Genomic DNA, 55,940 nt, shown 5'->3' on the forward strand with positions numbered 1-55,940 from the left:
CTGCGACTGAAGAGTGCGGCTTCGTGGTGATCGGCTACCGCGGGGAAACGTGAAACGAAAGCCGAATTGGAAGGCTCGTATGAGCGACGCAGACGATAATAAGCCCTCTGGCCGCCGGCCGCTTTCGCTGAACCGTTCCGGATCTGGAACCGTGCAGCAGAGCTTTGCGCGCGGCCGCTCCAAGGCGGTTGTGGTCGAGACCAAGCGTAAGCGGGTCGCTGCACCGGGCAAGGAGGCGGCTCCCGCAGCCAAGGGCAAGGCACCTGCCGGCAAAGCCAAGGCGGGCGAGTCGACCCTGGCCGCGAAGGCGCGTCAGCTCGGTCTGTCCGAAGAAGAACTGCTGGCCCGCCAGCGGGCGATTGCCCGCGCGCGAGCCGAGGCCGCCGAGCGCGATGCGGAAAAGAAGAAGGCGGAAGCCGACCGTGTGCGCCGGGCTGAGGAAGAAAAGCGCGCGCTGGAAGAAAAGCGTGAGCGTGAAAAGCGCGAAGCCGAGGAAGCCGTTGCCCGCGCTGCCGCTGAAGAAGCGCGCGTCAAGGCAGAGGCCGAAGCTGCCCGCGCCGCTGAAGAAGCGCGCCGTAACAAGCGTGATGACGAGCCGCGTCGCAAGCCTGCCGGTGACAAGCCGCAGGGCCGCCGCGAAAGCGCTCCGACGCCGCCGGCCGAACCGGCCAATGCGCTGGAAGCCCTGGGTGGCCGGATCAAGTCCAAGCGGCCCGGTGGCGATGCCGCCGGCGCAGCCAAGCAGCAGCAGCGCGCGAAAACCGATACCCGCCGCCGCGGCAAGCTGACGATCCAGAATATTCTCGATGGTGACGAGGAGCGGCAGCGTTCGCTGGCCTCCGTGCGTCGTGCGCGTGAGCGCGAAAAGCAGCGCCGCCAGGACACCGGAACCGGTTCCGACAAGATCCAGCGTGAAGTCATCGTGCCGGAAGCGATCAGCGTTTCCGATCTGGCCAACCGTATGGCTGAACGCGCCGTCGACGTTATCAAACTGCTGATGAAGCAGGGTCAGATGGTGCGTCAGAACGATATCCTGGATGCCGACACTGCCGAGCTGGTGGTCGAGGAATTCGGCCATATCGTCAAACGCGTCTCCGAGGCTGATGTCGAGGAAGGTTTCATCGCCGAGGACGATGCCGAAGAGACCAAGGTCTCGCGCGCGCCGGTCGTCGCGGTCATGGGCCATGTCGATCACGGCAAGACCTCGCTGCTTGATGCCCTGCGTTCAACGGACGTGGCGTCCGGCGAGGCCGGTGGCATCACCCAGCATATTGGTGCCTACCAGGTGCAGCTGAAGTCCGGCGAGAAGATCACCTTCCTCGATACCCCGGGTCACGCCGCTTTCTCCGCCATGCGTTCGCGCGGTGCGGAAGCGACCGACATCGTCATTCTCGTTGTCGCAGCCGACGACTCCGTCATGCCGCAGACGATCGAGGCGATTAATCACGCCAAGGCGGCCGGAACGCCAATCATCGTGGCGGTGAACAAGTGCGACAAGGAAGGCAGCGATCCGAACCGGGTGCTGACCGACCTGCTGCAGCACGAGATCATCGTTGAAGCGATGTCTGGTGAAACCCAGGCGGTCAACGTATCCGCACTCAAGCGCATGGGTCTAGAAGAGCTGACGGAAGCGATCACGCTGCAGTCCGAACTGCTCGACCTCAAGGCCAATGCTGACCGCGCCGCCGAAGGCGTCGTTATCGAGAGCCAGGTCGATAAGGGCCGTGGTCCGGTTGCGACCGTTCTCGTGCGCCGCGGCACGCTGCAGCGCGGCGATATCGTCGTTGCCGGCTCGCAGTGGGGCAAGGTGCGGGCTCTGACCAATGAGCGCGGCCAGCAACTGACCGAAGCCGGCCCGTCCATCCCGGCCGAGATTCTCGGCCTCGACGGTGCGCCGGAACCGGGTGAAGTCTTTGCTGTTGTCGATAGCGAAGCCCGCGCCCGCGAGATTGCCGAATACCGTCAGCGCAAGCAGCGCGATGCGTCGGGCGTGGTTTCCGGACCGGGTGCGTCGCTCGAGCAGATGATGGCGCGTCTGAAACAGGACCAGGTTCAGGAAATGCCGATCCTGGTGAAGTCTGACGTGCAGGGCTCGGCCGAAGCGATCAAGCAATCGCTTGAGAAAATCGGCAATGACGAAGTCCGTGCCCGCGTTATTCACTCGGCTCCTGGCGGCGTGAATGAGAGTGACGTCCTGTTGGCCAAATCTTCCGGCGCTCCGATCTTCGCCTTTAACGTCCGTGCCAATAAACAGGCGCGTGAACTGGCAGAGTCCGAGGGCGTGGAGATCCGCTACTACTCGGTGATCTACGACGTCATTGACGATGTCCGTGGCACGATGGAAGGCATGCTGGCACCCGAAAAGCGCGAGGACTTCATCGGTTACGCCGAGATCCTGGAAGTCTTCAATATCACCAAGGTCGGCAAGGTCGGCGGTTGCCGCGTGACCGAAGGTGTCGTGAAACGTGGTTGTGGCGTACGCCTGCTGCGCGACGATACGGTGATCCATGAAGGCGAGCTGAAAACGCTCAAGCGCTTCAAGGACGAGGTTCCCGAAGTGCGTGCCGGCACCGAATGTGGCATGGCTTTCGAGAACTATGACGATATCCAGAAGGGCGACCTCATTGAGTGTTTCGATGTCGTCGAGGTGGCTCGCAAGCTGGAAGACTAATCCCGGCTTGATACGAAAAAGTAAGGGCGGCCGGATGCTATCGGGCCGCCCTTTTCATACCTGCGATTTACTCAAGCCAAGGGCGTCTTGAGGGGGGACATTCCGCAGGCAGTCTGCTGATAGACGAGGTTCAGGATCGCACCCCACCGGAGTGCTCGGGCTGGTAAATGGTCGAGTGCGACCCTGTTCCTCATGGAGTGCCGTTGGGCGTCTCCATATCCGCTTGGTAGGACATGCGGCCGCCGCGATAATCGGGCATGTCCAGGTGTTCGATGACCTTGCCGTTCTCGATCCGTACAGACGTCACGACATTGCCGGTCCAAACCGTGAAACCGCCATCAGGCCGTGCCCAGCGCGCTTCCACTTCAGCGGCGTAGACGGCCTGGCCGGAGGCCTCGTGCTGCATGGCGATGTCATAGGCGATCTCGGTCAGACCGTTATCATCGCGAAAACCGGCTATGGCGGCGAGGATCGCGTCGCGGCCCTCGTAGTGATAGGGCCCGCCCTCAATGGTGAAGCTGCCGCGATCGGAGAAAATGGCCTCATTGGCCAGCAACTCCCCCATGCGCTCAGTGTCGAGCGCGGAGTAGGCGTCGAGATAGGCGCGGGCAATGTCCGCATCCGCGTCTTGCGCCAGTACCGGCGTTGCGAGCAGGAAGCCGGCAAGAACGGCAGCGGAAATTGAATGAAGGTCAGACATGGATCAGCCCTGGGTGGATGAAATTCACCTACAGGGATAATCCGCTCGGACGCCATAAAAAAAGTGCCCGGACAAGGCTTTGTGACGAACAGGATGGGCTGGTGGGACGAAATCAGATCCTCTGGCGCACTTGCCACGGACCGGATGAGGGCGTACACCCGCGCGCCCTGTTGCATGGAAGGTATCGATATGGGCTCCAAGCGCTTCAATGAGAGCAAAGGACCCTCGCAGCGGCAATTGCGCGCGGGCGAGCTGGTCCGGCATGCCCTGGTCGATATTCTCGCCCGGGAAGGGTTTCGCGATCCGGCGCTGGAAAGCGTCATGATCTCGGTCACGGAAGTGCGGCCGAGCCCGGATCTGCGCAGCGCCAAGGTTTATGTCGCGCCTCTGGGCGGTGGTGATGCCAAGGCGCTTGCCTCCGCACTGAACAAGAGCGCCGGCTTCTTGCGCGGCCGCCTGGGGCGCGAAATTGACATGAAATTCACGCCGGAACTCCACTTCCACGCCGATAACAGCTTCGACACCGCCAGCCAGGTCGACCAATTGCTGGCGCGACCAGGAGTGCAGCAGGACCTGGACGGCGAGGACGACTAGCCCGGGACGGAGCCGTCGTCTGATGCCGGTTCAGGCAAGTCCAGCCGTTCGATGGCAAAACGTTCTTCGCCCCGGCTCAGGGGGCGGCGCACTGCCTCCAGGCGGGTGACCTGCCCCAGCTCATCGCGGATCAGGCTCAGCTCGGTATTGAAGTGGCGCCATAGCAGGCGGTCTTCACCGGACGGTGTGAGAAACTGACGCTCTCCGGTCGCTTCGATCATCACGTCCATGCCAAGCGTGCCAGCCTGCAGCTGTAATGGGCCCAGATCGGGCGACAAATAGCGTCCGGCTGCATCAATCTGACCCGATAAGGCCACGCTTGCCGGACGAGGTGCAGGCGGCTGCAGAGCTGGATCAAGGATCGCAGTGGCGAGAAGCGGCAGCATTTCAGCGGCCGGATAGCTGTTGATATTGCCCGCATAGGCGATCACCAGCTCCTGCGACGGAACGATCAGGATCATCGCCAGCTCGGACCCGATCACATACAGCGTGTGCTCACCATAGCGCCACAGCCGGGCCGGCGGCCGCAACGAGCCATCATCGTTGAACAGATCAATCTCCCGGCTTGCCACGGCACGGCCGAGGGCGAGCAAATCATCGACACTGCTGACCAGGCCGCCGGATCCGGGCCGGGCCGGTGCACCGGGCTGGCGCACCAGTTCCAGCGGTGGCGGGCCCGGGCGGTAGACCGGCAGGGCGGTTTCAATACGGCCGCGCACCAGATAGCTGTCATTGAGCCCGGCGGGAGAGAGGACGTGTAGGGCTGCCAGGGTCTCAAAACGGCCCCGGCCGGCCCGTTCGGCGATGGCGACCAGCAGGGCGTGATTGAGCTCAGAGGCCATGGCCTCATGCGGTCCGTCTTGCAGCGTGGCGTGATCGCGCACCCAGGCGACGATATCGTCCGTCCGCAAGCTGCGTAACGCGTCCCACGCAAGTTCGGCGGTCAAACCGGACCGGTGGTGAACGAGGTCGCGCACCGTTACAGCGGCCTGCCCCTCCAGTTCATGCAGGTAGGTCTGCACCGGGGCATCCAGGTTCAGCGCGCCATCGTCTGCCAGCTCCTGGATGACGGCCTGCACCAGCAGGGCGCTGAGCGGCCCGGCATCAAAGCGCGCAGCGGTGTCAAAAGCCTGCTGATTTTCCCAATCGCCATATCCCAGACGGACAAAGGCCAGCAATTCCTCGCCGCGGCGGACACCGATCACGCCGGAGAAATCCCGGGTTTCGGCCAGTGGCCCGAACTGGCGTTCCAGCCTGGCGGTATAGTCCGGCGTCTGCGCCAGCGCGGCGAACGGTAGAACCAGTATCAGGCTGACCAGGATCAAGGCGTGGCGCATGGGGCGGAGCTCCGGATTGGGACTGAATTCAAGTATGAAATCGGAACGCAGACAATAGCGTGCATCCGCGCTCTTGCGCCCGGCCTGTGCTTGGCTTAGGACGCCCGCTTTCCCGCGACCGGGTCCGATCCCCGGAGCCAGAGGAGTGAGATATGGCACGACGCCGCAAGGGCGAGAACATCCATGGTTGGATCGTTCTCGACAAACCGCTGGACATGACATCGACCCAGGCCGTTTCTGCGGTCCGGCGCCTGTTCAATGCTAAGAAGGCCGGTCATGCCGGCACGCTGGATCCGTTGGCGACCGGTATCCTGCCCATTGCGCTGGGGGACGCCACCAAGACCGTGCCCTTCGCCATGGACGGTGAGAAAGTCTACCGTTTCAGCATCGCCTGGGGCACGCGCACCGACACGCTCGACCGCGAAGGCGATGTTGTGGCGCGCTCGGATCATCGCCCGGCAGCGGCGGAGATCACGGCTGTGCTGGCGGAGTTCACGGGCGAAATCGACCAGATCCCGCCGGCATTCTCGGCTATCAAGGTCGATGGTGAGCGTGCCTATGACCTGGCCCGTGACGGCGAAACGGTCGAGCTGGAAGCGCGCCGCGTCTATATCGACAGCCTGGAACTGATCGATTGTCCGGACGCCGATCATGCCCGTTTCGAGATGCGTTGCGGCAAGGGTGTCTATGTTCGTTCACTGGCACGCGATATCGCTCATGCGTTGGGAACGGAGGGCCATATTGCAGAGCTGCGCCGTACCCTCGTCGGCACGTTTGAGGAATCAGAATCCACAAAGCTGGACGTCTTGAAAGAAATGGCGCATAAGGGCGCCGCTTCGGAAGCTCTGCTCCCGGTACAGACCGCACTGGACGACATCCCGGTGCTGGCCGTGTCCGAGGAGGAATCCTTCCAATTGAAGCAGGGTCGCTCGATCGTCCTGCTCCCGCGTCTAGCGCAAGAGCTCAAGGAGCAACGGCGTCCGCTCACCATAGCGGGCAAGGATTGCACCTTTCTGGTTCTGGCGGAATGCAGTGGAGAGGCAGTGGCGTTGGGCGATGCGAAGGCCGGAAAGTTCCAGCCCTCGCGTGTTTTTAACATGACCCCGTAAAGGGGCGATACGACATACAGGAGCACACGATGTCGATTACGCCTGAGCGCAAGAGCGCACTCATTTCCGAGCATGCCCGTGGCAATGCCGATACCGGTTCGCCGGAAGTCCAGGTCGCAATCCTCTCTGAGCGGATTGCCAACCTCACCGAACACTTCAAGACCCACAAGAAGGACAACCACTCCCGTCGCGGCCTTCTTAAAATGGTCTCCCAGCGCCGCCGTCTTCTCGACTATGTGAAGAAGAAGGATGAGGCGCGCTACAAGGCTCTGATCGAGAAGCTCGGTCTGCGCCGTTAATCCGCGACATTATCCGTACGAAAGACGATATGTTCGATATCCAGAAAGAAACGATTGAGTGGGCGGGACGCCCGCTTACTCTCGAAACCGGGCGGGTCGCCCGGCAGGCAGACGGCGCGGTCATGGTGACCTATGGCGAGACTACGGTTCTCGCCACCGCCGTTGGCGTCAAGCAGGTCAAGCCGGGTGCAGATTTCTTCCCGCTGACCGTCAACTATCAAGAGAAATACTTCGCCGCCGGTAAGATTCCTGGCGGTTTTTTCAAGCGTGAAGGGCGTCCGACCGAGAAAGAGACGCTGACCTCGCGTCTGATCGACCGTCCGATCCGTCCGCTGTTCGTCAAGGGCTTCAAGAACGAAGTCCAGGTGATGATCACTGTCCTGTCGCATGACATGGAAAACGATCCGGACATTGTCGGCATGATTGGCGCTTCGGCGGCTCTGTGCCTGTCCGGCCTGCCCTTCATGGGCCCGATCGGCGCCGCCCGCGTCGGCTATATCGATGGCGAATACGTCATCAACCCGCAGGTCGACGAGATGCCGGAAAGCGCTCTGGACCTCGTTGTTGCTGGTACGCAAGACGCTGTGATGATGGTGGAATCGGAAGCTAAAGAGCTGTCCGAGGACGTCATGCTCGGCGCTGTCGTCGCTGGTCACGAGGCATTCCAGCCGGTGCTCGACGCCATCATCCGCCTGGCGGAAAAAGCTGCGAAAGAGCCGTGGGATTACCAGCCGGCCGATCACTCTGCCGAGGAAGCCAAGGTTCGCGAGCTCGTCGGTGACGAAATCGCCCAGGCCTACACCATCACCGAAAAGACCGAGCGTTACGCAGCGGTCGGTGCGGCGAAGGAAAAGGCTGTCGCAGCTCTGCTGCAGACCGAAGAAAATCCGGACGGCATCGAAGAGACGGTGCTGAAGGACGTGCTCAAGTCGGTTGAAGCTTCCGTCGTTCGCGGTGGCATCATCAAGACCGGCAAGCGCATTGATGGCCGCTCGCTCGATCAGGTTCGCTCGATCGTTGCCGAGGCCGGCATCCTGCCGCGGACGCACGGTTCGGCTCTGTTCACCCGTGGTGAAACCCAGGGCATGGTCGTGGCCACGCTCGGCACCGGTGAAGACGAGCAGTTCATCGACGATCTGACGGGAACGTATAAGGAGCGCTTCATGCTCCATTACAACTTCCCGCCCTACTCCGTCGGTGAGACCTCCTTCCGTCTGGCTCCGGGCCGCCGCGAAATCGGCCACGGCAAGCTGGCCTGGCGTGCGGTTCGCGCCGTTATCCCGGGTGCGGAAGACTTCCCCTACACCATCCGTCTCGTCTCCGAGATCACCGAGTCCAACGGTTCGTCTTCCATGGCGACGGTTTGCGGTGCCTCCCTGGCGATGATGGATGCCGGTGTGCCGATCACCCGTCCGGTGTCCGGTATCGCCATGGGCCTGATCAAGGATCCCGATGGCGTTGCCGTTCTGTCCGACATCCTCGGTGACGAGGATCATCTCGGCGACATGGACTTCAAGGTCGCAGGTACGTCGGAAGGCGTCACCTCGCTGCAGATGGACATCAAGATCGCGGGCATCACCAAGGACATCATGGAAACTGCTCTCGAGCAGGCCAAGGGTGGCCGGATGCACATCCTCGATGAGATGGCCAAGGCACTCGACACGGCGCGTGAGGAACTCGGCGAGTTCGCACCGCGTATCGAGACCATGCAGATCCCGGTCGACAAGATCCGTGACGTGATCGGTTCCGGCGGCAAGGTGATCCGTGAGATCGTCGAAACCACCGGTGCCAAGCTCGACGTCAATGATGACGGCGTGATCAAGATCGCATCTTCCGATGCGGCTTCGATCAAAGCGGCCCGCGACTGGATCCACAGTCTGACGGCTGAGCCGGAAGAAGGCGTGATCTACAAGGGCAAGGTGGTCAAAGTCATGGACTTCGGCGCCTTCGTGAACTTCTTCGGTCCGAAAGACGGCCTCGTGCACGTCTCTCAGATGAAGAATGAGCGCGTGAAGCACCCGTCTGACGTCGTCTCTGAAGGCGATGAAGTCTACGTCAAACTCCTCGGCTTCGACGATCGCGGCAAGGTTCGCCTGTCGATGAAAGTCGTCGACCAGGAAACTGGCGAAGAGGTCAAGAAGGAAGAGGAAGCCGAGGCGTAAGCTTCAGGTTCATTCCTGGAAGATCAAAGCCCCGCCGGCTCACGCTGGCGGGGCTTTTCTTTTGCTGCTGAGAAATTGCGCGCTCAGGCCACGAGGCGGTCGCGATAGCGGCGGCTTCCGGGTATCGAGGCTCCCGATGAGAGCGTGACGGTGACATCGCCCTCGCCCGTTGGTGTGATCTCGGTGATCAGGCTGCGATTGACCAGCCAGGAGCGGTGGACGCGGACGGCATCTATTCCGGCTTCGCGCAATTGCCGCTCGAGCTCGGCCAGGGTCATGCGGGCCAGTTGTTCGCCGCTGGCCAGGGTCAGCTCGACATAATTGCCGGCCGCCTTGGCGGTCTGGAAGGCCTCGGCCTCGACCAGCACGGTGCGGCCGCCGCATTTCAGGGTCAGGCGGTGGGTGCGCCGGGCCTCCTCGCGCGCGGCCTCGGCGTCCATGCGTGCCCATTCGACCATGCGGAAGCCGGACAGGGTCAGGATCTGGACCGAATAGGTCAGGGCGTCCTTGCGCAGCTCGTAGAGGAAGACTTCGAGCGGATTGTTGAAGAAGACATAGGGCCGGTCGAACAGCACCGGATGCAGACTTTCGCGCAGCACCCCCATCAATCCGACATGGATCAGGGTGAAGGCCATCACCCCCGCAGCATGATATGGCAGTGCGGATTTCCAGCTGCCGGTAACCAGCGGGTAGCGGCGCTCGAGAAATACCAGGGCCGGCATCAGGGCCAGGATCAGGGCCATGCTTGTGCCCTCGATGAACCAGGGCTGGAGTGCGTCGATTTCCCGTCCGACCCGATCGGCCTCCATCTGGATCGAGGTCGAGTTGACGATGTAATTGGCGACCATGAGGGTGGCGATGGTCGCCATGGCGCCGCGGGCGATGGTGCGCTCGGCGCGGGTTTCACGATCAATCTGGCGATGGCTCATGCCGCGATCATGCCCAAGCGGCGAAGCGGCGCAAGTCTGCGCTTTGCCGCTTGTCCCTACGGGCCGCCGCTCATCCCTGCACTGCAGCCGGACATCCCGCCGGGCCGCATCCGCTCCCGTTGAGCTGGGGCCTGGCCCGGCTTGCGCCGATGCTGCAGCTGTCTAGCATGGAGCCCGAAATGAGTAGCGGAACCGAAGTTAATCCCAGCGCCGTCTTTACCCGTCGCCATGATCTTGATTGGTTGCGGATCATCGCCTTTGGCCTGCTGATTTTCTATCACATCGGCATGTTCTTCAACACGGAGGGGTGGCACGCCAAAAGCCTCAACGCCAATGATGCGATGGAGCCTTTCATGTGGCTCTCCAGCCCCTGGCGCCTGCCACTCCTGTTCTTTGTCTCCGGCGTGGCCATCCGCTTTCTCTCCGACAAGCTCGGCAGTGCCCGGTTCGCAGCGGACCGGAGCTGGCGGCTATTCCCGGTCATCCTGTTCGGCATGTATGTGATCGTGGCACCGCAGACCTATGTCGAGCTGCGCACGGCGGGGGAGATTGAAGCCGGGTTTGCGGCTTTTTATCAGCGCTATGCCGGAGAATGGGGCGGGCCATGGCCGGTCCATACGCCGACCTGGAACCATCTTTGGTATGTCGTCTACCTGTTTGTCTATTCCCTGTTTCTGGCGCCGCTGGTGCCGCTCCTGAGGGTGCTGGCCGATAGCCGTCCGCTGCAAGCCTTCGGGCGCATCCTGGCGCGCAATCCGCTGACATCGCTCGGCCTGCTTTTGCTGCCGCTGGTGCCGCTGATGGCGATCCGCTTCAGCCTGGTCCCGTCCTTCCCGACGACGCATGACCTGGTTGGTGACTGGGCCAATCACGCCCAATCCCTGACCATGGTGTTGCTGGGTTATTTCATGGCCAAGAATGAGGGGGTCTGGCGCGCCGTCGACAAACTCTTCCCCATCGTCGCCGCCGTGACGCTGTCCTCGCTCGCTTTCCTGCTCTGGTGCTATCTGGACTGGGACAATGTCGCCACCAATGAAACCCTGCTCTGGATCGCGCGGATTGATCGTGTGGTGTTTACCTGGTCCATCATCCTGACCCTCATCGGTCTGGCGCGGCGCTTTCTCAATACCGACGGTCCGGTGCGCCGCTATCTCACCGAGGCGGTCTTTCCCTACTATATCCTGCACCAGACGATCACAGTTGCGGCGGGCTATTGGCTCAATGGTCTGGGCCTCGGTGTATGGACGGAATTTTTCATTCTCGTAATGATCACCTTCGGCGGTTGTGCGCTGGGATATGAGATCATCAAGCGTATCCCGATACTTCGCCCGGTCATGGGGTTGAAGTGGAAACGCGACGCGCCCAAGGCGCGTGTACAGGCTGCATGAGTTGAGCTTCCCCTTGCGGCCAAGCCCGCTATTCTGGCGCGCAATTTCGTCCGGCACGCGGGCGTCGTAAGGGGAGTATCTCATGAATTTGACCGCCAAGACCGGCGCCTGGCTTGTGTCCGGCGCCGTCGCTTTGGGGCTGGCCGTATCCGTGCCCGTTTCGGCTCAGGACGGCTATCGTTTGCCGCCGCAGGATATCGTCGACATCGTCGATGCGGCGCCTTCGCCGTATACATCACTGTCTCCGGCGCGCGACACCCTCCTCCTGATGCACCGCGAAAGCCTGCCGCCGGTCGCGGAAATGGCACGGCCGATGGAGCGCCTCGCCGGCATGCGCCTGGATGCGGCGACCAATGGCCGCCATGGTCCGCGTTCGATCGTCGGGCTCAGCATCATGGATCTGGAAAGCGGCGAGGAACAGGATGTCCGTCTGCCCGATGGCGGGATTTCCAATATCTCCTGGTCTGCTGATGGCTCGCATATCGCTTTTGTCATGACCCGCAATGACCAGCTCAGCCTCTGGGTTGTCGATGTCGAGCGGGCCCGGGCGCGCGAGCTGGTGGACGCCGGCATCAATGCGGTCTTCACCCCGTTTGAGTGGATGCCGGATGGTGAGAACCTGCTCGTCACCCTGGTTGACCCGGATCGTGGCGCCATGCCGGAGCGCCCGCGCGTACCGGCTGGACCGGTGATCCAGGAGGCTTCCGGTTATGAAGCGCCGGTTCGGACCTATCAGGACTTGCTCAAGGACGAGGCCGATGCGGCCCTGTTCAGCTGGCTGGCCAGCTCCCAGCTGGCCATTGTCCCGGTCAATGGACGCCGTATCCGCGAGATCGGCGAGCCGGGTCTGTATTATTCCGCTGAACCGGCCCCGGGCGGTGACTACATTCTCATCGGCGAGATGGTGGAACCCTTCTCCTATGTCGTGCCCTGGTCGCGCTTCCCCGACCGTACGGCCGTTCTCGACATGGACGGGAATGAGGTCGCTGAAATCGCGACCCAGCCGCTGGCTGACAATGTACCGATCGGTGGCGTTATCACCGGTCGCCGTAGCGTGGGCTGGCAAGCGTCTCACGCGGCCCGCCTGACCTGGGCTGAAGCGCTCGATGGCGGCGACCCGCGCGTCGAGGCTGATGAGCGCGACAGCGTCTGGGCGCTGGCAGCTCCGTTCGATGGTGAGCCGGTCGAGATCCTGCGTACCGAGGATCGCTATTATGGCGCTGATTTCACCTCCGAGCCGGGCATCGGGATCGCCGTCGAGTATGATCGTGACACCCGCGTCGTGCGCCAGTGGATCGTTGATTTCGACAATCCGGATGCCGAGCCGCGGCTTGCCGAAGAGCGCAATATCCAGAATGCCTATGCCGATCCGGGCGACCCGTTGCGCGTGCGCAATGAGTTAGGCCAGTCGGTGATCGGGGTTGAGGATGGTTATGTCTTCTTCGCCGGTGACGGTGCGACGCCGGACGGCGACCGCCCCTTCCTGTCGCGGATGAATTTCGAGACGCTTGAAACCGAAGAGATCTGGCGCAATAGCGGTGAGAATTATGAGGAAGTCATTGGTCTGACCTCCTCGGATGGCTCCAGCTTCCTGACCTCCTGGCAGGATCCGGTGACGCCGCCGAATGTCCGCCATCACAGTGGTGGCGAGGTCGAGCCGGTGACGAATTTCGCCAATCCGCACCCGCAGCTCAACGATATCTCGCGCCAGTTGATCACCTATGAGCGTGAGGATGGTGTACCGCTCTCCGCCACGCTTTATCTGCCGGCGGACTATGAGGAAGGTGACACGCTGCCGGTCCTCGTCTGGGCTTATCCGCGTGAGTTCAATGATGCGGCCACCGCCGGTCAGGTGCGGGGCTCGCCCTATATGTTCACCCGCGTTGCCGGCACCAGCCCGCGCTTCCTGGTGACCCAGGGCTATGCCTTGCTGGAAAACGCCACCATGCCGATCGTGGGTGATGATCCGGAAACGGTGAATGACAGCTTCATCGAACAGCTCGTACTGTCGGCCGAAGCGGCGCGTGATGTGTCCGTTGAGATGGGCTTTGGTGATGGCGAGCGTCTGGCGATTGCCGGTCACTCCTATGGGGCCTTCATGACCGCCCACCTGCTCGCAGCCAGCGATATCTTCCGCGCAGGCATCGCCCGCTCAGGGGCTTACAACCGCACCCTGACCCCGTTCGGCTTCCAGGCCGAGCGACGTACCTTCTGGCAGGCGCCGGATGTCTATTTCGAGCTTTCGCCCTTCATGCATGCCGACAACATCAATGAGCCCATGCTCATGATCCATGGTCAGATCGACAACAATTCCGGCACATTCCCGATGCAGTCGGAGCGCATGTATGCCGCTGTGAAAGGCAATGCGGGCACCGCGCGCCTGGTCATGCTGCCCTATGAGAGCCATGGCTACCGGGCGCGTGAGAGCGTGCTCCATGTTCTGGCGGAAAGCATCGACTGGCTCGATCGCTGGGTGAAGCCGGAGGAGGATCCGCGCGCCCCGTCTGAAGCGGCGATGGAGTAGAATAAACCCGCCCTTTCAATACCCAAAAGAAAACCCCGCCGGAGAATGGCTCCGGCGGGGTTTGTTTTTGCGCGGTCAGACCGGTTTAGAAGGCGGCCTGGATACCCAGCGTGATCACATTGGTTTCCGCATCGCTCTCCGACCAGCTTGATCCGTCCGGCAGATTGCCGCCGGACAGGAAGTTGAGCGGCACCCAGCCCTCGGTCCGGATCAGCTCGCCGAACACATTGACACTCGGGGTGACGAAATAGGAACCGCCCAGCACCCACTGGTTCTGACGTTCCCACGGCGCGCCCTCATCACCGGCGATGAAGGTGGAGAATTCCGCCGACAGGTAGAAAGGCTCGTCACGGCCGGTGTCGATGGCGTAGCGGCCGCCAAAGCCCCAGGACGTGGTTTCCACCGCTTCGAACACGGAGAGCGGATTGGACGGGATCGGAACCGCCGAGCCGGGCCACTCGTCTGTGGTGCGGGCATATTCGCCGAGCAGGCGCAGGGCGCCGAGATCGAGGCGGCCATACACCGAATAGGCCGGATTATTCTCTTCGCACGGGTTGAAGTGGAAGACCGGATAGGCCTGGCAATAGGGGCTGCCATGCTGGTAGCTGGCGCCGAGCATGAACTCGCTGTCGACCCCGAGATCGCCGGTGTAATTGGCATCAACGGCGAAATTATTGACCCGCGAGGGCACATTGGTGCCTTCAACCGGCGTATTGGCGGCGCGGAACTGGGCCCCGCCCTGGATCGCCATGGCCCGGACATGAAGCCCGTCCGCGGAATACCCGACCGTTCCGCCATAGGCGAGACCGGCGAAGGAGTGCCAGACGGTAGAGTTGGTGAACGGGCTCACCGTGTCATTGAGGCCAAAGGGCGTATCCATCTTGCCGATGGCGCCATACCACGGGCTTTCATCGAGATTGCCCCAGAGCACGTAAGCGCGACGAACCTGGACCTGGTTGCGGTTGAGGTCGGTGAGCGTACCGGAGCCGAAGCTCTGTTCCGGATTGTAGAGCAGTTCGACAAAGCCGGTGATGTTGTCGGTGAAGCGGGCCGTGGTCTGCAACTGGGCAGAGTGCACGACCAGTTCGGAGACTTCCTCGCCGATCTGGTTGGCCGAGGTCGGGTGGCGCATCAGCCAGCCGAACTTGGTGTCCGAATTGCTCTCCTGATAGTTCGCCAGGGCCGTGATCGCGCCACCGAAGGTGACACGATTATTGAGCTGGCCGTCCTGCATGGCCCGTAGCTGGGTCAGCTGGCGCGTGTTCGAGCCTTCGGCGTGGTCAAGCACAGCGTAGCTGTATTCGGAGTTGAGCCCGACAAGGCCACCCGAACCCGCATTGTCGATGACATGGACCTGGGCGGTTGCCCCCGCACCGCCCTCGGTGTCGATGGCGACAACGACGCGGCGCTCTTCATGCACTTCGCCGTGATGCAGCTCGGTCTCCACCTCGGTCTCGACGACGATGCCGTTCTCGGCGGTCAGCGCCTCCAGATACTGCAGCAGCTGGGCATTGGTCTGTTCGAGTTGTTCGATACGGGCTTCCAGCGCCGAGATGCGATCATCATCGTCTGCCAGAGCCGGCATTGCGGTCGCTGCCAGCACCAAAACGCTGGCCGTGCCCGCAAGGAGCTTGTTCTTCATAACTGTGTTCCTGTTCCCTAGTTGGTCGCGTCAAGCGACCCCCGACCCAGTCATGGCTAAGCAGATTGGCCTTTGGCAGCAATGTCTAAACCCGAGAAAAATTCCGGTTAGTGCTAACATCGGCGGAGGTGTGGCTTCGCGGTGACGACGCGAGCTCGGCGCAAGAAAAACCCCGCCGGAGACGTGCTCCGACGGGGCGTTTTCGAAGTGAATTGAGGACGACTAGTCTTCGTCCATCGACGGCACGGCAACAGCGTGGAAGCCGGCATCGACATGCAGGGTTTCACCGGTGCAGGAATGCCCCAGATCGGAAAGAAGGTAGAGCGCGGCGCCGGCGACGCCTTCCATGCGCGTGTCTTCCTTCATCATCGACCATTCGCGGCCGGTCTTCATCAGCGATTTGCCGCCGGAAATACCGGCCATGGCGAGGGTCCGCATGGGGCCGGCCGACAGCGCGTTGACGCGGATGCCCTGCGGGCCGAGATCGCGGGCCATATAGCGGGTGGAGGCCTCCAGGGCTGCCTTGGCGACGCCCATGACATTGTAGGACGGCACAACCCGTTCGGAGCCGAGATAGGTCAGGGTGACCATGGAGCCGCCATCATTCATCAGATGGCTGGCACGCTTGCCGGCATCGACAAAGGAGAAGGCCGAGATTTCCATCGCCCGGCGCCAGCCCTCGCGGGTGGTGTTCTCGGTGAAGGAGCCGACCAGCTCGTCCTTGCCGGCAAAGGCAATGGCGTGGACCAGGAAGTCCATCTTGCCCCATTTCGCTTCGATTTCCTTGAAGCAGGCATCCATGGAGGCGTCATTGGTGACGTCCGCCTGGATCATCATCGGCTCACCGTCCAGGCTTTCCACCAGCGGACGCACGCGGCGTTCCAGGGCTTCATCCTGGTAGGAAAACGCCAGCTCGGCGCCCTGAGCCGCCAATTGCTGGGCGATGCCCCAGGCAATGGAATTCTTGTTGGCGACGCCCATGACAAGCCCGCGCTTGCCTTTCATCAGCTCACCTGCTGGAAAAACCGTGTCCGCCATGGGTGTTCCCCCTCGTTTGACGTGATTGGTGTTAGACTTTCTGGAAAACGACGGTGCCGTTGGTGCCGCCGAAGCCGAAGGAGTTCGACATCGCCGTCTTGATCTCCGCCTCGCGCGTTTCGGTGACGATCGGCAGGTTGAGCGCGGCGATATCCGGGTCCATGTCGAAGACGTTGATCGACGGGGCGACAAAGCCGTTCTTCATCATCAAGAGCGTGTAGATGGCTTCGTGCACGCCGGCCGCGCCAAGGGCATGGCCACTCATTGACTTGGTGCCGGAAATCATCGGTGCTTTATCGCCAAAGACTTCCTTGACCGCTTCCATCTCCTTGATGTCGCCGACCGGAGTCGCGGTGGCGTGCGGGTTGAGGTAGTCGATGTCGGAACCGGCGGTTTCCATCGCCAGCTTCATCGACCGCACAGCACCCTCACCGGACGGAGCGACCATGTCATAGCCGTCCGAAGTGGCGCCATAACCGGTGATCTCGGCATAGATCGGTGCGCCGCGCTTCTTGGCGCGCTCGTATTCCTCGAGGATGACAACGCCTGCACCGGCACCGCCGACGAAACCGTCGCGGTCCTTGTCAAAGGCACGGGAAGCCTGTTCCGGCGTGTCGTTATACTTGGTCGACATAGCGCCCATGGCGTCGAACAGGTTCGACAGGGCCCAGTGGATTTCCTCGCAACCGCCGGCGAACATGACGTCCTGCTTGCCCCACTGGATCTGCTCCGCTGCCGCACCGATACAGTGCAGCGAGGTCGTGCAGGCCGAGGTGATGGAATAGTTCACACCCAGGATCTTGAACGGTGTGGCCAGGGTCGCCGACGCGGTCGAGCTCATCGCCTTGGGCACGGCGAACGGGCCGATACGGCGCGGGCCTTTCTCGCGGGTCACATCGGCGGCGTTGACGATGGTACCGGCCGACGGACCGCCGGAACCCATGATGATGCCGGTGCGGTAGTCCGAGATGTCGTCTTCCGGCAGCCCGGCATCGGCAATGGCTTGCTCCATCGCCATATAGTTCCAGCCGGCGCCTTCCGACATGAAGCGGTAGACGCGCTTGTCGACATGGTCGGCCGGATCCACGGTCGGCTTGCCGCCAACCTGGCATTTGAATCCGTATTTGGCGAAGTCATCCATGCGGCCGATGCCGCTTTTGCCCTCGCGCAGGGACTGGGTGACTTCCTCGGCATTATTGCCAATGGCAGAGATCACACCGAGACCGGTGATAACGACACGACGCATGATGGAACTCCTCGATCAGGCCATTTCGCCGGGCTGGAACAGGCCCACGCGCAGGTCTTTCGCGGTATAGATGATTTTGCCGTCGACTTCGACGTGACCATCGCCGATGGCCATGATCAGTTTTCGTTGGATGACACGCTTGAGATCGATGACATAGCGCACGACCTTTGCGTCCGGCGTGATCTGGCCCGTGAACTTCACCTCGCCCACGCCGAGGGCGCGACCGAGACCCGGATTGCCTTTCCAGCACAGGAAAAAGCCGACCAGCTGCCACATGGCATCAAGGCCGAGACAGCCCGGCATGACCGGATCGCCTTTGAAGTGGCAGTCGAAGAACCAGAGGTCTTTCTTGATGTCGAGCTCGGCCACGATATGGCCTTTGCCGTGTTCGCCGCCATCGTCATCAATGTGAAGGATGCGATCCATCATCAGCATCGGCGGGGCGGGCAGTTTGGAGCGGCCTTCGCCCCACATGCGGCCGTCGGAGGAGGCGATCAGGTCTTCATAGCTGAAAGAGCTTTGGCGTTCGGTCATGTAGCCGGTCGGTTGCGCCGTGGCGGCCGGCCAATGCGGCCGCGGGGCTGGGTATCGATGGCCGTCCGGAAGGCCGAGACGGCGGGTCAGCGCAGAGCGGTATCACGCGTAAGGGAGGCGCTCAAGGCGGGGCTGCCGTCACGCCCGGCCTGATCCTCGGCGCTACGCTCTTCCGGATAGATGCCCCACAGGCCGTCCGTGCTGACCCAGCCGCGATATCCGCCGGCCTCGGCGCGGCACCAGCCGGTGCGGCAGCGGTCGAGTTCGAGGATAACGCCGGCTTCGGCGACGGCTTCAATCGGAGCATCGGCCTCCGCCCGGGCACGCAGGATGGTTTCTTCCTGCGTCATCGCAGCGCGACGCCCGGAGAGGATGGAGCGATGCATCCAGGTGATCTCGCCCTGCGGATCGCGGACGCGGCGCCAGTTTTCCGTTTCCGCGATAACTTCCATCGGCACGCCGGCCCGGCGGTATACCCAGGCGATCGGGTGCGCCATGCTCGGACCGGTGCGTCCATGCGAGGCATCGAATTTGAGGCTGACAAAACGCGGAACCGGCTGGCCAGACGGCGTGTCGTCCATCCGAGCCTGGGCGTGCGCGGTCGACGCGAGCAAGGCAAGTGTAAGGCTGGACACGATACGCAACATGGAACTCTCCCTGACCTGTTCCCTCTGTCCCATCATAGATAACGGCCGGTAAATCAGGGCTTAAACGGAGGATGGCATGGCACGACGAATAATCACCAGCGGTGCGGCGATCGGCACGGGTATCGCGCTTGGTGTCGCGCTTGGCGCGGCGCTGGACAATATCGCCCTGGGTATCGCGCTGGGCGTCGCCTTCGGGGCTGCATTCAGTGTGTCTGGCGGCTCATCAACCGATGGTGATGATGAAAACGGAAGAAATACCCCTATATCCGGAAAGGACGACGGCGGAGCGACGCCGGACTAAACGAAGGGGACAATCATGAGTTTTCGTCTCGCCATTACCGGCATGACCGCTGCTCTGGCGGCTGCCGGCGCGCATAGTGCAACCGCATTCGCCGCTCACCAGGATGAGGGCCCGAGCGTTGAAACCACCGAACTGGGCAATGGGCTCTACATGCTGTCGACAGGGATTGCCGGCAATCTCGGCCTCCTGATCGGTGAGGACGGCGCGGTGCTGATCGATGATCAGCTGCCCAATACCGGAAGCCTGATCGAGGGCGCTATTGTGGAAATCGCCGGTGAGGGCGCGCCGCGCTTCATCGTCAACACGCACTGGCATGGTGACCATACCGGCGGCAATGCCCACTTCGCCGAGCAAGGCTCTACCGTGGCGGCACATCACAATATCCGCCGCCGTCTGGAAGACAGCGATGCCGACTGGATTCGCCCGGCCACCCTGCCGGTGCTGACGTTCGGCGATGACCTGACCTTCCACATGAATGGTCAGACCATCGAAGTCACCCACCTGCCGACCGCTCACACGGATGGCGATGCCATTGTCTATTTCCGTGAAGCCAATGTCCTGCACATGGGGGACATCCTGTTCTCCGGCCTCTTCCCCTATATCGATCTGGGCAGTGGCGGCACAGTTGATGGTTTCATTGCCGCGCTCGAGCACGCCTATGAGCTGGCGGATGATGAGACTGTGGTGATCGCCGGTCATGGCCCGCTTTCGACGCGCGCCGATATCCAGGCCTCGATCGACATGCTGAAGGAAACCTCCTTCCGGGTCCGGTCTCTCGTTGAGGGCGGGGCTGACCTCGCTGCGGTACGCGAAGCGGAACCGCTGGCCGATTATCATGACGACTGGAATTGGCGTTTCATCACCACCGAGCGCATGGTCGAAACGCTCTTTAATGACGCCGTCGCGCGCCAGTAGATACCGGCTGTAAATCTTCGGTTTCTGTCGAAGATTTAAATCCGCAACCAGATTGCGGGAAGGATTGAGGGTCTAGAACGGGTGTCATGAAGACACCCGCCGACCCGTCCGAACCCAAACCGCCAGCCTTGCGCACCCGTCCGCTCGGCTTTGCCGCCGGCCTTGGCGCCGGCGTCATCCTTTGGGGCATTATCACTGTCGCGACCGCCAATGTCTGGCTGGGGGCGTTGTTCGGGCTTGCGCCCGGACTGGCCATCGGTGTGGGTTTGCACGCGACGGCGCGGCGCTAGCTGCCGCATCCCGGGCAGGCGGGGTCCTTGCCGAGCGTTACTGTCCGGCTGGTCATCGACAGGCCGTCATAGAGCAAAATACGCCCGTCGAGGCTGTCCCCGGCCTGGCAGACCCATTTGATCGCTTCCAGTGCCATCATCGATCCGATAACGCCGGTCAGGGCCCCGACAATGCCGACCCGGGAGCAGGTTTCGGCGTCCGGCGGGATTTGCGGCACCCAGCAACGATAACACGGCGAGGCAGGGGTGGCGTTGAACAGCGCAACCTGTCCATCCCAGCGTCCGACAGCGCCCGAGATCAGGGGCTTGCCCAGCGCCCGGCACGCAGCGTCGACGGCGAAACGGGTCTCGAAATTATCGCAGCCATCGAGAACGAGATCCGCCTCGGCCAATAGCGGGCCGGCATTGGCGCTATCTAGGGCAACGGGGTGCGTCTTTATGGTGATGGCGGGGTTCAGGGCCTGCAGCGCGGCTGCGCCGGTCGTGACCTTGGGGGTGCCGACATCATTGCTGGTGAACAGGATCTGGCGCTGCAAATTGTCCAGGCTGACCGTGTCCGGATCGATCAGGGTGAGCGTGCCGACACCGGCCGCCGCCAGATACAGCGCTGCGGGCGCCCCCAGCCCACCAGCGCCAACCAGCGCGATATGGGCCTTGGAAAGCGCTTGCTGTCCGGGCCCGCCGACCTCTTTGAGGACGATATGGCGGGCATAGCGTTCGATATCGATGCTCATAGGCCAAGAGGTGGCTGAGCCTGCGCGCCGGATCAAGACCTTATCTCTGCGGCTTGCGTCTTCCTTCCGGCTGCGAACGCGATCACACTTGCCCCATGTCCACCCTCCCCACCCCGCAGCTCTCCGACCATCAGACCCGCCTGCTCGACTGGCTGGGCAAGGACAAGCCGCATGTCTTCCTCACCGGACGGGCCGGGACCGGCAAGACGACGCTGATGCGCGAGTTTCTGCGCCGGGCCGGTAATCGCGCTGCGGTGCTGGCGCCGACGGGTGTGGCGGCGATGCAGGCTGGCGGGCAGACGATCCATTCCTTCTTCCATTTCCCGCCGCGTCTGATCGAGGCGCGTGATATCCGCCGCGTGCGCCATCGCCGTGTGGTGCAGGCGCTGGAGACCCTGGTGATCGATGAGATCTCCATGGTCCGGGCCGACATGATGTGGGCGATCGACAAGTCGCTGCGGCTCAATCGCGAGATCGATGAGCCCTTTGGCGGGGTACAGGTGGTCCTGGTGGGGGATCTGGCGCAATTGCCGCCCGTGGTTCAGGGCGCGGAGGCGGAATATCTGGAAGCCAAATATGGCGGGCCCTTCTTCTTCCACCCGCCGCCCTTCCGCGATGCCGGTTTCACCCTGGTCGAGCTGGAACAGGTTTTTCGCCAGACCGACGAGTATTTCATCAACATTCTCAACGCTGTGCGCGATGGTGATCTGAACTCCGACGAGGCGGCTGATCTGAATGAGCGGGTCACCGGCCGGTCCGGGCTGGAGGCCAGCCTGTCCCATGTCGTGCTGACCTCGACCAATGAAGCCGCCTTCCGCATCAACCAGGCCCGGATCCAGGGGCTGCAAACGCCTGAACGCGCCTATGAGGGCAAGGTCGAGGGCCAGTTTGACCCGCGCCTCTTCCCGGCCGAGGAGCCGCTGGTGCTCAAGATCGGTGCCCGGGTGATGCTCACCCGTAATGACCCGTCCGGACGCTGGGTCAACGGGACGCTCGGGGAGGTCGAGGGTTTTGACGAGAAGGCGGTGCGCGTGCGTATCGGTGATCAGGTCTATGCCGTCGAACCGGCCAAGTGGGAGCGCAATGCCTATGCTTTCGATCCCGCCGCTCAGGCCCTGACCAAGACGACGGCCGGCAGTTTCACCCAGTATCCGCTGCGCCTGGCCTGGGCGATGACGATCCACAAGGCCCAGGGGCTGACGCTGGACAAGGTCTATCTCGACCTCGCCCGGCGTCTGTTTGCCCATGGCCAGGCCTATGTGGCGCTGTCCCGGGCCCGCTCGCTGGAAGGGCTGGAGCTGTCGCGCCCCCTGACACCGGGTGACATCATTTCCGATCCGCGGATCTTCGACGTGAAGAGCTTTTGTGACCCGGCGCCGCTGAGCGTGGCCTAGTCGGCCTCGGAAATCGCCCGCAATAACTGCCCGCCTGACCGGTCAATAGCCCGGTTCATGACGACAATCGCACCGAAATCCTGCTCAGGCACCACGGCCGTATGCATGACCCACAAGGTGTTGGAGCCGGAGTGCTGGAGCTCGTCCGATCCCAGGCCCCAGCCCATGGCATAGGGGGTGTCGAAGGGCTGTGTCAGAAGAATGTCCCAGCTCTCTGCGGTCAGAAAATCGCTCTCCACGCCGCGGCCGCCATCAATATGGGCCTGCAAATACAGGGCATAATCGGGCAGGGAGATGTGGAGCGTGCCGGCCGGCCCGAGTACCGGCGGGTTATCGCCCTCTGCACCGGTCTGGGAGGTAAGACCGCCGAACAGGCCTCCACGGTGACCGCGGGGCTGATCCACGATGTCGGTTGATCCCGGTGCCCCGAAGCCGAAATCGTCGATGCCCAGGGGCTCGAAAACCTCGCGGGCGATCAGGGTTTCCCACGCCTCGCCGGTCGCTTGTTCCAGCATGGCACCGGCAATGACATAGCCGGCATTGGAGTAGAGAAAGCTGGTGCCCGGTTCGGATTGAGGAGATTGTGACAGGATATGTCCTGCATAATCAAGGCGCTGTTCCGGCATCGGGCGGCCATCGCTACCTTCGATCAGGAAGCGCATCATGTGGAACATGCCGATATTCGCCTTGGCGCCGGAATAATGGCTGAGCAAATGGCGGAAGGTGACGTCCGCAAAGCCTGGATCGATATTGTCGATGGCCTCGCCGAGATGCTGTTCGACCGTATCGTCCCAGCTGATCACACCCTGCTCGGCCAGACGGGCGATGAGGGTGGCGGTCATCGACTTGGTGTTGGAGCCGATATGCCAGAGATCGTCCGGGGTGACCTCGATGCTGTCGTCGATATCGCGCAGGCCGGCGACGCCTATCCGCACCTCCCCTTGATACATCCGCATCATGGCCGCAGCGGGCGCGCCGGCGTCCTGGCGTGCTGTTTCGGCCAGTTCTGCTAAGGCTGGGTCATTGGGCGTCTGGGCCAGTGCTGCGGGTGTGAGCAGCAGGGCTGCGCCGGTCAGGCAGCTGGCAAAGAGCGTCTGTCGAACTGAATTGGATTGCATAATGTCCCCCTAGAAGTGCGCGGAATATCCCCGGCCCGCAGGTATAAGACACGCAGAAGGGTTTAAGGCCTAGCGGGACAGTTGCAGGGTGTATCCCCTCTGATGAGGGCGCGTTCAGGGGGCGGGATTAGTCCTCTGAAAACAGCGCTGTAGACAGGTAGCGCTCGGCGCAGCTGGCGAGGATGACGACAATGGTCTTGCCGGCCATGTCATCGCGCTGGGCCAGTTCGGCGGCGGCCTTGAGAGCCGCACCTGAAGAGATGCCGCCGGGCACGCCTTCGAGGCGGGAGGCTTCGCGAGCCGTGGCGAAAGCGTCGTCATTTGAGACGGTTATCACTTCGTCGATAAGGCCGGTGTCGAGAATGTCCGGGACGAAACCGGCGCCGATGCCCTGGATTTTGTGCGGGCCCGGATCACCGCCGGAGAGGACCGGGCTGTCGGTCGGTTCCACCGCAACGATGCGCACGCCGGGCTTTTTCTCTTTCAAAACAGAGGCAATGCCGGTGATCGTACCGCCGGTGCCGACGCCCGACACCAGCGCGTCGACGCCGCCATCGGTGTCATTCCAGATCTCGATCGCGGTGGTATTGCGATGGATTTCGGGGTTGGCCGGGTTGGCAAACTGACTGGGCATGACGGCATTCGGGGTGTCTTTGAGCAGGGTTTCAGCCATGGCGATGGCGCCCTTCATACCCTTGGCGGCTTCGGTCAGGACCAGTTCGGCGCCGAGATACTGCAAGAGCTTGCGGCGTTCGATCGACATTGATTCCGGCATGGTCAGGATCAAACGGTGGCCGCGGGCGGCGGCGACGAAGGCCAGGCCGATACCGGTATTGCCTGAAGTGGGCTCGATCATCACCGCGTCCGGGCCAAGTTTCCCTGCCTTTTCAAGCGCATCGATCATGGCGACGCCGATGCGGTCCTTGACGCTGGCGAGCGGGTTGAAGAATTCCAGCTTGGCCAGGATGCGCGCCTTGGCGCCGTGTGCCTCGGCGAATTTCGACATCTCCACCAAGGGGGTGTCGCCGATGGTTTCGGCAATCGAGGAATATATACGGCCGCGGCCTTTGGTGCTGATCATGTCGGACTCCTGCGTGTTTCTGGCGGGGATTTAGTGTCTCTGCGGTGCGATGTCAGCGTGCAATCGGCGTGATTTCGGCGCGATCACCGTGTTGTGAGGGCGTCAGACCCCCGTCGAGCCGAACCCGCCGGTTCCGCGCGCGGTCTCGTCGAGTTCATCCGCCACCTCCCAGGCCGCCTGGATGACGGGGGCGATAATCATCTGGGCGATGCGGTCGCCGCGTTTGACGTTGAAGTCGGCCTGACCGTGATTGATCAGATTGACGTGGATCTCGCCGCGATAATCCGCGTCGATCGTGCCCGGCGTGTTGACGCAGGAAATGCCGTGGCGGGCGGCGAGGCCGGAACGCGGGCGGACCTGGGCCTCATAGCCTTCCGGCAGGGCAATGGCGATGCCGACCGGGATCAGGCGCCATTCGCCCGGCGGGATGGTCACGGGAGCGTCCTCGGCCACGGCGGCGCGCAGATCCATGCCGGCGGACTGGGCGGTTTCATAGGCCGGCAATTGCAGGCCGTCATAATGCTCCAGCGGCTTGATGCGGACGGTGACGGTGTTCATGGCGCGCTCCCCTCTTTGCAGGCGGGGCGCATTTGAACGGGCTTTGCGCGTCAGCGCCAGTCCCGGCTCAGGCGTTTTGCATCAACGCGTCGGCGATGCGCCCGGCCAGTTGGGCGGCGATGGCGGATTTGGGGCCGGAGGGCCAGTGCTCGACGCCCTGAGCGGTGACAAGCGAGACCTCGTTATGGCTGCCGCCCATGACATCGCCGGAGACGTCATTGGCGACGATCCAGTCACAGCCCTTGCGCGCGCGCTTGGCGATGGCGAGCTGCTCCACGTCATGGGTCTCGGCGGCAAAGCCGATCACCAGGCCGGGGCGGTTCTGCTCCCGGTTGGCGATGGTTTTGAGAATGTCGGGGTTTTCGACCAGTTCCAGCCCGGTAAAGCCGGACTTGTCGACCTTGAGCTTCTTCTCGGCCCGGTTGGCCGGGCGCCAGTCGGCCACAGCGGCGACGGCGATGAAGACATCAGCCGGCAGAGCGGTCTCTACGGCATCGAGCATCTCCAGCGCTGTCTCGATACGCACGGTCTTGAGCCCGAGCGGGTCCGGCAGGGCGGTCGGTCCGGACACCAGGGTCACCTCGGCGCCGAGATGGGCGCAGGCCTGAGCGATCGCATAGCCTTGCTGACCCGAGGATCGGTTGGAGATGAAGCGGACCGGATCAATCGGCTCCAGTGTCGGTCCGGCGGTGACGATGATACGGCGTCCGGTCAGCGTATCAGCCATTCAGGGCCGCCTCGATGGCTTCGGCGATCACGGCCGGTTCAGCCATGCGGCCGGGGCCGAATTCACCACAGGCCATCTCACCTTCATCGGGACCGACAAAGCTGATGCCATCGCCTTTGAGCGTGGTCAGATTGCGCTGGGTGGCCGGGTGTTCCCACATGCGCACATTCATCGCCGGGGCCATCAGCACAGGCTTGTCGGTCGCCAGCAGCGTGGTCGAGGCAAGATCATTGGCCAGACCATTGGCGGCCTTGGCCATCAGGTCGGCCGTAGCGGGGGCGACGACGACGAGGTCGGCAGAGCGGGACAGTTCGATATGGCCCATCTCAGCTTCGTCGGTGAGGTTGAACAGCTCGCCATAGACCTTGTCGCCGGACAGGGCAGAGACTGAGAGCGGGGTGACGAATTCCGCGCCGGCCTTGGTCAGGATGCAGCGCGAACCGATCGAGCGGCGCGCCAGCTCGCGGATCAATTCCAGGCTCTTATAGGCCGCGATGCCGCCGCCAATGATGAGAAGAATACGTTTATCCGCCACGGACCACTCCTTGGGTGCTGAGCGGTATTTAGCCGTTCAGCGGCAAAAGCCCAAGGGTTTCAGGCCGCATTCGGCCGGTCGATGAGGTGCTGCACCTTCGCCATGTCGGCATTGAGGGCGCGGACTTTTTCGATCTGGTGCTGGAAGAACGCCGCCTGGGCCAGCTCGACATCATAAAGCGCGATGCGGTTGAGCGCCGCGGCATCCTCGTCGGAGAAGCGTTTCTTGTCCTTGGCGGCCCGCTGCTGCATCGAGGTCAGCATGTTGGAATAGGCGGCGGTGTAGACGAAGGATGGGTAATCGAGCTTGGAATGGCGCAGGCCCATCTGGCTGACGGCTTCATAATAGTCCGCATCAAAGCGGGCACTGAGCACGCGATCACAATGGGCCAGCATGCCGCTGGTCAGGAAGGCGAGATTGTCCTCATCGGCGAAATAATCCGCAACGATGGGATTGGTCTTGAGATGGTCGAACACCGTGTCCAGGGCCCGGGCGGCATAGTCCATCAAACGCGGTTTGAGCTTGCGGATGCGGCGCACGACATCGTCATCGATGCGGAAAAACTCCCGCTCGAGCGCTCGCAACTCGGCGTAAGGGTCTTGTGTGCTTGCCATGCAAGGATACAACCACAACTTCGTTACGAAGCGGTTTTTGTTTTAGGTTTAGCTCAGGTAAACGCCCAGTAGGTGGCAGCGGCACCTGCCGCCGCGGCCGCGCCGAGCCAGGCCAGCCGGGCCGCCCAGGGGCGCAGCTTGAGGCCGCCACCGAGTTTCAGCTCGCCGGATTTCAGCTTTTCGCCGATATCGGCCCAGTCCTCGATGGCCTGGGGCAGGCGCCGGGCGGCATCGCGCAGGCGGGTCAGATCCTCGCCCATATCGCGCAATTGGCCTTCCGGGCCGAGTTCTCGACGCATCCACTCCTCGACCACCGGTGCCGAGGCTGCCCACATGTCGTGCTTGGCATCGAGCATGCGCGACACGCCCTCACACTGCACCATGGTCTTTTGCAGCATGACGAGTTCCGGGCGCAGGCGCATGTCGAAGAGATCGGTGATCTCGAACAATTGCAACAGCACGCGCGACATCGGGACTTCATCGGCCTGTTTGCCGAAAATCGGCTCGCCGACGGCGCGCAGGGCGCTGGCGAAATCGTCGACAGAATGCGAGGCCGGCACATAGCCGGCCATGAAATGCGCCTCGGCCGCGGCCTTGTAATTGCGGGTCAGGAAACCGTGCAGGATGAGGGCAAGGAAGCGCCGCTCGGCCCGGCCGATGCGGCCCATAATGCCGAAATCGACAGCCCACAGCGTGCCGTCGGTGGCGGCGAAGAGGTTGCCGGCATGCATGTCGGCATGAAACACGCCGCGATGCAGGGCGGTGCCGAGGAAGGCGCGCGTCATGGTCGTGGCCAGAGCCGTGCGGTCAATGCCGGCGGCCTCAATCGCGTCCATGTCCGACAGGGCAATGCCGTCAATCCATTGCGTCGTTAGCACGCGTTTGGACGATAGGGGCCAGTCGACGGCGGGAATGCGATAGCCTTCAACCGCGGCGCTGGCTTCGGCCAATTCCGAGCCGGCGGCCGCTTCCAGGCGCAGATCGGTTTCCAGCACCAGAGAGCGGGCGACCGTCTCGACGAATTTCTTCGGTTCCAGACGCCGGCTTGCCGGGGCCAGGCGCTCGGCCAGGCGGGCGCCGAGCGACAGGGCGCGGATGTCGCGGGCAATGCGGGCCTCGATATCCGGGCGCACGATCTTGACCGCCACGTCGCGGCCATCCTGCGTGCGGGCCTTGTGCACTTGCGCAATCGAGGCCGCCGCGATGGCCGGCCCGAATTCAGAGAAGATCTCGTCTGCCGGGGCGCCGAGTTCGGCTTCCAGGATCGCGCGGGCCTCGGCTTCATCGAAGGCCGGCATCTTGTCTTGTAGGCGCGCCAGGCCGCGGGCAAAGCGCTCGCCGATGACATCGCCGCGCGTGGCCAGGACCTGGCCGAACTTGACGTAGGATGGTCCCAGCTTCTCAAGCGCCCGGGCCAGGCGCTCACCGGGATTGCTGGCCTTGTCCCGCATGGCCAACAGGCGCGTGACCCGGCCGACCCATCGGGCGGGTGCCGGATAGAGCGACTGATACTCCGCTGGCAAGATGGCGTCATGCCGGGCCAGCGTGATCAAGGCCCGCAGCAAACGGGCGAGGGACATCAGCGTCGAGAACATGGGACAGGGGTTTAGAGCGCCGCGACCGGCTTGGCGAGGGCGGCGTGAAGTCGCGGGTGGTGCGGGGTGCCACTCAGCCACCCTCGACCCTCTTGGGTCGGGCTCAAGCCCAGCCGGTATGCAGGGCTGCGATGCCGCCGGAGAAATTGGTATAGCTCACATTGCGGAAACCGGCGGTTTCGATCTCGGCCTTGAAGCTTTCCTGGTCGGGGAAGCGGCGGATCGATTCCACCAGGTATTGATAGCTTTCGCGATCCTTGGCGACGTAGTGGCCGAGTTCCGGCATCACATTGAAGGACCAGGCGTCATAGAGTTTCTCCCAGCCGCGGCTGGTCGGCTTGGTGAACTCCAGGCACAAGAAGCGCCCGCCCGGCTTCAGCACCCGGCGCATCTCCTTCAGCGCACTGGCACGGTCCGTAACGTTGCGGATCCCGGTCGAGATGGTCACGCAGTCGGCATAGCGATCGGGCAGGGGCAGGCATTCGGCATTGCCGGTGACCCAGTCAATGCGGCCGTCATGGGCCGGCTTCAGGCCGCGCTTCACCCCGGCGCGCAGCATCTGCTCATTGATGTCGAGCACGACCGCCTGGGCCTTGGCCGCTGATCCGCGGCGCGTGGCTGCGCGATCAGCCTTGTCGAGAAAGCTGCGGGCCAGATCGCCGGTGCCGCCGGCCACGTCGATGAGGACCTCGCCGGGCTGCGGATTGGCGCGGGTGATGACCATATCCTTCCAGACCCGGTGAACGCCGAGCGACATGAGATCATTCATCAGGTCGTAACGGCGGGCCGAACGGTCAAAGACGCCGCGAACCAGGCCGGCCTTCTCGCCGGTTTTGACGTCGCGAAAGCCGAAGGAAACAGTATCGTTGGAAGCAGTTTCGGTCATGGCGCGGACCATAGGGCAAGCCCGCTCCGGCGCAAAGCGGCCGGAGCGGTGCCAAATGCCGCAGCCTAGGCCGCCATGGCAAGATGGCTGGCCTGGCCGAGATTGCGGCGAATACCCCAACCCAGCGCCGCGACGAAGCGGCGGGCTCGTGACAGGGCCCGGCGGCCGCGGGCAATGGGGGCGATCCCCATTTCCTCATCGCGGGGCCGGCGGCGGTGCCAGCCTTCCACCCAGCCTTCGACAATGCGGAAGACGCGCAGCTCATCAAGCACTGGATTGATCAGGTTGGTGATCGTGCAATAGCGCTTGTTGAAGGCGCCTGAATGGTGCGCCCAGTGTTCCTGCGGGGTCAGAAGGACGTGCTGATCCTGCAGCCAGCGTACCAGGGCCGGGCGTTTGCGCCGGGCGATATGCGACCAGACATGGATCTCATTGGCATGGGCGCCGGCGATCAGCATGGTGACGGTAAGCGGGTTGATCCAGCCCAGAGCCCAGAAGGCCAGACCGAACAGGGCGGCGATGATGAAAACAATCCGGTTGCGCCGCCAATAGCCAGACCGGGTAAAGGCCAGCGGCTCGGCATGGTGCAGGATGTTGGGTGCGATAATGGCGGGGCCGATGACGGGCCATTTCGGGTCTCCATAGGTGTCTTCCCACCAATGCAAGACGCCGCTGATCAGGTCGGCGAGCAGAATGCCGGCCGCGACCTGAAGAATAAACAGACCTGCGCCGGGCAGGTTTGCTGCAATCACGTCCATGGTTTACCTCTTGGTCCGTTAGCGTGACGGGGCGGAGGTAATCGCGCCGAAATGGCAAAAATGTGTTCTAATTCAAGTAAATAAAATTTACATGCCTGAGCTTCCCGAAGTTGAAACCGTGCGCCGTGGCCTTATCCCTGCCCTTGAAGGGCGGCGGCTGACCTCTGTGCGTCTCAATCGTGCCGATCTGCGCTTCCCCTTTCCCGAGCGCATGCAGGAGCGGTTGCAGGGCGTTACCGTCGAGCGCCTGGATCGGCGCGCCAAATACTTGCTGGTGCGGCTGTCGAGCGGTGAGACCTTGCTGGTCCATCTGGGTATGACCGGGCGGTTCTCGATCGAGGCCGATGATCAGCACCAGCAGCCCGGCGACTTTGTCTATGCGCCGGTCGCCGATCCCAAGCATGATCATGTCGTGCTCGAGGTCGAGGGGGGCGTCACCATCCGCTATAATGACCCGCGGCGTTTCGGTTTCATGGATATGTTCATGACCGATGACGAAGCTGCGGTGCCGTTCCTGGCCGGTCTCGGGCCGGAGCCGAACTCCAACCATTTCTCCGCTGCTCATCTCGACAGCGTGCTGGCCGGCAAGAAAACGCCGATCAAGGCGGCCCTGCTCGACCAGCGCGTGGTCGCCGGGTTGGGCAATATTTATGTCTGCGAGGCGCTGCACCGGGCCCATATCAGTCCGCGCCGCGAGGCCCGGACCATTCCCGGCGTGCGTGCCGGGCGCCTGGCCGTCACGGTGCGGGACGTGATCAATGAGGCCATCGATGCAGGCGGGTCGACCTTGCGTGATTTCGCCGGGGCCGACGGGGCGCTGGGGTATTTCCAGCACCGCTTCCGCGCCTATGGCCAAGAGGGTGAGCCCTGTCCGACGGAGGGCTGCGAGGGCAAGATTTCACGCATTGTCCAGTCCGGGCGCTCGACCTTTTTCTGCGGCCGCTGCCAGCGCTGATGCGTTTGGGTGACGCAGGCGCCTTCTTGCGCGCAATGGGTCGGGTTGTGCTTGTCCGTCGCCAAACGAGCGAATAGCGTCAGCTGCGACCGAGAGTCCCGCCCCTATCGACCCATGGGGATGGCTGCGCTATAGCAGCCGCCGATTTTCCTGCGGGCAGCAGCCCGCGCCGTCAAATGGAGTGCCTGAATGGCCTACAAGACGATCCAGGTTAAAACCGAAGGCCGGGTTGGCGTCATTACGCTGGACCGCCCCTCCGCGCTGAACGCGCTGTGCGACGAGCTCACCACCGAGCTGACCGACGCGCTGGCGAATTTCGAGCGCGATGGCGAGATCGGCTGTGTTGTCCTGACCGGTTCGAAAAAGGCTTTTGCGGCCGGTGCCGATATCAAGGAATTGCAGGACCGCGATTTTGTCGGCCTGTTCGAGCACGACCCGTTTGCTGAAACCTGGGAATCTGTCGCCCGCTTCCGCAAGCCGATCATCGCGGCTGTGTCCGGCTACGCGCTGGGCGGCGGGTGCGAGATCGCCATGATGTGCGACTTCATCATCGCCTCCGATACCGCCAAGTTCGGTCAGCCGGAAATCAATCTCGGTGTCATGCCGGGCGCAGGCGGCACCCAGCGCCTGCCGCGCGCTGTCGGCAAGGCCAAGGCCATGGATATGTGCCTGACCGGCCGCATGATGGATGCTGAGGAGGCCGAGCGCGCCGGTCTGGTCTCGCGCATCGTGCCGGCTGATGATCTGCTCGACGTCGCCATGGACGCGGCCGAGACGATCGCGTCGAAGTCCCTGCCGGTGGCAATGATGACCAAGGAAACGGTCAACCGCGCCTTCGAAATGAGCCTCACCGAGGGTATCCGTTTCGAGCGCCGCGTCTTCCAGTCCCAGTTCGCGCTTGAAGATCAGGCCGAGGGCATGGCCGCCTTCGCTGAGAAGCGGGCTGCACATTTCAAGCACCGCTAGGGCTTTCTAGCGGATAGAGTGGTTGACGCCCGGCCTCACAAGGCCTATACGCCGCCGCTCACGGTTTTTGCCGGGGTTTATCGCTCCGGCCGCACAAGAGGTTTGCACTCATGGCCAACACTTCTTCGGCCAAGAAAATGGTCCGCAAGATCGCGCGCCGTACGGCTGTCAACAAGGCCCGCCGTTCGCGTGTGCGCACCTTCGTCAAGAAAGTCGAGCTCGCTATTGAATCTGGCGATCAGGCGGCTGCCAAGGCAGCACTCGTTTCGGCCGAGTCCGAGATGATGCGCGCAGTCGGCAAGGGCGTGTTCCACAAGAACACCGGCTCCCGCAAGGTCTCCCGCCTGGCGGCACGCGTGAAGTCGATGACCGCCTAAGCGGCTACCGACTTCAATAGTTTGGAAAACACCCGTAACGCGAGTTGCGGGTGTTTTTCTTTGTGCGCTGCAATAGCGTCCGGCCCCCAAATTTCAGGGTCCGGTGAAGTGAGAGGTCATAAATTAATTTGTCTGCGTACGGACGGCTTGCTTTTCCCAGAAACAGTGATCTCACAACGGTTCAAACGCGCGAATCTCGTTGCAAAAAATCACCGTCCGGGCCGTCGCAAAATTGTAATAAATCGCAAGCGCCCATCCGTTCACGGATTTCCCGTGTCAAGCGAAGAATCTCCATTTCGAGGCGCGAAATCCTGTTGACCGGTTTTAGGGAAAGCGTAACCTTTGGGCGTCTGAGGGCGATCATTCCCAAGCGGAAAAATTTCCGGAACCGGTGGCGCAAACCGCGCATCGGACCAGGGGGGGATTAAGCCATAAAAACAAACACCTGAAGCCTGCCTCGATGCAGGATACACTAGAAGTGTGGCTAACGATGGCGTTGAACAAATTTGCTGTTTCCGATGCTTCGGCATCCGGTTTTGACACGTCCGGGGCGGACGTTATTTCGAGTGTTTGGCGTACGGTTCGCGCCCGTCTGCGCGATGAGCTTGGTGGGGCACTTTACTCGCAAGAAATCGCACGTTTGCGCGTGCGCCTGTCTGAGAGTGGTGCGGTGATCATCGTGGCGCCGAGCACGTTTAACCGGGATTGGGTTGAAGACCATGCCGGTGCGCGAATTCGCGGAATCTGGGCTGAAACCGATCCGGCTTTGCGTGAGATCTACCTTCTCGCCGAGGGTCAGGAAGAGCCGCAACCGGCAGTTGCTCCGCGAGCGGCAAAGGTCGAGGCGCGCGAAACCGTCGCCAAGCCGGCAACGACGTCCGCGCCCGCTCGCGAAGAGCCGCGCTTCACCTTCGACACCTTCCGTGTCGGTCCGGCCAATGAAGTCGCCGCTGCGGCTGCGCGCACCATGGTCAGCGCGCCGACGCCGCCGTTCAACCCGGTCTTCTTCTATGGCGATTACGGGGTCGGCAAGACGCACCTAATGCACGCTGTGGCCTCCGCCGTTGAGCAGAACCAGCCCGGCCGCAAGGCGCTGTATCTGACGGCAGAAGAATTCCTCTCCGGTTTCGTCACCGCCATGAAGGCGCGCGACACGATCGCTTTCAAGGAAGCGATCCGCAATGTCGATTACCTGCTGATCGATGATGTCCACTTCATCGCCGGCAAGCCGAAAACGGAAGATGAGTTCCTGCACACGATCGCGGCGCTGATCGCCGAGAACAAACAGGTCGTGCTTGCCTCGCACCGCCCGCCGGCCGAGCTGCCGATGGGAGATGAGCGTCTGCGCTCGCTGCTGACCGGCGGGCTGTCCTGTCCGCTGTCCAAGCCGGATCTCGATCTTCGCCGCCAGATCCTCGACTGCAAGATCGCCCAGGCCAAGGGGCATTATCCGGTGCTTGATGTTCCGGAGTCCGTGCGCGACTTCCTCGCCGCCCGCATCACCTCTTCGGCCCGCGAGCTGGAAGGCGTGCTGAACAATGTCATCTGCCGGACAGCCCTCTTGGGCCTGCCGGTGACCATGGATGCGGTGACCTCGGCCTTGCGCGATCTTTCGCTGAGCTCGGAAAAGCGCCTGACTGTGGATGAAATCCAGAAGGCGGTTGCCAATCATTTCGGCGTCACCGCTGCGGATATCTGCTCCAAGCGCCGGACCCAGTCCGTTGTCCGCCCGCGCCACGTCGCCATGTATCTGTCGAAGACGCTGACGACCCGGTCCCTGCCCGATATCGGACGCCGTTTCGGCGGTCGCGATCACTCCACCGTCATTCATGCGGTGAACAAGGTCACGTCGATGATCGAGGCGGGCGATCCGCTGGCCCAGGACGTGGATGCGCTGGTTCGCGGACTGCGCGGGCTTTAGACTACCAACATGAAAACCTGCAACCGCTGGAGAAAGTTCTTGCGGTTGCGGGTTTTCATGTATCCTCTTTCACCCACCTGATTTGCCGCCGGCAGGCCAACGGGCCCGCCGTATCTGGCCGACGCTGAAAGCGGAACACGAAACATGAAGCTGACGATCGAGCGCGCAACGCTCCTTAAGGCTCTGGGCCACGTGCAGGCCGTCGTTGAAAAGCGCAATACGATTCCGATCCTGTCCAACGTGTTGATCACGGCAGGCCCGGATGGTGTGAATTTCACCGCCACCGATCTCGACATCGAAATCCTGGAGACCACCGAAGCCACCAGTGATGGCGAAGGCCTGGTCACGGCGCCGGCGCATACGCTGTATGATATCGCCCGCAAGCTCCCCGACGGTTCTGATGTCACCCTGGAGATGAACGGGTCCGATCCGCGCCTGACGCTGAAGGCCGGGCGTTCCAACTTCTCGCTCCCGTCCCTGCCGCCGGGCGACTTCCCGGTCATGCCGACCGAGGCACTGGAACATCGCTTCACCGTTGAAGCGCGTGATCTGATGCGTCTGATCGACAAGACCCGGTTCGCCATCTCGACGGAAGAGACGCGCTATTATCTTAACGGGATTCATCTGCACGCTGCCGACACCGATGGCCGCAAGACGCTGCGTGCTGTCGCCACCGACGGTGTTCGTCTGGCCCTGGCCGAGATTGATCTGCCCGAGGGTGCGGACGGCATGCCGGGCGTGATCGTGCCGCGCAAGACGGTGCAGGAAGTTCGCCGCCTGCTTGAAGATGCCGAGGAAGAGGTCGAAGTCTCTGTTTCAGAGGGCAAGATCCGCTTCCGCCTGGGCAATGCGGTGCTGACGTCCAAGCTGATCGATGGTGCTTTCCCGGACTACGAGCGGGTCATTCCGCGCGGTAACTCGCGCATGATGTCGGTTGAGAACAAGCGTTTCGCCGAAGCCGTTGATCGTGTGGCCACCATCTCGGTGGAGAAATCCCGTTCGGTCAAACTCTCCCTGGCACCGGAAACCCTGACCCTGGCGGTCAATAACCCGGAAAGCGGCCAGGCCGAGGAGGAGCTCGCTGTCTCCTATGATGATGAGAGCTTCGCGATTGGTTTCAATGCCCGCTACATGCTCGACGTAGCCGGTCAGATCGAAGGCGATGAGGCGCAATTCCACTTCGCCGATAGCGCCTCGCCGGCACTCGTCACCGATAGCGGCGACAGTGATGCGCTTTACGTGCTGATGCCGCTGCGAGTGTGACGGACGGACTTTCCGGCATGACTGACACGCAACCGCCGCCGGCTCCGCCTGCGGCGGTTCGTCGTTTACAGCTCACCGATTTTCGCTGCTATGGCGGGCTCGGGCTGGAGCTCGATGCCCGGCCAGTTGCGCTCTATGGCGAGAACGGCGCCGGCAAGACCAATCTGCTTGAAGCCATCTCCTTCTTTGCCCCGGGCAAGGGTATGCGCTCCGCCGGCAGTGATGCCGTCGCGCGCAAGCATGACGGGCTGCAGGCGCCGGGCTGGGCCGTTTTCGCTGAGCTGGAGCGGGGCGCGGATCGCTATCGGGTCGGTGTCGGGGTTCAGGCCGGGGGGCGCCGGGAAACCCGGATCGATGGCGAGAATGCCTCCCAGGCCGCCCTGGCGCGCTTGGCGCCGATGATCTGGCTGACCCCGGCCCAGGACCGTCTGTTTGCCGGGCCGCGCGCGGACCGTCTGAAATTCTTTGACCGCCTGGTCTACGCGGCAGATCCGGCTCATGGCGAAGCGGCGATCGCCTACGAAAAAACCCGTACCCGGCGTCAGCGCCTGCTCGATGAAGGTCGCGCAGACCCGGCTTGGCTGGACGCGATCGAGCGCGAAATGGCGGGGCATGGTGTGGCCATGGCGGCGGCCCGGCTGGACGCGTTGATCCGCCTGCAGGCTGCGATTGATGACCGGCCCGACGGGGCCTTTCCGCGGGCGGATCTCGGGCTCGACGGTGATGTCGAACACAATCTCGCCGAGGGCCTCCCGGCCGGAGAGGTCGAAGACCGGTTTCTCGAGGCGCTCAAGGCCGGTCGAGGCCGTGATGGTGCGGCCGGCCGAACGCTGACCCGCGGCCCGCACCGGACCGAGCTTATCGCGCATCATCGCGACAAGCAGCAGCTCGCTGCGGACTGTTCAACCGGTGAGCAGAAAGCGCTGATCCTGACCCTCACCCTGGCCCAGGCACGTGTGCTGGCTACAAATTGGGGCGTGGCGCCCTTGCTGCTGTTCGATGAGGCCTGCGCCCATCTCGATGCCCAGCGGCGTGAAGGCCTGGCCCAGGAGATTATCGCGACCGGGTCGCAGGCCTGGTTGACCGGAGTCGAGCGCGTCCTGTTTGAGCCATTTGCAGACCAGGCCCAGTTCCTGCGCGTGGACCAGGCAGCGGTCGAGCCCGGCTAGGCTTGCGCGGTACCGGCCTCGGCATCGCGGTTCTCATAGTGCGCGGTTATGCGGAATAATCCGCCGCCGGCCAGATCAACCACGGCATGAAGCACAATGCCTGGCCAGAGTGAACCGGACAGCAGATAGACCAGGGTCAGAATGACGCTGATGGGCAGGATCCGCAGCATGCCGGACGGTCCTTGATAGGAATGGCCGGCGATGAAAACGGCGAGGGCCGCAATGGCGGCAACCCAGACCGGCATCCACAGCGCAAATACGGCAATGAGAAAGCCACGGAAGAGGATTTCCTCGGTGACACCGGCGGTGATCGCGACCCAGTTGAAGCGGCGATATTCCGCGCTCGTTTCCGGCCGGATCATATCCAGGTCACCGCTGTCGCCGATCTGCCGCCGCAATTCGATCCGGGCCTTGCGTGACCGGGCGGCCTGAACCAGGAGCCAGAGCATGTAGGTGCAACCGGCTAGGGCAAGGCCCCAGCCTGTCCAGCTGCGCCAGCCGTCTTCCATGCCGAGCAGGCCGATCTCAGCGAGCGAACGGCCGGAAACGAGCCAGAGCGCCAGGGTCAGGGCGGTCAGGCCCCACAACTGCACCATCAGCGCGTTATAGACCGGAAGCCGGGCATTGTGCCCGGCCGCGCTGAGCTGGGCCTTGATGCGTCCTTCCCGCCACCAGTTGGTGAGAAAGAAAAGGGCGAGGGCCGCGAGCGCGGCGCTGATAAAGGGCTCGGACCCGATCCATTCAATAATCCCGGTCATGACTGACGCTCCTGCTTGTGCCCGCTTGCCTGTCTGGTGCGGACCATGGCACACTATTTGTGAATGCGAATTCGCATTCACAAATACGGAGAGTGACACTGTGAGTCAAGGTGCCCGGCCTGCATTGCAGTCGAGATCGCGTGCAACTCGCGACAAGCTATTGAAAGCACTGGAGGCTTTGTTGCGCGCGCGACCGTTTGCTGAGATCACGGTGGCGGATATAGCGCGGGAGGCCGGGCTGGCGGTCGGCACGGTCTATCGCCGGTTTGAGAATAAGGACGCGCTTATTCCGGTCCTGTTCGAGATCTACAAACAGCGCCTGGATGGTTTCACCGGGCCCAGCGGCGGTATTGCCGTTGATCCGCAAAGCGGTCTGAAAGGGGTTCTGCGGCAGTTGGCCACCCAGTCCTGGGAGTTTCTCACCCAGGAGCGGGCGATTGCGCGTGAAGCGCATTTGTATGCCCGTTTACGCCCCGATCTTGTCGGCGCGGAATGGGATGCGCTGCTGGCTGCAAGCCAGGCCAGTTTCGGGGCCCTGATCGATGCCTTTCCCGGCGAGGTCCGGCGTCCGCGCGACGAAGTAACGGAAATGCTGGCCTATCATTTCAACACCGCCCTGACCGAGCGGGCGCTCTACCCGGATGACGGTGTCGGGTCGCAAATGACAGTCAGCGAGCTGGACTTCGTCCGGGCAATCGCCGATTTCGCCTATGGCTATCTCGTGACCGAGGCGGACTGACGCGCCATGACGCTTGAAAACCTGGTTCTGTTTGCCGGCGCGCTGGTTGTGCTCTTCCTGACCCCGGGCCCCGGCATAGCCGCGATGATCGCGCGCACGCTGGACACCGGTCCTTGGCATGCGGGCATGTACGGGGTCGGTATTCTGACGGGGGATATTTTCTGGTTCACCCTGGCGGTGACGGGATTATCGGCCCTGGCCGAGACCCTTGGGCCGTTCTGGCTCGCGGCCAAGATCATTGGTGCCAGCTATCTCGGCTGGCTCGCTTTCAAGGCCTTCTGGAGTGCCTGGACCGGGGCGCGCCCCAAACCGGTCTTCCCCACCGGCTCCAAGCGTGGCTGGGCCGCGACCTATGTCGCTGGTGTGGCCATGCCCTTGTCCAACCCGAAACCGATTGTCTTCTACCTCACCCTGCTGCCCGCTTTCGTGCCGTTGGAGATGATCACGCCCGTGAGTTATGCGGCCATGGTGGCGATCATGATCGTCCTCGCCGTGCCGGCGGCGGCGCTCTACATCATCAGTGCTCACCGGGCCCGTAACTGGCTTGAGCGTCCATCGGTCCGTCGTGGCGCCGATATTGTGACGGGACTGGTGATGGTCACAATCTCCCTTGTTCTGCTCACGCGCTGACGGCTTACTCCGCGGGCAACGGGACAACCCGGGGGACATCATGAGTTTTGGGATTTTTAATCAGGTCATCGCCGAGGCGGTGATCGTTTGAGGCAACCACTCGCGCGCGCACGTACGCGTGCGCGCGCGAGTGGCCAGAGTCAAGCGAACAGGGTACAAAACCCTATGACTGATCAGCCGAATCAAGAATATGGCGCGGATAGCATCAAGGTCCTCAAGGGCCTCGATGCGGTTCGCAAACGTCCGGGCATGTATATCGGGGATACCGATGACGGATCCGGGCTCCATCACATGGTCTATGAGGTCGTCGATAACGCCATCGACGAAGCCCTTGCAGGCCATTGTACCGCCGTCACGGTGACGCTGCATGCGGACGGATCCGCCAGTGTGCGCGATGACGGGCGCGGCATCCCGACCGACATCCACCCGGAAGAAGGCGTCTCGGCCGCCCAGGTGATCATGACGCAGCTGCATGCCGGTGGGAAGTTCGACCAGAACTCCTACAAGGTCTCCGGCGGTCTGCACGGTGTCGGCGTCTCGGTGGTGAACGCGCTGTCGGACTGGATGGACCTGACCATCTGGCGCGGCGGTCAGAAGCACTACATGCGCTTCCGCCGCGGCGAGGCAGAAGAAGATCTCAAAGTGATCGGTGATGCGGAAGGCCAGAAGGGTACGGAAGTGCGCTTCTTCCCGTCCTCTGACACCTTCTCGATGATCGAGTTCTCGCGCGACACGCTGCAGCATCGCCTGCGCGAACTGGCTTTCCTCAATTCCGGTGTCACCATCGTGCTGCGCGATGAGCGTGATGCCGAGCCGTTCGAGGAAACCATGGTCTATGAGGGCGGTGTGGCCGCTTTCGTCAGCCATCTCGACCGCACCAAAACCCCGCTCTTTACCCCGCCTGTGCTGATCCAGGGCGAGCGTGAGGGCGTGGCTGTGGAGGCGGCGCTGGAGTGGAATGACAGCTATCACGAGAATGTCCTCTGCTTCACCAACAACATCCCGCAGCGCGATGGCGGTACCCATCTGGCCGGTTTCCGTGCGGCGCTGACGCGCATCATCAACGCCTATGCAAACTCCTCAGGCCTGGCGGCCAAGGCGAAGGTTGCGATTTCTGGCGATGATGCCCGCGAGGGCCTGACCTGCGTCCTCTCGGCCAAGGTTCCCGATCCGAAATTCTCCTCCCAGACCAAGGACAAGCTGGTCTCTTCCGAGGTTCGTCCGGCGGTGGAAGGTATTATCGGTGAGGCGCTGTCGGAGTGGTTCGAAGAACACCCGAACGAAGCCAAGCAGATTGTCGGCAAGATCATCGAGGCGGCCGCCGCCCGCGAAGCGGCGCGCAAGGCGCGCGAGCTGACGCGGCGCAAATCCGCTCTCGACATCACCTCCCTGCCTGGCAAGCTGGCGGACTGCCAGGAGAAGGATCCGGCCAAGTCCGAACTGTTCATCGTTGAGGGTGACTCAGCTGGTGGCTCGGCCAAGCAGGGCCGCCACCGGGAGAACCAGGCGGTACTGCCGCTGCGCGGTAAAATCCTCAATGTCGAGCGCGCCCGTTTCGACAAGATGCTGTCGTCGGAACAGGTTGGCACGCTGATTACGGCGCTCGGGACCGGTATCGGCCGCGACCAGATCGACTATGACAAGCTGCGCTATCACAAGGTCATCATCATGACCGACGCCGACGTCGACGGCGCCCATATCCGCACGCTGTTGCTGACCTTCTTCTACCGGCAAATGCCCGAGCTGATCGAACGCGGTCACCTCTACATCGCCCAGCCGCCGCTCTACAAAATCACCAAGGGCCGGTCCGAACGCTATGTGAAGGACCAGGCCGAGATGGACGCCTATCTGATCGAGGAAGGTGTCGCGGATGCGGCGCTGACCCTGACCAATGGCGAGGTCGTCACCGGTGCTGATCTGGCTGACCGGGTTGAGCAGGCGCGGGTGGTCAAGCTTTCCGTGGACCGACTGGCAGCCCGTGCGCCGGCCTTCGCCCTGGAAGCAGCGGCCCTGGCTGGGGCTCTGGTCCCGGATCCGTCTGCGGGTTCGATTGACGGCGCGGTCGCCTTCCTCAACCGCTTCGCCGATGAGGGCGAGGATGGCTGGACCGGCGAGCTCGGCGATGACCATGGCTTGATCTTCAAGCGTGATGTTCGCGGCGTGACGGAGACCGTTGTGCTCGATGCGCATCTGCGTGAAGCGCCGGACGCCAAGCGCCTCAATGAGCGCGCCTCGGCGCTGGCCGGCGACTATGCCGGCGCGGCCGTGTTTGCTCCGAAATCGGGCACGATGGTGATCAATTCACCGTCCCAGCTCGTTGACGGCGTCACCGCATCCGGTGCCAAGGGCATGAATATGCAGCGCTATAAGGGTCTGGGCGAGATGAACCCGGATCAGCTCTGGGAGACCACGCTGGATCCCAATGTGCGCTCGCTGCTGCAGGTCTCGGTCACCCATGCCGATACGGCAGACGAGTTGTTCTCGAAACTGATGGGCGATGTGGTCGAACCCCGCCGCGATTTCATCACCGAGAACGCGCTCGAAGCCGAGGTGGATGCTTAAGCCAGCGCGTCGCGGTACTCGCTTTTGAGCGTATCGGGAATGGTGTCGACACTGTCGATAACATCGCAGAAATGCGTGCGCAGATGGGCCTTGAGGTCGTCGCCAAGCGGCAGGTCGGTAAAGCCGTCGGCGATGTCGGCATGGGCGCCACCGAGAATGGCTTCCAGCTCTTCAGCCGAGGACAGCTCGCTGACCCGGCGGGCGGCCCAGAGCCGGGCCTGGTTGAAGGGGGCGAGGAAGTGCTCTCGCTCCTTGGCCACATGTGGCGGGACCGGATCAAAACCGGCCCAGGCCTCCGCCACACCGCGCATCACCTTGTTCATTCGAGCCAGCAGGACCATGCGCTCGCGCAGTGAGACATTGGAATAGCTGTCATCCTCGGCGACGCGCTGGATCGCCGCATCCTTGGGAATGGGGGCGCCCAGAACGCGTTCATAGCGGGCCCAGAAGGCTTCCGGCTGATGCCGCATCTCGTCGGCGGACAGGAAGACGACGCGCTTGAAATGCTGGCCGTAAGTGTCACGGATATGAGCCAGGTCGAGCACGTTCTCGATCAGGGCGCGGTGTGATTGCAGGAACTCCGCCCCGGTCCCGAAACCGCCTTCCTTGATCGATTGCTCATGCGCCGACCGGATCCAGTTGACCGGGTTACGCACGACGAACAGCGCCGTCTCGGACAATTTGGCGGCGCCGGTCAGGCTGGCCGCGACGCGATGCAGGTCAGCGATCTTCGGCAGCAGCTGCGGCTGATCCATATAGGCCCAGGAAAAGCCTTCCGAGGACGCCACCATCTTGGTGCCCGGCCGAGCGCGGAGGCCGATATCGAGCCGCGGCAGTCCGGTCAGCTGTCCCTTGGCTGCGAGCTGACGCGCCGCATTGGCCGCCTGGGCCAGATTGGCCGCCGTGTACTGCTTGTCCTCGCCCCAGACGCTCTGCAGGAAGGTCGAACCGCATTTGGGCAGGCCGAAATGGATGAACTGGGCCGGATAGGCGGACATGGCAGCGCTCCTTTGATTATTTGCGCTTAGCGCGATTTCCGGGCCCGGGTCGAGGTGGCAGGTCGCATATATCTCATGCACGGATTGCACAGGTGTGCCGCGCATGGCTAAGCTCAGCTGATGATTTTACGCAGTCTCTTCGCCGCCTTGCTCGGTCTGCTGATTGGCGCTGCCGCAGCGCTATTCCTTGTGTTCGGACCGGTCGAGTTCGGCGGTGTCAAGGTCGGTCCCTGGCGGACCAATATGCATATCGGGTCTCCCGATGCGCCGGGCATTGTCCGCTCGATTATCGCCCGCCGCGGGCTTCTCGCCATGTCGCGCGAGGAGACGGTGTATTTCAGCGCCGACGCCGACAGCGAGGGCCGAGCGCTCGACGAGGCCTGTGACTACCGGGTGGTTTTCACCACCCAGCCCGACGCGCGTTGGTGGAGTTTGACGCTTTATGCCGAGGATGATTTCCTGCCGGTCAACGGGCTCGAGGCGCATTCCGTTTCGGCCCAGGATGCCGGCGATCAGCAAAGTTTTATCGTCACCGTTTCGCGCCAGCGCGCCGAAGGTTTCTGGGTCAGCCCGGAAAATGGCGGCGCCTTCAATCTGACCCTGCGGCTGTATAATCCGTCGGAGGCAATCGTCGCCGATCCGGGCGTGGCGGTGCTGCCGACTGTCGAGCGTGTGCGCTGTGGAGGTGCCTCATGATCCGCTGGCTCATCCCTGCTGCCGCCGGCCTGATCGGCCTGATCCTCGGTTTCCAGCTCATGCTCGGCGCCCTGCCTGGTTTCATCATGTCCAAGGCGATGGAACGGTTCGAGAGTCTCGGCGGTATCGCCAATGAGGAAGGCCACGCCCCGCCCATCGACGAGACGGCCCGGTCGGTGGTGCGGCCGAGCCCGGACATTCTCTATTCCGGCTGCCTGTTCGATGTCTCCAACGGCCCGATGACCGTCACCGCCCCGGCGCCGTCCGATGGCGGTTATGCCTCGGTGAGCTTTTTCGACAGTCGCACCAATAACTTCGCCGTGATCAATGACCGCGCGGTGGAGGGGGGAAGTGTGCGAATTATTCTTCGCGCAAACCCGGGTTTCGATTCACACGATGATAGTACGGGATATGACGCAGATACTGTGATTATGGCTCCGACTGATACAGGCCTGATCCTCTATCGCCGTATCTGGGCCGATCCGGGCGCGTTCGAAGAGACGGATACCGACCGCCGCCGGTTCGATTGTTCTCTGGGCTAATGTGCTGAGGTTGTGATACCTTTTCCTTGCAATGGATACGCCTCGCCACCTATCGTCGTCATCGAGTGATGCCGATATGGAGCGAAAACGGTGCGAGAAGAAGAATACCGTGAAGAGATGTACCCACTCATAAATGAGTGCCTGCAGGAATTTAATTGCCAACCAATTTTTTTCATCGGTTCAGGCTTTACGCGCCGCTACCTGGGGGCTCCTAATTGGTCTGAGTTGCTTGCGCTGTTGATCGTTCAGTGTCCATTGATTGACGGTGATATCAATTACTATCGTCAAAAGTTCGATGATGACTTCGCCGCCATCGGATCTGAGCTGATTGATCCCTATTTCGAGTGGGCGTGGGGCGAGGGTCGCGCACGTTTTCCCAACGCTCTTTTTGAAGGGCCTCAACAGCGAGATGCTTTTCTCAAACACGCGGCAGCTGAATTATTTCCAGAGGTCGTCGTTGCCGACTTGATAAATTCTTTGCCCAGAGATCTGCAGAGAGAATTGAAGACGTTCAGTGATCTCCGGCCTCACGCCATAATAACCACTAATTACGACCAATTAATCGAGACAGTTTCATCAGATTATGAGGTTTTTATTGGTCAGCAAATACTCAAAATGCAAAATGAATACATAGGTGAGATATTCAAAATACATGGATGCAAAAGCGACCCATCCTCGATCATTCTGCACAAGCAAGACTATGAATACTTCATGGAGCGGCAAAAGTATGTGATCGCGAAGCTCCTCACATATTTTCTAGAGCATCCAATATTCTTTATCGGTTATAGCGCGCAGGATGCAAACATAAAATCGATACTTCGTGATGTTGCTGAGGTGATTGAATCGAGAGATCAGCTCGTAAACAACGTCTTCCTGATCCGGTGGGTGCGCGAGCCGGATGGACATGAATTCAGCCAGAAAGAAGAACTCATCGATGTCGGCGGTGGAGGGCAAATCCGTATTAGGCTGTTCGAAACTTCCGATTTCGATTGGATTTTCAATATCCTATCGGAGCATCGCCCAATGACGGATGTGTCGCCAAAAATCCTGCGAGCTTTCATGGCCAGAGCTTATGGGATGGTTCGCACAGACCTTGCGACGCAAAAATTTGAGATTGACTATAAGTCCTTCGATGCGGCCATCGGTAACGGATCCAAGTTGCCTGCATTGTTAGGCATAGCGGCGGCCGATGCTCCCGAGAATTTCGGATTGAACTACCCGTATACCATGACGCAGGTTGGGCTACAGCTTGGTTACTCTTCATGGCACAAGGTGAACCAATACTTGGATCAAATTGAAGAGGCTCACTCCAAGGGAATTAAAACAAGCGATAATCCATTCCACGTAACTATCGCTTATGGAAAATCTAGGCCGAATAAATATAGCGACCTATTCGTAGAGCTAATTCGCCGATTCCGTGATGATGAAGACTACGAGGCATTACTAGCAGAGCATATGCCCGAATAGCTTGCGGGCCTGTCTGTCAAGAAAACGGACATTCGCCTAATCCGTCAGGTCAAAGCCGAAACGGGTACGCGCGCCGGTACACGCATTGCCCGGCATGTAGCGCCATTTCTCCAGCGCCGCGTTGATCGCTTCGGTCAGGTGGGCCGGATTGTCCGGGAGCTGGATATTGGTGACCTGGCCTTCGGCGTCGATGTCGAAGCCGGCATCGATCTCCAGTGGCAGCTCCAGGCCTTCATTCCACCGGCGCGGCAGGGCCGGGCCGACAGCCACGAGGCGGGCCGGTTCGACTTCATCGCAGCTGGGCAGCGGTGTGCCGGCGCCATCGAAAAGCGCTGTAGCAAGCAGACTCGTTATCAGCATCAGTGCGCCTCACCCCAGGTCGCCCCGGCCTTGGCGTCCACCACCAGCGGGACGCTCAGCTCCAGCGCCGGGCGGCAGGCATTCATCATCACGTCCTGGGTCAGGGCGATGAGCTGGTCGGCCTGGGCTTCGGGCACTTCGAAGACGAGTTCGTCATGCACCTGCAGCAGCATGCGGGCGTCGAGATTGGCCTTGGCGATGGCGTCGGGCATGCGGATCATGGCGCGGCGGATGACGTCGGCGGCCGAGCCCTGGATCGGGGCGTTGATGGCCTGCCGTTCCGCGAACATGCGCATGTTCGGGTTCTTGTCCTTGATCGAGGGGAAGTGGGCGCGGCGGCCGAAAATCGTCTCGACATAGCCGGTATCGGCGACCTGTTGCTTCATCGCGTCCATATAGGCGCGAATGCCCGGGAATTTTTCGAAATAAGCCTCGATGAAGTTCTTGGCTTCTTCGCGGGAGACATCGATCTGATTGGCGAGGCCAAAGGCGGAAATGCCATAGATGACGCCGAAATTGATCGCCTTGGCCTTGCGGCGGACCATCGGGTCCATGCCCTCGATCGGCGTGTCGAAAACCTCCGAGGCGGTCATGGCGTGAATATCGACGCCGTCGCGGAAGGCTTGTTTCAGGGCATCGACGCCGGCGATATGGGCGAGCAGGCGCAGTTCGACCTGGGAATAGTCGGCGGCCACGAGGACATTGCCCGGCTCGGCGATGAAGACCTCGCGGATCTTGCGGCCTTCTTCGGTGCGGATCGGGATGTTCTGCAGATTCGGCTCGGTCGAGGACAGACGACCCGTCGTGGTCGCGGCCAGCGAGAAGGACGTGTGAACGCGCCCGGTCTGGCGGTTGATGTGATCGAGCAGCGCGTCGGCATAGGTCGATTTCAGCTTGGCGAACTGGCGGTATTCCAACAGCGCCACGGGCATGGCATGGCCCTCGGCCGCGAGCTCATCGAGCACTTTGGCATCGGTCGACCAGGCCCCGGTCTTGGTTTTCTTGCCGCCGGGTAAGCCCATGTCCCCAAACAGGATTTCACCAATTTGTTTCGGTGACGCAACATTGAATTCGCGCCCGGCCGCCTCGTGGGCGGCGGCTTCGGCGGCCGCCATTTTTTGCGCGAAGTCCGAAGAGAGACGATGCAGCTGATCCGGGTCGACCTTGATGCCGGCGCGCTCCATGTCCGACAGCACGGCCGGCATGGGGCGTTCCAGGGTCTCGTAGACGGTCGCCTTCTTGCGCCCGACCATGGCCGGTTTGAGGATCTCCCACAGGCGCAGGGTCACATCGGCGTCTTCGGCGGCATAAAGCGTCGCCTTGTCGAGCGGTACCTTGTCGAAGGTGATCTGGGATTTGCCGGTGCCGCAGATCTCCTTGAAGGGGATGCATTGATGGCCGAGATGCTTTTCCGCCAGTGCATCCATGCCGTGCTTTTCCAGCCCGGCCGCGATGACATACGACAGGAGCATGGTGTCGTCATAAGGCGCGACATCAATGCCATAGCGTGACAGCACGCCGAGATCATATTTGAAGTTCTGGCCGATCTTGAGAATGGCCGGGTCTTCCAGCATCGGTTTCAGTGCCGCCAGCGCCGTGTCCATGTCGAGCTGGTCCGGGGCCGCGCCGGTATCGAACATGTCGCCGGAGCCTTCAGGATCGATATGGGCGAGCGGGATATAGCAGGCCTCGCCGGGCGCAGTGGCCAGGGAAATCCCGACCAGGCCGGAGGCGGTGGCGGAGAGCGCATCGGTCTCGGTATCAACCGCAACATGGCCGACCTCGCCGGCGCGCGCGATCCAGCGCTCCAGGTCCGCCATCTCGGTGACGCACTCATATTTGGAGCGATCGATGGGTGCCGTGGCATCGCCGCTTTCATCCGCCGCCGGGGCGCCGAGCGCCTCTTCGACCTTGCGGGTAAAGGTGCGAAATTCCATCTCTTTCAGGAAGCCGACCAGGGTCTCCGGATCCGGTTCGGAGAGGCCGAATTCGGCCATGTCATCGGTGACCGGCGTATCGACCTTGAGCGTCACCAGATCGCGCGAAATGCGGGCATCATCGGCGTGGTTGAGCAGTTTTTCGCGCCGGCCCTTCTGCTTGATCTCCTCGGCCCGGGCCAGGAGCGTGTCGAGATCGCCGTATTCATTGATCAGGAGCGCCGCCGTCTTCACACCAATGCCCGGCACACCGGGCACATTGTCGACGCTGTCGCCGGCGAGCGACTGGATATCGATCACCTTGTCCGGTCCGACCCCGAACTTCTCCATCACTTCGGGCGCCTGGATGCGCTTGTTCTTCATCGCGTCGAACATGGAGACGCGGTCAGAGACCAGCTGCATCAGATCCTTGTCCGAAGACACGATGGTGACGTCCGCACCCTTGGCCTCAGCCATGCGGGCATAGGTGGCGATGATATCGTCCGCCTCGTAATTCTCCATCTCGATGCACGGCGTGCCGAACGCACGGGTGGCGTCGCGGATGATGGAGAATTGCGGCACCAGATCTTCCGGCGCCGGCGGGCGATGCGCCTTGTATTGCGGGTAGAGATCATTGCGGAAGGACTTGCCGGAATGATCGAAAATCACCGCCAGGTGCGAAGGCTGGTCCTCACCCTTGAGGTCCTCCAGGAGCTTCCACAGCATGTTGCAGAAGCCCTGCACCGCCCCGACCGGCGTCCCGTCTGACCGGGTCAGCGGCGGCAGCGCATGATAGGCCCGGAAAATATAGCCCGACCCGTCGATCAGATAGACATGAGAGTTTTCGTCGACCGGTCGATTGATGGCCATAAGGAGGCTCCCCGCAGAAGTGAGTCGCGACACTAACGCGGGTGCGCCGCGGGGTTAATGGGGGAGGTGTGTCTGGTGGTGAGGACGGCCCCAATTTGTCATCCCGGACGTAGGCCCGGGCTTGCCTGCCCTCGCGCAAGCGGGGGACCCGGGCGAAGATCCGGGACCCAGCCTGGCGCGTCGAGGTCGCTGATCAGCAAGGGCGTTCTTACCCAGCAATTCCTCAATTTGTCATCCCGGACGCAGGCCCGGACTTGATCCGGGCGAAGATCCGGGACCCAGCCTGCCGCATCGAGGTCCCTGATCTGCGCCCCGCTTGCGCGGGGCCTTCGTCAGGGATGACAAAAGAGGGGTTTGTTCATCCGAAGAACACCGGCGCCAGCAGCACACCGATGACGCTGATCACCGCGATGGCAGCCAGGTTTATGCGGAAACCGGTCTTGATCATCTGTACCTGGGTCACCGCGCCGGAGGCATAGACGATGGCATTGGGGGCCGTGGCGACCGGCAGCATGAACGCCGTCGAGGCGGCAATCGCGACCGGCACGACGAGATGTTCCGGCGGAACGCCGGCATTGACCGCGAGCACGCCAAGCACCGGCAGAAAGGCGGTGGTGGTGGCGACGTTGGAAGTCACCTCGGTGAGGAACACGACGACGGCGACCATGGCCAAGACCAGGAGCGGGGTTGGCCAGGTTTCCAGGAAGCTCATCTGACCGCCGAGCCAGTTGGCCAGGCCGGTCGAGGACAGGGCTGCGGCGAGCGAGAGGCCGCCACCGAACAGGATGATGACATTCCAGGGCAGGCGCGACACGCCCTGCCAGTCCATCAGGGCCCGGCCCTGGCCTTCCGGGCCGCCGGCGGGAATGAGGAAGGCCAGCAGCGCGCCCATGACGGCGATCTGGGTATTGCCCAGCGCCAGGGTGACGGGCAGGTCGAGCTGGGTGGAAAGCCAGGCCAGGAGCGGGTTCCAGCCCCAGTCCATGCCGGGTTGGCCGATCAGTTCACCGGGCAGGACCCGGCCCATCCACAAAATGGCGACGGTACCGAACAGCAGGGCAACGCGGACTTCCGGGGCCGTCATCGGGCCGAGCTTCTTGATTTCCGCCTGCAGGTGCTCGCGCGCGGCGGCGCTCTCACCGCCGGACTTCAGCTTGAACACCCATTTGGTGATGATCAGCCAGGCGATGGGGATAATGACGATGACGACGGGCAGGCCGATGGCCATCCATTGCGCAAAATCGATCGAACGGCCGAACTCGTTTTCCAAGTAACCGATGCCGATGAGATTGGTCGGCGTACCCACCGGGGTGGCCATGCCGCCGATCGAGGCGGCGTAGGCGACGGCGAGGGCCAGCGCCGTGGCAAAACCGGCGGAGGTCGCGCCTTCGCGGTCGACCTCCTCGGCCACTTTCAGCGCGATCGGGATCATCATCAGCGTCGTCGCCGTGTTGGAGATCCACATCGACAGCAAGGCCGAGGCGACCATGAAACCGCCCACGAGCGCGGCCGGTCGCGAGCCGAATATCTTCACCACATTGAGGGCGATACGGGCGTGCAAATTCCACTTTTCAATCGCCAGGGCGACGATGAAGCCGCCCAGCAAAAGCATGACGATCGGGCTGGCATAGGGCGCCGTGGCAGCGCCTGTCGAGGTGATGCCCAGCAGCGGAAACAGGGCGATCGGGACCAGTGCCGTGGCGGCAATCGGCAGAGCTTCGGTGGCCCACCAGCTCGCCATCATCAGGCCGAGCGAGGCCAGCAGCCAGGCTTCAGCAGACAGTCCTTCCGGGCGCGGCAGGAGTTGCAATCCGACCGCGAGCACCAGGCCAAGGATCAAGCCGATCCGCTGACTGAGCGTGCCTGTCACAATAATCCGGGTTTAGGCGTTCGGATCTTCGCTGGAACCGGCGCGCACAAAGCGGCGGTCGCAATAGGGACATTCCACGAAATCACCCTCGCCCATTTCCAGGAAAACCTTCGGATGACCCAGCGCACCACCACCGCCATCGCAGGCAATACGGTGTTGATCGGTGGCAATGATTTCCGACGGCGGAATGGATTTGGCAGCTTCAGCCATGGACAAGCCCTCATGGACAGGACGAAAAGAGGACCCTAACTATGGCGCCAACCCCGTGCCCGTCAATCGCGAGCCGTCATGTCCGACACATCGAAACTGCCTGATTACGCCCTTGAAGCCATCGATCTGCGCAAGACCTACGCCGGATCGGCTAAGGCGCCGCCGAAAGAAGCCCTCAAGGGGATCGATCTGAAAATCCCGCGCGGCTCGATTTTCGGGCTGCTGGGGCCCAATGGTGCGGGCAAGTCGACCTTCATCAATGTCTTTGCCGGGCTGGTGAAGAAGACCTCCGGTACCGTGAGGACCTGGGGCATTGATATCGACAAGGACAGCCGCGCCGCGCGCGCCGCGATCGGCATCGTTCCCCAGGAAATCAATATGGACGTGTTCTTCACGCCCTATGAGACGCTGGAGCTGATCGCCGGCTTCTACGGCGTGCCCAAGGCGGAGCGGCGGACCGAGGAATTGCTCGAGGCCGTTGGCCTGACCGACAAGCGTGACGCCTATGTGCGCCAGCTCTCCGGCGGCATGAAGCGCCGCCTCCTGGTGGCCAAGGCCATGGTGCATGCCCCGCCCGTCCTGGTCCTCGACGAGCCGACGGCCGGTGTCGATATCGAGCTGCGCCGTCAGCTCTGGGATTATGTGCGTGAGCTGCATGCCCGCGGCACCACGATCGTGCTGACCACGCACTATCTGGAAGAGGCCCAGGAGCTGTGCGACCAGATTGCCATTGTTGATCAGGGCCAGGTTGTTGCCTGCGAGCCCAAGGAGCAACTCCTCAAGCGCATGGACAAGAAGACGCTGGTGATCGAGCCGGTTGATGCGCTTGCAGCAGTGCCGGGCGAGCTCAGCGAATTCGATGCCGAGATCCGCGAAGACGGGGCGCTGGCCATCACCTATCGCTATGGCCAGCAATCTGTGGCCGAGATGATTGAGAAATTCCGCGCCTCAGGCGGTCGTATCGATGATCTGCGCACCGAGGAGCCGGACCTGGAAGATGTCTTCCTAGCGCTCACCTATAATCGTCAAGACTGACACAGGCCCGGCCATATCAGAAGCGGGACAGAAAACCTTTCAATCCCGTAATCTTTGCCTGAATTCGGGCACAGTTGGTCGCCATTCTTCGCCTGCCCTTAAAGGGCAGACGCTAGATGGGAGGTAAGATCATGATGTTGGCAATTCGACGCTTTTTTGCACTGGCAGTGGCCGTGCCGATCTTTCTCGCCCTGACCTGGTTCTTTGGCATCTATGCCCAGCCGCAAGGCGCGACCGGGGCCGGCTTCGCCTTCACCCTGATCGCCATCAGCGCGGTATTCTCGATCATCGTCTATGCCTGGTTGATGCGCCCGGGCCCGAAAGTCCGCTTCCGCAATAAAGGCGTGGAAGGCTTCGACAAGGATTGGGGCATGGGGCTGACCGGTTATGGCGCCAAGCAGAGCGGCAAGCGCCGCCGGGACGACGACCCCGACCCCGACGCCTTGGGCGGGCGCCGCGGTGCCGGCGACGGCGATGGTGATACCGACGGGCTCTACTAGGCGGGTGCGTCCGCTGGGGCGACAAAACCCTCCCAGCTGCTCATATAATCGATAAAGGCCGGGCCCAGGCCTTCGGCGGCCAGATGCTCGCGCGTGACCGGAAGCGCGGCCGGCTCGAAACCGGCGTCGGCCTGCATTTGCCGCGGGAAGTCGTGGTGCAGGATGCCGCTGCGGCCGAGCACGACGAAGTCGAGTCCGCCATCAAGGGCGCGGCGGACATCGGCCGCCGTCGAGATCTTGCCGGCTGAACCGAGGCGGACATGACCGCGTTGCAACGAGGTGAAGTGCTCGAGCAGCGGCTTGTTCTTGAAGTCTTCCTCCTCGGGAGTCTTGAACGTGTCCCAGAGCGACAGGTCGAGATAATCAATGGCCTTATCGGCAAACAGCCGCTCAACGATCTCGATAACCTCGCCCAGCCGCATGCCGAACCGCTCCGGTGAAAGCCGCACACCGAGGCTGAAGTCCGGTCCGCATTCCGCCCGCACGCGCTCGATCAGGTCGAACAAGATGCGGCTACGGTTTTCCAGCGAGCCGCCATACTTGTCATCGCGCTGATTGATTTTCGGGCTGATGAACTGGCCCAGGATATAGCCATGCGCGCCGTGCAGTTCGACACCATGAAAACCGGCCTGTTCCGCCCGTTTTGCCGCGGCGACGAAATCATCCTTGAGCGCGTCCACCTCGTCCGTGCTCAGGCCCTTGGCGCCGTACTTTTCCTGGTCCGAGGGGCATTCCGGCGGCCCGTCGATAAATTCCGCCGGTGTGCGCATGCCGGCATGGTGCAATTGCACGATGGAGTGGGCGCCGGCCGCGTTGAGGGCCGAGGCCATGCGCGTCAGGCCCTCGATATGGTGATCGCCCCAGATGCCGAGCTGGCCGGGAAAGCCGATCCCGCGTTCGCGTACATGGCTGGCGCAGGTCGACACGGCACCAAACCCGCCCTCGGCACGCTTGGTCAGCCAGGTAAATTCATCATCGCTGAGCGTGCCGTCCTTGTGGCTTTGCAGATTGGTCAGCGGTGCCAGCATGAAGCGGTTGGACCAGTCCGGCCCGTGGGCCAGGGACAGCGGCGAAAAGGGATCGGTCATAAGGGCTCCGGCGATCAGGCGTGGAATAATTCGGTCGACACCTTGGCAAACCCGCCCCGCCGACGTCCAGCATCAGGCGCTGCGCAGCTGCGCCAGAGCCGCAAATCCGCCGCCCGCCGCGATTGCACCCGCCCCCCGCATCAGGTAACAGTCCCCCTTCAACGCACCTATAGCTCAGCTGGATAGAGCGCTGCCCTCCGAAGGCAGAGGTCTCAGGTTCGAATCCTGATAGGTGCGCCACTTTCTTGATCTCACGCTTGTTCGCTCCGCGAACCGCTCCGATTGGGCGGCCTGGCCGGCCGACGCGCCGTCGCGCTTGCGAACCTTGCAGGTTCGAACTGGCACCTGTGAGGCGTGCCACTTTCTTGATCTCACGCTTCTTTGTTGCATGTGCAAGCCGAGCGGCTACCCCGTGGCGTTTACGGCATTATCGCGAATAAAATTCAATAAAATCATATGGTTCACCGATTGGATAAAATTGTTCCTATCGCTTAAACCAGAGATCAATTCCGTTTTCGTAATATCCTACTACAGACAAGACGACCCCCGGGGAAACGGGGGCGGTGGGCCAATAAGAGCCTCAATAAGAAAACGGGAGGAAAAGCGATGAAGATGAATTCCTGGGTCAAAGCCTTTGCCCTGAGCGGGCTGATGATGTCCGGTCTGGCTGGTGCGCCGGCGCTGGCGGTGCAGGACGCGCCGCAGCGTGAGGCGGTGCGTGTGTCCGCGCCGGATTATCCGCGGAGTGCGGAGCGCCGCGGTCTCGAAGGCTATGTTGTGATTGCCTATGATATCGACGAGAGCGGCGATGTGGTTGATGCCACGGTCGCGGAAGCGCAGCCGGAAGGCGTGTTTGACCGGGCTGCCCTGCGGGCGGTGAATTCCTGGCGCTTTGCCGAAGCGGCAGCGGTCACTACCGGTCACCAGACGCGGTTGAATTTCGCTCTGCAGGACTGATCTGAACAGCTCACAGGCGGGTTCGCGCGGGTGCAGGCCGCGCGCCTCTCGCCTATTGCGCGAACGCAGCTAGAATGGGCTCAGGCCCACTCTAGATGCGAGCATGTTCATGACCGAGATCAATCCCGACGCGCCGATCCTGGTGACCGGCGCGACCGGCTATCTGGCGGGTGTCATCATCCAGCAATTGCTGGACAAGGGACACACTGTGCATGCCGCCGTGCGCGATCCGTCGAAGACGGACAAGCTGCAGTATCTCAATGCGATTGCCGACGCGTCCGACGGTTCGATCCGGTATTTCAAGGCCGATCTGACCACGTCCGGCGCCTATAGCGAGGGCATGGCCGGGTGCGAACTGGTCATTCACACCGCCTCGCCTTTCACCCTGGCGGTCGATGATCCGCAAAAGACCTGGTTGACCCGGCGGTGGACGGCACCGCCAACGTGCTCTCCAGCGCCAATGAAACCGACAGCGTCAAACGCGTCGTGCTGACCTCCAGCTGTGCGGCGATTTATGGTGACAATGCCGACATCGCGTCCATGCCGGACAAGAAGCTGACCGAGGCGGTCTGGAACACGTCCTCCTCGCTCAAGCACAATCCCTATTCGCTGTCGAAGACACTGGCGGAAAAGAAGGCCTGGGACATGGCCGGGGAGCAGCAGCGCTGGGATCTGGTGACGATCAATCCGTCCTTCATTCTCGGTCCCGGTATCAACCCCAATCTGACCGGGGAGAGCTATTCCACCATCATCCAGTTCGGTGACGGGACGATGGCCGCGGGCGTGCCGGATTTCCGCATCGGTGTCGTTGATGTGCGCGATGTTGCTGCGGCGCACATCCTGGCCGGCTTCACACCCGCCGCTCAGGGCCGGCATATCCTGTCAGGCCACGATACCGGCTTCCCTGAGATGTCGAGTATCCTGCGCGAGAAATTCGGCGACAGTTTCGGTTTCGGCAAATCCATCCTGCCGAAATTCCTCGTCTGGCTGGTCGGGCCGATGCTCAATCCGGGCCTGACGCGCAAGACGGTGAGCCGCAATGTCGGCATCGCTTTCATTGCCGACCATTCCAAAAGTGTCCGCGAACTGGGCGTGAGCTACCGGCCGCTGGAGGAGACGATGATCGATTTCTTCCAGCACCTGGTGGAGAACGGGCGAGTGAAGCCCAAAAGTTGATCCGTCAGGCCAGGCACCAGATTCCGGTGCAGACGCCGAAAAAGAGCTGCATGGCCAGGTCCATCAGCCCGGTCACGATCAGCAGGGGCAGGCCGATATAGGCAAATACCAGCCAGATCGCCGTCACGGTGATGCGCGGTTCGGTGATCTTGTGACCCATGACGGTCTCCGCCTTGCGGCCGAAGGGAAGGGACGGCATGCGATTGTGCTCCCGGCAGGCTCGTGAATAGTGAGTATCAAAGCTGATTCGAGCCTGCGAGGCGAAATGCGTCTCTCCTTCGAGATAGATCGTGCAACCTGGGATGCCGAGCTGCGGCGCCATCCGGCAGCCCTGCAGCAGGATTGGAGTTATGGCGAGGCGCTGGCCGAGCTGGGCGCGGATGTGCGCCGGGTGGCCCTTGAGGATGATCAGGGACGGCTGGCACTGGCGCAGATCACGGTGCGCCGCTTGGCTGGCTTATGGACCTTGGCGGTCTGCACTCGTGGCCCGGTTTGGCTGCGCCCGCTTGATCCGGCGGCGAAGGGACAGACGCTCAAACTGCTCAAACGCGGGCTTGGTCTGGCCTGGCCGCATGTGACCCTGGCGACA

The 55,940-nt window shown here is 62.3% G+C and carries 50 protein-coding genes, 1 tRNA gene and 3 pseudogenes (1 of these 54 running past the window's edge); 29 read left to right on the forward strand and 25 right to left on the reverse strand.

The features are described 5' to 3' along the window. Positions 1-79 precede the first annotated feature (79 nt). Positions 80-2,671 carry a translation initiation factor IF-2 gene (infB, locus tag Q1V57_RS11020; RefSeq protein ID WP_300530581.1) on the forward strand — a complete coding sequence of 864 codons (2,592 nt, stop codon included), beginning with the start codon at positions 80-82 and terminating at the stop codon, positions 2,669-2,671. A 190-nt stretch (positions 2,672-2,861) separates the two neighbouring features. Here the strand turns inward: infB and Q1V57_RS11025 are convergent, their stop codons facing one another. Then, positions 2,862-3,371 carry a nuclear transport factor 2 family protein gene (locus Q1V57_RS11025; protein WP_300530584.1) on the reverse strand — a complete coding sequence of 170 codons (510 nt, stop codon included), beginning with the start codon at positions 3,369-3,371 and terminating at the stop codon, positions 2,862-2,864. 189 nt (positions 3,372-3,560) lie between these two features. Between Q1V57_RS11025 and rbfA the strand changes: the two genes are divergently transcribed. Continuing rightward, positions 3,561-3,965 (forward strand): 30S ribosome-binding factor RbfA, encoded by a 405-nt coding sequence (gene rbfA, locus Q1V57_RS11030; RefSeq protein ID WP_366145139.1) that lies wholly within the window; start codon positions 3,561-3,563, stop codon positions 3,963-3,965. Here rbfA and Q1V57_RS11035 read toward each other — a convergent pair. Continuing rightward, positions 3,962-5,302, reverse strand: coding sequence for a serine hydrolase domain-containing protein (locus Q1V57_RS11035; RefSeq protein ID WP_300530589.1), 1,341 nt, complete (start codon positions 5,300-5,302; stop codon positions 3,962-3,964). The genes rbfA and Q1V57_RS11035 overlap by 4 nt on opposite strands. Positions 5,303-5,454: 152 nt before the next feature. Here Q1V57_RS11035 and truB point away from each other — a divergent pair, with 152 nt between their 5' ends. Genes truB through pnp form a run of 3 tightly spaced genes read left to right on the forward strand, consistent with a single transcriptional unit; the run spans position 5,455 to position 8,872 of the window. Further along, entirely contained in the window at positions 5,455-6,411 is a 957-nt protein-coding gene (truB, locus tag Q1V57_RS11040) for a tRNA pseudouridine(55) synthase TruB (RefSeq protein WP_300530592.1), read from the forward strand. 29 nt (positions 6,412-6,440) lie between these two features. Continuing rightward, positions 6,441-6,710, forward strand: coding sequence for a 30S ribosomal protein S15 (gene rpsO, locus Q1V57_RS11045; protein WP_300530594.1), 270 nt, complete (start codon positions 6,441-6,443; stop codon positions 6,708-6,710). A gap of 29 nt (positions 6,711-6,739) precedes the next feature. Next, positions 6,740-8,872 (forward strand): polyribonucleotide nucleotidyltransferase, encoded by a 2,133-nt coding sequence (pnp, locus tag Q1V57_RS11050; protein WP_300530596.1) that lies wholly within the window; start codon positions 6,740-6,742, stop codon positions 8,870-8,872. An 83-nt stretch (positions 8,873-8,955) separates the two neighbouring features. Here pnp and Q1V57_RS11055 read toward each other — a convergent pair whose 3' ends face one another. After that, positions 8,956-9,801, reverse strand: coding sequence for a LytTR family DNA-binding domain-containing protein (locus Q1V57_RS11055; protein WP_300530599.1), 846 nt, complete (start codon positions 9,799-9,801; stop codon positions 8,956-8,958). A 179-nt stretch (positions 9,802-9,980) separates the two neighbouring features. Here Q1V57_RS11055 and Q1V57_RS11060 point away from each other — a divergent pair, with 179 nt between their 5' ends. After that, positions 9,981-11,189, forward strand: coding sequence for an acyltransferase (locus tag Q1V57_RS11060; RefSeq protein WP_300530602.1), 1,209 nt, complete (start codon positions 9,981-9,983; stop codon positions 11,187-11,189). An 82-nt stretch (positions 11,190-11,271) separates the two neighbouring features. After that, positions 11,272-13,713: a prolyl oligopeptidase family serine peptidase gene (locus Q1V57_RS11065; protein ID WP_300530605.1), complete on the forward strand. Its 2,442-nt coding sequence runs from the start codon at positions 11,272-11,274 to the stop codon at positions 13,711-13,713. Between the two features lie 85 nt (positions 13,714-13,798). Here the strand turns inward: Q1V57_RS11065 and Q1V57_RS11070 are convergent, their stop codons facing one another. The 5 genes from Q1V57_RS11070 to Q1V57_RS11090 all read right to left on the reverse strand — a co-directional run bounded on the left by Q1V57_RS11070 (position 13,799) and on the right by Q1V57_RS11090 (position 18,820). Then, positions 13,799-15,355 carry a hypothetical protein gene (locus Q1V57_RS11070; RefSeq protein ID WP_300530608.1) on the reverse strand — a complete coding sequence of 519 codons (1,557 nt, stop codon included), beginning with the start codon at positions 15,353-15,355 and terminating at the stop codon, positions 13,799-13,801. Positions 15,356-15,577: 222 nt separating this feature from the next. Beyond that, positions 15,578-16,393: an enoyl-ACP reductase gene (locus Q1V57_RS11075; protein ID WP_300530611.1), complete on the reverse strand. Its 816-nt coding sequence runs from the start codon at positions 16,391-16,393 to the stop codon at positions 15,578-15,580. Between the two features lie 31 nt (positions 16,394-16,424). Continuing rightward, positions 16,425-17,639 carry a beta-ketoacyl-ACP synthase I gene (gene fabB, locus Q1V57_RS11080; RefSeq protein ID WP_300530613.1) on the reverse strand — a complete coding sequence of 405 codons (1,215 nt, stop codon included), beginning with the start codon at positions 17,637-17,639 and terminating at the stop codon, positions 16,425-16,427. Positions 17,640-17,654: 15 nt separating this feature from the next. Beyond that, the gene (gene fabA / locus Q1V57_RS11085; RefSeq protein ID WP_300530616.1) at positions 17,655-18,173 is read right to left on the reverse strand and encodes a bifunctional 3-hydroxydecanoyl-ACP dehydratase/trans-2-decenoyl-ACP isomerase; all 519 of its coding nucleotides are present in this window, start codon (positions 18,171-18,173) and stop codon (positions 17,655-17,657) included. An 86-nt stretch (positions 18,174-18,259) separates the two neighbouring features. After that, positions 18,260-18,820 (reverse strand): SH3 domain-containing protein, encoded by a 561-nt coding sequence (locus Q1V57_RS11090; RefSeq protein ID WP_300530619.1) that lies wholly within the window; start codon positions 18,818-18,820, stop codon positions 18,260-18,262. A 76-nt stretch (positions 18,821-18,896) separates the two neighbouring features. Here Q1V57_RS11090 and Q1V57_RS15925 point away from each other — a divergent pair. From Q1V57_RS15925 to Q1V57_RS11105, 3 genes and pseudogenes are all read left to right on the forward strand, one after another. Then, positions 18,897-19,016 (forward strand): annotated as a pseudogene (locus Q1V57_RS15925) (hypothetical protein); the annotation flags it as partial. 120 nt (positions 19,017-19,136) lie between these two features. After that, positions 19,137-20,036: an MBL fold metallo-hydrolase gene (locus Q1V57_RS11100; protein WP_300530625.1), complete on the forward strand. Its 900-nt coding sequence runs from the start codon at positions 19,137-19,139 to the stop codon at positions 20,034-20,036. Positions 20,037-20,122: 86 nt separating this feature from the next. Further along, entirely contained in the window at positions 20,123-20,326 is a 204-nt protein-coding gene (locus Q1V57_RS11105) for a hypothetical protein (RefSeq protein WP_300530627.1), read from the forward strand. Here the strand turns inward: Q1V57_RS11105 and moeB are convergent. Further along, positions 20,323-21,060 carry a molybdopterin-synthase adenylyltransferase MoeB gene (gene moeB / locus Q1V57_RS11110; protein ID WP_300530630.1) on the reverse strand — a complete coding sequence of 246 codons (738 nt, stop codon included), beginning with the start codon at positions 21,058-21,060 and terminating at the stop codon, positions 20,323-20,325. The genes Q1V57_RS11105 and moeB overlap by 4 nt on opposite strands. A gap of 95 nt (positions 21,061-21,155) precedes the next feature. On the opposite strand from moeB, the gene Q1V57_RS11115 reads away from it, so the two are divergent. Then, entirely contained in the window at positions 21,156-22,454 is a 1,299-nt protein-coding gene (locus Q1V57_RS11115) for a DEAD/DEAH box helicase (protein ID WP_300530633.1), read from the forward strand. On the opposite strand, the gene Q1V57_RS11120 is transcribed toward Q1V57_RS11115, so the two are convergent. The 8 genes and pseudogenes from Q1V57_RS11120 to Q1V57_RS11160 all read right to left on the reverse strand — a co-directional run bounded on the left by Q1V57_RS11120 (position 22,451) and on the right by Q1V57_RS11160 (position 30,326). Next, on the reverse strand, positions 22,451-23,572 hold the full coding sequence (locus Q1V57_RS11120) for a serine hydrolase domain-containing protein (RefSeq protein ID WP_300530635.1): 1,122 nt from the start codon (positions 23,570-23,572) through the stop codon (positions 22,451-22,453). The genes Q1V57_RS11115 and Q1V57_RS11120 overlap by 4 nt on opposite strands. A 127-nt stretch (positions 23,573-23,699) precedes the next feature. Continuing rightward, entirely contained in the window at positions 23,700-24,653 is a 954-nt protein-coding gene (gene cysK, locus Q1V57_RS11125) for a cysteine synthase A (RefSeq protein ID WP_300530638.1), read from the reverse strand. A 102-nt stretch (positions 24,654-24,755) separates the two neighbouring features. Then, complete coding sequence (gene dut, locus Q1V57_RS11130; RefSeq protein ID WP_300530641.1) at positions 24,756-25,211, reverse strand: dUTP diphosphatase; 456 nt, start codon at positions 25,209-25,211, stop codon at positions 24,756-24,758. Positions 25,212-25,278: 67 nt separating this feature from the next. Then, a pseudogene (gene coaBC, locus Q1V57_RS15930) lies at positions 25,279-26,473 on the reverse strand (bifunctional phosphopantothenoylcysteine decarboxylase/phosphopantothenate--cysteine ligase CoaBC). Positions 26,474-26,532: 59 nt separating this feature from the next. Continuing rightward, complete coding sequence (locus tag Q1V57_RS11145) at positions 26,533-27,087, reverse strand: protoglobin domain-containing protein (RefSeq protein WP_300530650.1); 555 nt, start codon at positions 27,085-27,087, stop codon at positions 26,533-26,535. Between the two features lie 53 nt (positions 27,088-27,140). Then, a complete protein-coding gene (gene ubiB, locus Q1V57_RS11150; protein WP_300530653.1) occupies positions 27,141-28,682 on the reverse strand; it encodes a 2-polyprenylphenol 6-hydroxylase in 1,542 nt (513 codons plus the stop codon). Between the two features lie 103 nt (positions 28,683-28,785). After that, positions 28,786-29,568, reverse strand: a complete 783-nt coding sequence (locus tag Q1V57_RS11155) for a class I SAM-dependent methyltransferase (protein WP_300530656.1) — start codon at positions 29,566-29,568, stop codon at positions 28,786-28,788. A 65-nt stretch (positions 29,569-29,633) separates the two neighbouring features. Further along, the gene (locus Q1V57_RS11160) at positions 29,634-30,326 is read right to left on the reverse strand and encodes a fatty acid desaturase CarF family protein (protein ID WP_300530659.1); all 693 of its coding nucleotides are present in this window, start codon (positions 30,324-30,326) and stop codon (positions 29,634-29,636) included. Positions 30,327-30,417: 91 nt separating this feature from the next. Between Q1V57_RS11160 and mutM the strand changes: the two genes are divergently transcribed. From mutM to recF, 6 genes are all read left to right on the forward strand, one after another. Further along, the gene (mutM, locus tag Q1V57_RS11165) at positions 30,418-31,281 is read left to right on the forward strand and encodes a bifunctional DNA-formamidopyrimidine glycosylase/DNA-(apurinic or apyrimidinic site) lyase (protein ID WP_300530662.1); all 864 of its coding nucleotides are present in this window, start codon (positions 30,418-30,420) and stop codon (positions 31,279-31,281) included. A gap of 189 nt (positions 31,282-31,470) precedes the next feature. Beyond that, a complete protein-coding gene (locus Q1V57_RS11170; protein ID WP_300530665.1) occupies positions 31,471-32,247 on the forward strand; it encodes an enoyl-CoA hydratase in 777 nt (258 codons plus the stop codon). A gap of 110 nt (positions 32,248-32,357) precedes the next feature. After that, complete coding sequence (gene rpsT, locus Q1V57_RS11175) at positions 32,358-32,624, forward strand: 30S ribosomal protein S20 (protein ID WP_300530668.1); 267 nt, start codon at positions 32,358-32,360, stop codon at positions 32,622-32,624. Between the two features lie 490 nt (positions 32,625-33,114). Further along, positions 33,115-34,545, forward strand: coding sequence for a chromosomal replication initiator protein DnaA (gene dnaA / locus Q1V57_RS11180; RefSeq protein ID WP_300530671.1), 1,431 nt, complete (start codon positions 33,115-33,117; stop codon positions 34,543-34,545). A 144-nt stretch (positions 34,546-34,689) separates the two neighbouring features. Next, positions 34,690-35,808: a DNA polymerase III subunit beta gene (gene dnaN / locus Q1V57_RS11185; RefSeq protein ID WP_300530674.1), complete on the forward strand. Its 1,119-nt coding sequence runs from the start codon at positions 34,690-34,692 to the stop codon at positions 35,806-35,808. 17 nt (positions 35,809-35,825) lie between these two features. Then, the gene (gene recF, locus Q1V57_RS11190; protein WP_300530677.1) at positions 35,826-36,977 is read left to right on the forward strand and encodes a DNA replication/repair protein RecF; all 1,152 of its coding nucleotides are present in this window, start codon (positions 35,826-35,828) and stop codon (positions 36,975-36,977) included. Here the strand turns inward: recF and Q1V57_RS11195 are convergent. Then, entirely contained in the window at positions 36,974-37,735 is a 762-nt protein-coding gene (locus tag Q1V57_RS11195) for a CPBP family intramembrane glutamic endopeptidase (protein WP_300530680.1), read from the reverse strand. The two genes, recF and Q1V57_RS11195, sit on opposite strands and share 4 nt — an antisense overlap. On the opposite strand from Q1V57_RS11195, the gene Q1V57_RS11200 reads away from it, so the two are divergent. From Q1V57_RS11200 to gyrB, 3 genes are all read left to right on the forward strand, one after another. After that, entirely contained in the window at positions 37,734-38,474 is a 741-nt protein-coding gene (locus tag Q1V57_RS11200; protein ID WP_300530683.1) for a TetR/AcrR family transcriptional regulator, read from the forward strand. The genes Q1V57_RS11195 and Q1V57_RS11200 overlap by 2 nt on opposite strands. Positions 38,475-38,480: 6 nt before the next feature. Beyond that, entirely contained in the window at positions 38,481-39,104 is a 624-nt protein-coding gene (locus tag Q1V57_RS11205; RefSeq protein WP_300530686.1) for a LysE family translocator, read from the forward strand. A 165-nt stretch (positions 39,105-39,269) separates the two neighbouring features. Next, positions 39,270-41,666, forward strand: coding sequence for a DNA topoisomerase (ATP-hydrolyzing) subunit B (gene gyrB, locus Q1V57_RS11210; protein WP_300530689.1), 2,397 nt, complete (start codon positions 39,270-39,272; stop codon positions 41,664-41,666). Here the strand turns inward: gyrB and Q1V57_RS11215 are convergent. After that, a complete protein-coding gene (locus Q1V57_RS11215; RefSeq protein WP_300530691.1) occupies positions 41,663-42,664 on the reverse strand; it encodes a hypothetical protein in 1,002 nt (333 codons plus the stop codon). The two genes, gyrB and Q1V57_RS11215, sit on opposite strands and share 4 nt — an antisense overlap. A 120-nt stretch (positions 42,665-42,784) precedes the next feature. Between Q1V57_RS11215 and Q1V57_RS11220 the strand changes: the two genes are divergently transcribed. The 3 genes from Q1V57_RS11220 (at position 42,785) to Q1V57_RS11230 (ending at position 45,369) form a co-directional block, all read left to right on the forward strand. Further along, complete coding sequence (locus Q1V57_RS11220; protein ID WP_300530694.1) at positions 42,785-43,360, forward strand: DUF1214 domain-containing protein; 576 nt, start codon at positions 42,785-42,787, stop codon at positions 43,358-43,360. Next, positions 43,357-43,902, forward strand: a complete 546-nt coding sequence (locus tag Q1V57_RS11225) for a DUF1254 domain-containing protein (RefSeq protein ID WP_300530697.1) — start codon at positions 43,357-43,359, stop codon at positions 43,900-43,902. Before Q1V57_RS11220 ends, Q1V57_RS11225 begins: the two co-directional genes overlap by 4 nt. A 90-nt stretch (positions 43,903-43,992) precedes the next feature. Beyond that, positions 43,993-45,369, forward strand: coding sequence for an SIR2 family protein (locus tag Q1V57_RS11230; protein WP_300530700.1), 1,377 nt, complete (start codon positions 43,993-43,995; stop codon positions 45,367-45,369). A 36-nt stretch (positions 45,370-45,405) separates the two neighbouring features. Here Q1V57_RS11230 and Q1V57_RS11235 read toward each other — a convergent pair whose 3' ends face one another. The 4 genes from Q1V57_RS11235 to Q1V57_RS11250 all read right to left on the reverse strand — a co-directional run bounded on the left by Q1V57_RS11235 (position 45,406) and on the right by Q1V57_RS11250 (position 50,595). Beyond that, complete coding sequence (locus Q1V57_RS11235; RefSeq protein ID WP_300530703.1) at positions 45,406-45,729, reverse strand: hypothetical protein; 324 nt, start codon at positions 45,727-45,729, stop codon at positions 45,406-45,408. Further along, positions 45,729-48,515: a DNA polymerase I gene (polA, locus tag Q1V57_RS11240; protein ID WP_300530705.1), complete on the reverse strand. Its 2,787-nt coding sequence runs from the start codon at positions 48,513-48,515 to the stop codon at positions 45,729-45,731. The genes Q1V57_RS11235 and polA overlap by 1 nt, the downstream gene beginning before the upstream one ends. Before the next feature lie 358 nt (positions 48,516-48,873). Beyond that, the gene (locus Q1V57_RS11245) at positions 48,874-50,355 is read right to left on the reverse strand and encodes an SLC13 family permease (RefSeq protein WP_300530707.1); all 1,482 of its coding nucleotides are present in this window, start codon (positions 50,353-50,355) and stop codon (positions 48,874-48,876) included. Between the two features lie 42 nt (positions 50,356-50,397). Continuing rightward, entirely contained in the window at positions 50,398-50,595 is a 198-nt protein-coding gene (locus Q1V57_RS11250; RefSeq protein WP_300530709.1) for a zinc-finger domain-containing protein, read from the reverse strand. A 78-nt stretch (positions 50,596-50,673) separates the two neighbouring features. Between Q1V57_RS11250 and Q1V57_RS11255 the strand changes: the two genes are divergently transcribed. Continuing rightward, positions 50,674-51,630: an ABC transporter ATP-binding protein gene (locus Q1V57_RS11255; RefSeq protein WP_300530712.1), complete on the forward strand. Its 957-nt coding sequence runs from the start codon at positions 50,674-50,676 to the stop codon at positions 51,628-51,630. A 131-nt stretch (positions 51,631-51,761) separates the two neighbouring features. Beyond that, positions 51,762-52,130: a hypothetical protein gene (locus Q1V57_RS11260; protein WP_300530714.1), complete on the forward strand. Its 369-nt coding sequence runs from the start codon at positions 51,762-51,764 to the stop codon at positions 52,128-52,130. On the opposite strand, the gene Q1V57_RS11265 is transcribed toward Q1V57_RS11260, so the two are convergent. After that, positions 52,127-53,218 carry an NADH:flavin oxidoreductase gene (locus Q1V57_RS11265; RefSeq protein ID WP_300530717.1) on the reverse strand — a complete coding sequence of 364 codons (1,092 nt, stop codon included), beginning with the start codon at positions 53,216-53,218 and terminating at the stop codon, positions 52,127-52,129. The two genes, Q1V57_RS11260 and Q1V57_RS11265, sit on opposite strands and share 4 nt — an antisense overlap. Before the next feature lie 163 nt (positions 53,219-53,381). On the opposite strand from Q1V57_RS11265, the gene Q1V57_RS11270 reads away from it, so the two are divergent. From Q1V57_RS11270 to Q1V57_RS11285, 3 genes and pseudogenes are all read left to right on the forward strand, one after another. Further along, a tRNA-Arg gene (locus Q1V57_RS11270) sits at positions 53,382-53,458 on the forward strand. Between the two features lie 366 nt (positions 53,459-53,824). After that, complete coding sequence (locus Q1V57_RS11275) at positions 53,825-54,175, forward strand: energy transducer TonB (RefSeq protein WP_300530720.1); 351 nt, start codon at positions 53,825-53,827, stop codon at positions 54,173-54,175. 109 nt (positions 54,176-54,284) lie between these two features. Next, positions 54,285-55,351, forward strand: a pseudogene (locus Q1V57_RS11285) (NAD-dependent epimerase/dehydratase family protein). Between the two features lie 4 nt (positions 55,352-55,355). Here Q1V57_RS11285 and Q1V57_RS11290 read toward each other — a convergent pair. After that, positions 55,356-55,550, reverse strand: coding sequence for a hypothetical protein (locus tag Q1V57_RS11290; protein ID WP_300530728.1), 195 nt, complete (start codon positions 55,548-55,550; stop codon positions 55,356-55,358). A gap of 30 nt (positions 55,551-55,580) precedes the next feature. Here Q1V57_RS11290 and Q1V57_RS11295 point away from each other — a divergent pair, with 30 nt between their 5' ends. Then, a protein-coding gene (locus Q1V57_RS11295) for a peptidoglycan bridge formation glycyltransferase FemA/FemB family protein (protein ID WP_300530731.1) crosses the window boundary here: on the forward strand, positions 55,581-55,940 show its 5' end (the start). It continues 579 nt past the right edge of the window; the window shows 360 of its 939 coding nt (coding positions 1-360); it begins with the start codon at positions 55,581-55,583; its stop codon lies beyond the right edge, outside the window.

This window comes from Maricaulis sp. (assembly GCF_030149425.1).
Taxonomy (GTDB): Bacteria; Pseudomonadota; Alphaproteobacteria; order Caulobacterales; family Maricaulaceae; genus Maricaulis.

Excerpts from the sequence above, each read along its gene's own strand:
- infB (WP_300530581.1), top strand. The coding sequence starts at position 80 with ATGAGCGACGCAGACGATAATAAGCCCTCTGGCCGCCGGCCGCTTTCG.
- Q1V57_RS11025 (WP_300530584.1), bottom strand. The coding sequence starts at position 3,371 with ATGTCTGACCTTCATTCAATTTCCGCTGCCGTTCTTGCCGGCTTCCTG.
- rbfA (WP_366145139.1), top strand. The coding sequence starts at position 3,561 with ATGGGCTCCAAGCGCTTCAATGAGAGCAAAGGACCCTCGCAGCGGCAA.
- Q1V57_RS11035 (WP_300530589.1), bottom strand. The coding sequence starts at position 5,302 with ATGCGCCACGCCTTGATCCTGGTCAGCCTGATACTGGTTCTACCGTTC.
- truB (WP_300530592.1), top strand. The coding sequence starts at position 5,455 with ATGGCACGACGCCGCAAGGGCGAGAACATCCATGGTTGGATCGTTCTC.
- rpsO (WP_300530594.1), top strand. The coding sequence starts at position 6,441 with ATGTCGATTACGCCTGAGCGCAAGAGCGCACTCATTTCCGAGCATGCC.
- pnp (WP_300530596.1), top strand. The coding sequence starts at position 6,740 with ATGTTCGATATCCAGAAAGAAACGATTGAGTGGGCGGGACGCCCGCTT.
- Q1V57_RS11055 (WP_300530599.1), bottom strand. The coding sequence starts at position 9,801 with ATGAGCCATCGCCAGATTGATCGTGAAACCCGCGCCGAGCGCACCATC.
- Q1V57_RS11060 (WP_300530602.1), top strand. The coding sequence starts at position 9,981 with ATGAGTAGCGGAACCGAAGTTAATCCCAGCGCCGTCTTTACCCGTCGC.
- Q1V57_RS11065 (WP_300530605.1), top strand. The coding sequence starts at position 11,272 with ATGAATTTGACCGCCAAGACCGGCGCCTGGCTTGTGTCCGGCGCCGTC.
- Q1V57_RS11070 (WP_300530608.1), bottom strand. The coding sequence starts at position 15,355 with ATGAAGAACAAGCTCCTTGCGGGCACGGCCAGCGTTTTGGTGCTGGCA.
- Q1V57_RS11075 (WP_300530611.1), bottom strand. The coding sequence starts at position 16,393 with ATGGCGGACACGGTTTTTCCAGCAGGTGAGCTGATGAAAGGCAAGCGC.
- fabB (WP_300530613.1), bottom strand. The coding sequence starts at position 17,639 with ATGCGTCGTGTCGTTATCACCGGTCTCGGTGTGATCTCTGCCATTGGC.
- fabA (WP_300530616.1), bottom strand. The coding sequence starts at position 18,173 with ATGACCGAACGCCAAAGCTCTTTCAGCTATGAAGACCTGATCGCCTCC.
- Q1V57_RS11090 (WP_300530619.1), bottom strand. The coding sequence starts at position 18,820 with ATGTTGCGTATCGTGTCCAGCCTTACACTTGCCTTGCTCGCGTCGACC.
- Q1V57_RS11100 (WP_300530625.1), top strand. The coding sequence starts at position 19,137 with ATGAGTTTTCGTCTCGCCATTACCGGCATGACCGCTGCTCTGGCGGCT.
- Q1V57_RS11105 (WP_300530627.1), top strand. The coding sequence starts at position 20,123 with ATGAAGACACCCGCCGACCCGTCCGAACCCAAACCGCCAGCCTTGCGC.
- moeB (WP_300530630.1), bottom strand. The coding sequence starts at position 21,060 with ATGAGCATCGATATCGAACGCTATGCCCGCCATATCGTCCTCAAAGAG.
- Q1V57_RS11115 (WP_300530633.1), top strand. The coding sequence starts at position 21,156 with ATGTCCACCCTCCCCACCCCGCAGCTCTCCGACCATCAGACCCGCCTG.
- Q1V57_RS11120 (WP_300530635.1), bottom strand. The coding sequence starts at position 23,572 with ATGCAATCCAATTCAGTTCGACAGACGCTCTTTGCCAGCTGCCTGACC.
- cysK (WP_300530638.1), bottom strand. The coding sequence starts at position 24,653 with ATGATCAGCACCAAAGGCCGCGGCCGTATATATTCCTCGATTGCCGAA.
- dut (WP_300530641.1), bottom strand. The coding sequence starts at position 25,211 with ATGAACACCGTCACCGTCCGCATCAAGCCGCTGGAGCATTATGACGGC.
- Q1V57_RS11145 (WP_300530650.1), bottom strand. The coding sequence starts at position 27,087 with ATGGCAAGCACACAAGACCCTTACGCCGAGTTGCGAGCGCTCGAGCGG.
- ubiB (WP_300530653.1), bottom strand. The coding sequence starts at position 28,682 with ATGTTCTCGACGCTGATGTCCCTCGCCCGTTTGCTGCGGGCCTTGATC.
- Q1V57_RS11155 (WP_300530656.1), bottom strand. The coding sequence starts at position 29,568 with ATGACCGAAACTGCTTCCAACGATACTGTTTCCTTCGGCTTTCGCGAC.
- Q1V57_RS11160 (WP_300530659.1), bottom strand. The coding sequence starts at position 30,326 with ATGGACGTGATTGCAGCAAACCTGCCCGGCGCAGGTCTGTTTATTCTT.
- mutM (WP_300530662.1), top strand. The coding sequence starts at position 30,418 with ATGCCTGAGCTTCCCGAAGTTGAAACCGTGCGCCGTGGCCTTATCCCT.
- Q1V57_RS11170 (WP_300530665.1), top strand. The coding sequence starts at position 31,471 with ATGGCCTACAAGACGATCCAGGTTAAAACCGAAGGCCGGGTTGGCGTC.
- rpsT (WP_300530668.1), top strand. The coding sequence starts at position 32,358 with ATGGCCAACACTTCTTCGGCCAAGAAAATGGTCCGCAAGATCGCGCGC.
- dnaA (WP_300530671.1), top strand. The coding sequence starts at position 33,115 with ATGGCGTTGAACAAATTTGCTGTTTCCGATGCTTCGGCATCCGGTTTT.
- dnaN (WP_300530674.1), top strand. The coding sequence starts at position 34,690 with ATGAAGCTGACGATCGAGCGCGCAACGCTCCTTAAGGCTCTGGGCCAC.
- recF (WP_300530677.1), top strand. The coding sequence starts at position 35,826 with ATGACTGACACGCAACCGCCGCCGGCTCCGCCTGCGGCGGTTCGTCGT.
- Q1V57_RS11200 (WP_300530683.1), top strand. The coding sequence starts at position 37,734 with ATGACTGACGCTCCTGCTTGTGCCCGCTTGCCTGTCTGGTGCGGACCA.
- Q1V57_RS11195 (WP_300530680.1), bottom strand. The coding sequence starts at position 37,735 with ATGACCGGGATTATTGAATGGATCGGGTCCGAGCCCTTTATCAGCGCC.
- Q1V57_RS11205 (WP_300530686.1), top strand. The coding sequence starts at position 38,481 with ATGACGCTTGAAAACCTGGTTCTGTTTGCCGGCGCGCTGGTTGTGCTC.
- gyrB (WP_300530689.1), top strand. The coding sequence starts at position 39,270 with ATGACTGATCAGCCGAATCAAGAATATGGCGCGGATAGCATCAAGGTC.
- Q1V57_RS11215 (WP_300530691.1), bottom strand. The coding sequence starts at position 42,664 with ATGTCCGCCTATCCGGCCCAGTTCATCCATTTCGGCCTGCCCAAATGC.
- Q1V57_RS11220 (WP_300530694.1), top strand. The coding sequence starts at position 42,785 with ATGATTTTACGCAGTCTCTTCGCCGCCTTGCTCGGTCTGCTGATTGGC.
- Q1V57_RS11225 (WP_300530697.1), top strand. The coding sequence starts at position 43,357 with ATGATCCGCTGGCTCATCCCTGCTGCCGCCGGCCTGATCGGCCTGATC.
- Q1V57_RS11235 (WP_300530703.1), bottom strand. The coding sequence starts at position 45,729 with ATGCTGATAACGAGTCTGCTTGCTACAGCGCTTTTCGATGGCGCCGGC.
- polA (WP_300530705.1), bottom strand. The coding sequence starts at position 48,515 with ATGGCCATCAATCGACCGGTCGACGAAAACTCTCATGTCTATCTGATC.
- Q1V57_RS11250 (WP_300530709.1), bottom strand. The coding sequence starts at position 50,595 with ATGGCTGAAGCTGCCAAATCCATTCCGCCGTCGGAAATCATTGCCACC.
- Q1V57_RS11255 (WP_300530712.1), top strand. The coding sequence starts at position 50,674 with ATGTCCGACACATCGAAACTGCCTGATTACGCCCTTGAAGCCATCGAT.
- Q1V57_RS11260 (WP_300530714.1), top strand. The coding sequence starts at position 51,762 with ATGATGTTGGCAATTCGACGCTTTTTTGCACTGGCAGTGGCCGTGCCG.
- Q1V57_RS11265 (WP_300530717.1), bottom strand. The coding sequence starts at position 53,218 with ATGACCGATCCCTTTTCGCCGCTGTCCCTGGCCCACGGGCCGGACTGG.
- Q1V57_RS11275 (WP_300530720.1), top strand. The coding sequence starts at position 53,825 with ATGAAGATGAATTCCTGGGTCAAAGCCTTTGCCCTGAGCGGGCTGATG.
- Q1V57_RS11290 (WP_300530728.1), bottom strand. The coding sequence starts at position 55,550 with ATGCCGTCCCTTCCCTTCGGCCGCAAGGCGGAGACCGTCATGGGTCAC.